Here is a 57,671-nt window from a genome sequence, read left to right on the forward strand (position 1 = left end):
TGGATTTTCATTTTCTAATCCTAAAACTGCTTCACTGTAAGGAATATCACCTAAGTAATCTACTAAAGTTGAGATTGCATAAGCTTCAATTATTTGTCCCATACCTATGTGCGTATAAAGACCACTTTCTTCAGCTAACGGTTGCATAGCTCTCATATCAGCCAAAATACCTGCGTATGCAGTAGTGTATGGTCCGTCTAACTGTCCTGGTCCATAACCATTATCATATGTAGGGCCAAATTGGTGAAGTATTCGTGTTACTTCCATTCCTTCTTCTGTAATCCCTTCAAAGAAAGTGGATCCACTTATTTGAATAGCATTAAGAAAAAAGTCAATATCTGCCTGATCTGGTCTAAGTACGTTTGGACTTTCCAGAATCTCTAGTTCGGTTGTTTCACAAGAATTAAATCCCAAAGCTACAGCCAGAAGGAATAAAATTTTGTATATATTATTTTTCATATTTATCATTTTTGTATTAAATAAAATTAGAACGTAGCTCTAAAACTAAGACCATATCTTCTAGAACTAGGACCAGTTATAAAGTCAATACCTTGTCCATTTCCTACTCCTGTACTTAGAGTGTTAGTGTCAAAATTCACGTCATCTGGAAAGTTAAACGCTTTATACCATAAGTTAGATCCAAGTAAGGTTACAGATAAAGATCCGAAAGGAGTATTACTTAAGAATTCCTTCTTGAAATCATAACTTAAACTAACTTCATTTAATCTTAACGTAGTTCCATCATATATTTGAGATTCGTTTGGTCCAAATCCAAAGTTACTGAAGAAAACATTAGTCGCCGTAATTGGAATATTGTTTGGAGTTCCGTCTTGTAATACACCTGGTAATATGTAAGCTCCTCTACGATCAATAGGGTTGTCAGAATCTACAACTCCTCTACCTACTAGAGTAGAAGCTGTTTGAGAAAAGATATCTCCACCATGTCTATATTGAAAGTCAAAAGAAAATTTGAACCCTTTGTAAGAGAAAGTATTCTTTATTGTACCAGTCCAATCTGGATTAGGATCTCCAATGATTTCAATATCAGTAGTAGCTAAGTATAAACCATCACTTCCTACGATAGGATTACCGTCAGCGTCTCTTTGCAAAGCTGTACCTTGAAGGATACCAAACGCTTCTCCTGCAATAGCATAGTTAGCTGGTCTACCTCCAATTGATGCAGTAAGTGCAATTTGATCAGTAGGTATTTCAGTTACTACGTTTTCGTCAGCATAGAAATTACCATTGATTAACCATTTAAAGTTTTCACTTTTCCAAGGAGTAATATCAAAATCAACCTCGATTCCTTCATTTTCCGACTGACCAAGGTTCACTGTCTTAGATGTAAATCCAGAAGCTGGATCTAAAGCCTGGTTAGTGATCAAGTCTTCAGTAGTTCTTTTAAATAAACTAACGTTTAATCCTACTCTGTTATTGATAAAACGTGTTTCAATACCAACTTCGAATTCTTGAAATCTTTCTGGTTTTAGGTCAGCATTTCCTAATACATTAGAAACTGAGTTACTAGAAATTACATTTCCTTGACTATCAACAAAAGCTCTAGAATTAAGTCCTAAAGTGTTTCTAGTACTAAATGCACCTGGTGCACCAGCAGATTCTCCATATGCAACTCTCGCTTTTAGATAGTTAAACATATCTCCCTGTAATCCAGGAATAGCATCTGTTGCAATTAAAGAAATACTTGCTCCAGGATAGAAAATAGAATTGTTATTTTGTTCTAGTGTAGAGAACCAGTCATTTCTGATTACACCATTAAAGAATAGGTAACTTTTATAATCAAGGCTCACATCAGCGTAAACACCAATAGTATTATCTTCAAATTCAAATCCAAGTTGACCTAAATCAATATCATTAGTTGATTGATTTACGAAGTTATAGTGTTCTAGAACTCCAAAAGCTAACTGTTGTGTACTCAATGTACCTTCTTGTTGATATGTGTTTCTTCTTGTGTTAAGACCAGCGATAAATGTTAAACCTAAGTTTTCATTTAATTGCTCGTAACCATTAAGAATTAAACTGTTATCAAAAACAGTGTTTCTAACCTGAATAGTTCTGTAAAACCCTGTTACATCACCATCAACACCACCTTTATTTTGACCGTTGGTGTTAAATTCAGTAAATGTATTTAAACCTGCTCTGTATGTTAAAGAGTAGTTATCGTTAAAACCATAAGTAAGACTAGCAGATCCAAAAATATTGTCTGTTTCCTGTGTTACTTTAGCATTTGCAATTGTCCATAATGGATTCTGGATATCATTACCAGATCTGTAATATACACTTCTTCCATCTTGTGATTGGAAAGGTAGTCCAAATAAATCAACACTTCTAGGTGTATATAAAATATCTCCAAAAACAGAACTACCATTACCAATAGTACCACTACCAGCAGAAGCTGCAATTGGTGGTGTTTTTAAACGAGAGTTTGTGTAATTTGCAGTACCTTGAAAGGTGATTTTATTACTTAGTTTTGCTTTTCCACCAAAACCAACATTATTTCTCGTAAGTTGGTTTCCAGGAGTAAAACTGTCTTGGTCAAAATAACTGTAGTTTGCACTAAAAGAAGCATTTTCGTTACCTCCACTTAATCCAATAGAAGTATTTGAGATAAAACCAGTCTTGAAAAATTGATCAACACTATCGTAAGGTCTGTATGCATATTCAGATGCAGCGATATCTTCAAACCCAGTTACTAAAGTTTGATCAGCAAGCTGTGATAATGGATTTGCAACAAAGCTATTTCCAGGTGCACCGCTTCTGTATAAAGAGTTAGAACTTATATCTCTATTAAAACTTGGTCCCCAGTTACTAAAGAAGAAACCAAAGTTTTGATGGAATCCACCACCGTATTCATCCTGGTAATCTGGTAACACAGCCTCTTCAGCAAATAATGATTGCGAAAAAGTAACTTCAAATTTCTTGTTAGATGCTTTAGCGGATCCAGTTTTTGTAGTAATAAGGATTACTCCATTTCTACCTTCTTGTCCATAAAGTACAGAAGCACTAAGACCTTTAAGAACGTTTACACTTTCAATGTTGTTCGGATCTATATCCAAAAATCTACTTGATTCAGTTACGTTATTAAAGAATGCATTCTGTTGGTTGGTGTTATTAGCAAATGGCACACCATCAACAATGAATAATGGCTGATTACTTCCGGAAATCGTAGATAGACCACGAATAATAATATTTGTACCAGAACCAGCTGTACCATTAGTTGAAGTAATGTTTAAACCAGCTGCTTCACCAGATAGAATTCTACCAAGGTCAGCACTCGATTGTTCTTGAATATCATCTGAAGCTACAGTAGATATAGCATACCCTAATGATTTTCTTTCTCTTTTGATACCCTGAGCCGTTACTACAACTTCTTCTAAAGTCGCAGCATCCTCAGTCAGCTGAACACTGATAGCATCGCTGTCTCCAACAACAACTTCTTTTGTTGTAAATCCAAGATAACTAAATGAAAGTACAGCTCCTCTGTTTACTTGAATGGTATAGTTACCATCAAAATCAGATTGCGTACCCTTACTAGTACCCTTTACAACGATATTTACCCCTGGCAGAGGTAACCCACTATTGTCGGTTACATTACCTGAGATCGTTTTTTCTTGTGCAAACGTTAGTTGCACTACAAACGCCAGCAATAGCGTTAGAATTCCTCTAAACTTTGTTCTCATTTTATAATTTATTTGAATTAGCCAATGCCAAAAATCATAATAATATCTTAATTAAACAACTTTTATTTAGTTAAAAATTAAATTATTGTTCACGTCTGGTTAATATAATGTGAAATCCTACTATAACGTTGTAGTGAGTGGTTTTTGCATTTTTGTGAAGAGTTTTACGTGATATTTTAGGGTGAGAATTTTGATTTCAAAAATGGAGTGCTTGTTTTTTTCTTAGAGGCTGTAAGGCTTTTGTTTTGAGAGTATTATCTATTGCTTGGTGTTTTGGTTTTGGGCGGTGGTAATACAGCTTTTTTTGTTTCTAAGTCCTTTGGTACTCTAAGATGAATAAGGTTTTGGTTTAACGCGAAAGATCTCCGATCTTGAGGGGGTGTAGGCTTTTTTTGGTTATTGATTTTTGTGATTTTTTTAAGGAAGATGAGTGTTAAAATGATGCATTTAGGCTTAAATGAACCTTTGTGTTGGAGAATTTGAAGTTGGAATCACTGCTTTTTCCGTTTGCGAAAATTATTTTAAATAGACCAGTTTGTGTGTTTAAGCCAAGGCCTATTCCAAAACTTGTGAGGTTGTCTGATATTTTGTTGGTTTCGTCTTCAAAATAGGAATAATCTATAATCGAATGGATGTACAAGTTCGAAGATAGGATGTATTGATATTCGGTGTTTAAAACATTAAAAAGGGAGGCGTTGATGCTGTTTTCTTCAAATCCTCTAATTGAATTAATACCTCCAAATCTAAAAAGTTCATTTGTAAATAGGTTGTCAGAAAAAATAACGGAAGCAGTGTTTTTTATTAGTACAGAGTTTCTTTGGTTTAATTCGAAAATAGAACCAAGACTAAGGGAACCTTTTGTTTGATTTAAATTAGTGTTATCAGTTCTTCTTGATCCAAATTCAATTTCTATATTATAAAAATTTTTTATTGGGAATAAGTTTTTGTTTTGTCTTCTGGTGTGGTTGAAGCCTATTCCGAAGAATGATGAGTCGTAATCGTTGATATTGAGTGAAGGCAGGGGGTTGTCAAGAAGGTTGTTTGAGGAAACTGAGGAATACCCTAGCCATATTTTATTTTTATCACTGATTAGGTAATTAAGATTGATATTTTGCTCGGTTATCAAAAAGCTGGAATCTTTTTTGAATATTTCTAGGCCTGCTTCAATACCAATTGGTGTTTTAAGGATGTAAGGTAGCGTGATATTAGCTTGAAACCTTTGTTGTTCATTTCCGTCGCTTTTGTAGATTAGATTTAGTCTTTCTCCAAAATTTAAATTATTGACAAGATTTAGATTTAGATATCCGTTTAGTTCCAAGTTTCCGGATTCTGTGTCTGTTGAGAATCCAAGAAAACCATCAAAATTGTTTGCTGATTTTTTTTCTAAATATAAGTATACTTTTGTTGAGTCTTTTTCGAATAGAACTTCTGGTGCCTTGATGTTTTTGGCAAAACCTAGGTTGTCGATTGTTAGAGATTTTTTTAAAATATCATTCTTTTTAAAAATTGCCCCTTTGCGTATTCTGCTATTATATTTTAAGTAAGAAAAAGGGAACTTGCTGTATCCTTTGATTATAATGTCGTCGATTTTTCTTATGTTACTCTTTGAACTAATAAGTTTTGCGGATATTTCGTTGCCGTGTTTTGTGATTCCTATTAATGATAAGTTACTAAATGTATTTCCTTGGTTTACGAGGAAGTTTGTTAGGAATTGAATTGTTTTCTCTGTGTTTTTTAAGGGTATTGAGAAGTGTTTTTCTGTAATTTCTGTGGATATTTGTTCTAGGATATTACGCGGTATAGACTCCTTGTTGTATTGGATTCTTATTTTTTTGTATTTTTTGTTTAGCTCGAAAACACCTCTAAATGTGGAGTCAGATGTTTTTTTTAGTTCTAATAGTTGAGAGTCTAAATATCCTGATTCTAGTAATTTCTTTTGAGTTTTTATTATCTCTTCTTTTAAATCTAGAAAGTTTTTGAAAGTCTTAGTGTATTGGGTGCTATCTATTTTTTGTGTTTCTAGAGTGTCTTTTCCTTTAATGCTTAGGTTTATAATTGGATTTTGTGCGCTACAAAATGAATGTATACATATAATAAGGACAAGGATGTGTAATGAATGAGTTTTCAAATTTCTTTTTAATACTGCTAAAATAACGGAAAATACAGGGATTTCTTACGGTTAGACAATATGATTTTAAATCTGTTTGAAAATTAATGCGTTAGGATTTGAATTGATAAAAAATATTTCTACCTTTGCAGCCCTCATAAAAGAGGTAATTAAAAATATTTTAATAATAGTGTAAAGCAAATTATGCCAACAATTTCACAATTAGTAAGAAAAGGTAGAGCCAAAATAACTAAGAAGAGTAAATCGGCTGCTTTGGATTCGTGCCCGCAACGCCGCGGTGTTTGTACGCGTGTTTATACTACTACACCAAAGAAACCAAATTCAGCTATGCGTAAAGTAGCTCGTGTTAGGTTAACTAATGGTAAAGAAGTAAACGCATACATCGGTGGTGAAGGTCACAATCTACAGGAGCACTCGATAGTATTAGTTAGAGGTGGAAGGGTAAAAGATTTACCAGGAGTTAGATATCACATTGTACGTGGAGCTTTAGACACCGCTGGTGTAGAAGGAAGAACGCAACGTAGATCTAAGTATGGTGCAAAACGCCCTAAGAAGTAATTAAAAAACTTTAAGAAGAAGACATGAGAAAAAGAAAGGCTAAAAAAAGACCTATTTTGCCGGATCCACGTTTTAACGATCAGTTAGTGACTCGTTTTGTAAACATGATGATGTGGGACGGAAAAAAATCGGTTGCTTTCAAAATTTTCTATGATGCTATTGATATCGTAGAAGAGAAAAAACAGAACGAAGAAAAAACAGCTTTAGAGATGTGGAAAGATGCGTTGTCTAACGTAATGCCACATGTAGAGGTAAGAAGTCGTCGTGTTGGAGGTGCTACCTTCCAAATTCCTAACCCAATTAGACCTGATAGAAAGATATCTACTGCTATGAAGTGGTTGATTCAATTTTCTCGTAAGAGAAATGAAAAGTCTATGGCTCAGAAACTTGCTGCGGAGATAATTGCAGCAGAAAAGGAAGAAGGAGCTGCGGTAAAGAAGAGAGTAGATACCCATAAGATGGCTGAAGCAAATAAAGCATTCTCACACTTTAGATTTTAATCACGAACAGAAATGGCTAGAGATTTAAAATATACAAGAAATATAGGAATTGCTGCGCATATTGACGCAGGAAAAACTACGACTACCGAACGTATTTTGTATTATACTGGGGTGAGTCATAAGATAGGTGAGGTGCACGATGGGGCTGCAACAATGGACTGGATGGAACAGGAGCAAGAAAGAGGTATTACTATTACTTCTGCTGCAACCACTTGTGAGTGGAAGTTTCCTACAGAAAATGGTCAGGCAGTTTCGGATACCAAAGGATATCATTTTAATATTATTGATACTCCAGGGCACGTTGATTTTACGGTAGAAGTAAATCGTTCATTACGTGTTCTTGATGGGTTAGTATTCTTGTTTAGTGCTGTAGATGGTGTAGAGCCTCAATCAGAAACTAACTGGAGACTAGCTGATAATTATAAAGTGCCTCGTATTGGATTTGTGAATAAAATGGATCGTCAAGGATCTAACTTTATGGCTGTATGTCAGCAAGTTAAAGATATGTTAGGGTCTAATGCTGTGCCAATTGTAATGAATATTGGTGACGAGGCGGATTTTAAAGGTATTGTAGATTTAGTAAAAAATCGTGCTATCGTTTGGCATGATGAAACACAAGGATCTACTTTTGATGTAATCGATATTCCTGAAGAATTAAAAGAAGAAGCGGCTGAATTAAGAGGTAAGCTTATAGAAGAGGTTGCGGCTTATGATGAGAATCTTCTTGAAAAATTTATGGAAGATGAGGATTCTATTACAGAAGAAGAAGTACACGCTGCACTTAGAGCTGCTGTTATGGATATGTCTATCATTCCTATGATTTGCGGATCTGCATTTAAGAATAAAGGAGTTCAATTTTTATTAGATGCGGTATGTCGTTACTTGCCTTCTCCAACAGATAAAGAAGGTATCGTGGGGGTTAACCCTAATACTGATCAAGAAGAAACACGTAAGCCTGATGTGAAAGAACCTTTCTCAGCTTTAGCTTTTAAGATTGCTACAGATCCTTTTGTAGGTCGTTTAGCATTTTTCCGTGCATATTCGGGTCGTTTAGATGCAGGTTCTTATATATTGAACAACCGTTCTGGTAAAAAAGAGCGTATTTCTCGTATTTATCAAATGCACTCTAATAAGCAGAATGCTATTGATTTTATTGAGGCAGGTGATATTGGTGCTGCTGTAGGGTTTAAAGATATCAAGACTGGTGATACTATGACTGATGAAAAGAATCCTATTGTTTTGGAATCTATGGATTTTCCAGATCCAGTAATTGGTATTGCAGTGGAGCCTAAGACAAAAGCTGATGTAGATAAGTTAGGTATGTCTTTAGCAAAACTTGCTGAAGAAGATCCAACGTTTACAGTAAGAACAGACGAAGCTTCAGGACAGACAATTATTTCTGGAATGGGTGAGCTTCACTTAGATATTATTGTTGATCGTTTAAAGCGTGAATTTAAAGTAGAAGTTAATCAAGGTCAACCACAGGTTGAGTACAAAGAAGCTATTACTCAGGCTGCTGATCACAGAGAGGTTTATAAAAAGCAATCTGGTGGTCGTGGTAAATTCGCAGATATTGTATTTACAATTGAACCAGCTGCTGAAGGTGAAGTAGGTCTTCAGTTTGAATCTGCAATTAAAGGTGGTAACGTTCCTAAAGAATTTATACCTTCAATTGAGAAAGGATTCAAAATGGCGATGGCTAATGGTCCTTTAGCTGGGTATGAAGTTGATGCTATGAAAGTAACATTGAAAGATGGTTCTTATCACGATGTGGATTCTGATCAATTGTCATTCGAATTGGCGGCTAAGTTAGGGTTTAAAAACTCGGCAAAAGCTGCAAAAGCTGTGATAATGGAGCCTATTATGAAATTAGAAGTTATTACTCCAGAAGAAAATATGGGTGATATCGTAGGTGATCTTAACAGACGTAGAGGACAAGTTAGTGATATGGGTGATAGAGCAGGTGCAAAAACTGTAAAAGCTACTGTGCCACTTTCAGAAATGTTCGGTTATGTTACTACATTAAGAACATTGTCATCTGGTAGAGCAACATCTACTATGGAATTTTCTCACTATGCTGAGACTCCTTCTAATATTTCAGAAGAAGTGATTGCAGCAGCAAAAGGAGTTAACGCTTAATTTTACAGAAATGAGTCAAAAAATTAGAATAAAACTAAAATCTTACGATCATAATTTGGTAGATAAGTCTGCAGAGAAGATTGTTAAGACCGTTAAAAGTACTGGAGCTGTGGTTACAGGCCCGATTCCATTACCAACACATAAAAAGATTTTTACAGTATTACGTTCTCCGCACGTTAATAAGAAATCTAGAGAGCAGTTTCAATTAAGTTCTTATAAAAGACTTTTGGATATTTATAGCTCGTCTTCAAAAACAATTGATGCGTTAATGAAGCTAGAGTTACCGAGTGGAGTTGAAGTTGAAATCAAAGTTTGATAAAGCTTCTAAGTAAGAAAATCTTACGATAAATGTCCCGAGCTGCGTGCGAGGGAAAAACGGCAAAAGAATACATTCAGGGTTGAAGTATTTTGACCCTGTTTTTTTGCAAAATAATAAGTGAAATACTAATTAATAATTAATAAATATGTCTGGGTTAATAGGAAAAAAGATCGGTATGACCAGCATCTTCGACGAAAATGGAAAGAATATTCCATGTACAGTTATCGAAGCTGGACCATGCGTGGTTACCCAAGTCAGAACTGAAGAAGTTGATGGTTACAAAGCTGTTCAGCTAGGTTTCGATGACAAAGCAGACAAAAATGCTACAAAAGCGGCTTTAGGTCACTTTAAAAAAGCAGGAACTGTTGCTAAACGTGAAGTTGTCGAATTCCAAGGTTTTGATGAGGAGTACAAATTAGGTGATACGATAACAGTAGAGCACTTCGTAGAAGGAGAGTTTGTAGATGTGTCTGGTACATCAAAAGGTAAAGGTTTTCAAGGAGTTGTTAAGAGACATGGTTTCGGCGGTGTCGGACAGGCGACTCATGGTCAACATAATCGTTTAAGAGCTCCAGGTTCGATTGGAGCGGCATCTTATCCAGCTAGAGTATTCAAAGGAATGCGAATGGCAGGAAGAATGGGTGGAGATAAAGTAAAAGTTCAAAACTTAAAAGTGTTAAAAGTAGTTACTGAAAAGAATCTGCTTGTTGTGAAAGGGTGTGTACCTGGACATAAAAATGCTTATGTAACTATTCAGAAGTAATGAAGGTAGCAGTAATTGATATTAACGGAAAAGAAACAGGTAGAAAGGTAGACCTTTCTGATGCTGTTTTCGGTATAGAACCAAACGATCATGCTGTATACTTAGATGTGAAGCAGTATTTGGCTAATCAACGTCAAGGAACTCACAAGGCTAAGGAGCGAGCTGAGATTGTAGGTAGTACAAGAAAGATAAAGAAGCAAAAAGGAACTGGTACAGCGAGAGCAGGTAGTATTAAATCTCCTATCTTCAAAGGTGGGGGTAGAATTTTTGGTCCTAGACCACGTAACTATTCTTTTAAATTGAATAAGAATTTAAAAAGATTAGCGCGTAAATCTGCACTAAGTATTAAAGCAAATGACAAAGCTATTACAGTTGTTGAAGACTTTACTTTTGATACAATAAAAACAAAGAATTTTACTGCTGTTTTAAAGTCTTTGGGGCTTGAGGGTAAAAAATCTTTATTTGTGTTGGGAGAGTCAAATAAAAATGTATATTTGTCGTCACGCAATTTAAAAAGTTCTGAAGTTGTAACTTCCTCGGAATTAAGTACTTATAAGATACTTAATGCGAAGAATGTTGTGCTTTTAGAAGGTTCTTTGAAAGGAATTGAAACGAATTTAAGTAAATAGAAGCCATGAGTATCTTAATAAAACCTATTATTACGGAAAAGGCTACTGCTGATAGTGAGGTGTATAACCGCTATGGTTTTGTAGTTGATAAAAAAGCGAATAAGGTAGAGATCAAAAAAGCAGTTGAAGCTGCTTATGGAGTATCTGTTACTAAAGTTCGAACTATTAATGTCCGTCCGGACCGTAAAACTCGTTATACAAAAACGGGTATGGTTACTGGTAAAACAAAAGCTATTAAAAAAGCTATTGTACAGGTGGCGGAAGGTGATGTAATTGATTTATATAGTAATCTTTAAGACTAAGAAATGTCAGTAAGAAAATTGAAACCAATTACCCCAGGTCAGCGTTTTAGAGTAGTTAATGGGTACGATGCCATTACTACTGATAAGCCGGAAAAAAGCCTATTGGCTCCGAAAAAAAGATCTGGAGGTAGAAACAATCAAGGAAAAATGACCATGCGCTACAAAGGTGGTGGTCATAAAAAAAGGTATCGTATTGTTGATTTTAAACGTGATAAGCAGGGAATTCCTGCTACCGTAGCAACAATAGAGTACGATCCAAACAGAACTGCTTTTATCGCGCTTCTAAATTACCAAGATGGTGAGAAGCGTTATATTATAGCTCAAAACGGTCTACAAGTTGGTCAGAATGTTGTTTCTGGAAGCAATGTTGCTCCTGAAATAGGAAATGCAATGCCGCTTAGTGATATTCCATTAGGTACAATCATATCTTGTATAGAGTTACGTCCTGGTCAAGGTGCTGTTATGGCGCGTAGTGCTGGTTCGTTTGCTCAGCTTATGGCTAGAGATGGTAAGTTTGCAACTGTAAAATTACCTTCTGGAGAAGTGAGATTAGTGTTAGTTAATTGTATGGCTGCTATAGGAGCTATCTCTAACAGTGATCATCAGCTAGTTGTAGGTGGTAAAGCAGGTAGAGGAAGATGGTTAGGTCGTCGTCCTCGTACAAGACCAGTAGCTATGAACCCTGTTGATCATCCAATGGGTGGTGGAGAAGGTCGTTCGTCTGGAGGTCACCCTCGTTCTAGAAAAGGTCTTCCTGCTAAAGGATTTAGAACCCGTTCTAAGACGAAAGCGAGTAATAAATATATTGTAGAACGTAGAAAGAAATAATAAGATATGGCACGTTCATTAAAAAAAGGACCTTACATTCACTATAAGTTAGAGAAAAAGGTAGCTGCGAATGTAGAGGCTAATAAAAAGACTGTGATAAAAACTTGGTCAAGAGCATCAATGATATCTCCGGATTTTGTTGGTCAAACGATCGCAGTACATAATGGTCGCCAATTTGTTCCTGTATATATTACAGAGAATATGGTAGGTCATAAACTAGGAGAATTTTCGCCAACACGTTCTTTCAGAGGGCACGCTGGTGCTAAAAATAAAGGTAAAAAATAATTTAAGCTATGGGAGTTCGTAAAAGAGAAATGGCAGAAAGAATTAAGGAAGAGAAAAAGCAGATTGCTTTTGCTAAACTTAATAACTGCCCTACTTCACCTCGCAAGATGCGCTTAGTAGCAGATTTGGTACGTGGTGAGAAAGTTGAAAGAGCGCTTCATATTCTTAGATTTAACCCTAAAGAAGCATCACGTCGTTTAGAAAAGTTATTGCTTTCTGCGATAGCTAACTGGCAAGCGAAGAATGAAGACGCAAACATCGAAGAAGCAGACCTTTTTGTAAAAGAGATTCGTGTAGATGGAGGTAGTATGTTAAAAAGACTACGTCCTGCTCCACAAGGTCGTGCACACAGAATAAGAAAACGCTCTAATCACGTTACAATCGTGGTTGCAGCAAAAAATAATACACAAAGCTAATATAAATAGTATGGGACAGAAGACAAATCCAATCGGAAATCGCCTTGGTATCATCAGAGGATGGGAGTCCAACTGGTATGGAGGTAATGACTACGGTGACAAACTTGCCGAAGACGATAAGATTAGAAAGTACGTACACGCACGTTTATCTAAAGCTAGTGTATCTAGAGTAATTATTGAGCGTACGCTTAAACTTGTAACCGTTACTATCACTACTGCTAGACCTGGTATTATTATCGGAAAAGGTGGTCAAGAGGTAGACAAGTTAAAAGAGGAGCTTAAGAAAATTACAGATAAAGAAGTTCAGATCAATATCTTTGAAATTAAGAGACCAGAACTTGATGCATTTCTAGTTGGATCTAGTGTTGCTAGACAAATTGAGAGTCGTATCTCTTATCGTCGTGCAATTAAGATGGCTATTGCGGCTGCAATGAGAATGAATGCAGAAGGTATCAAAATTCAGATTTCAGGACGTTTGAATGGAGCTGAGATGGCGCGTTCAGAGTCTTATAAAGATGGTCGTATTCCTTTATCAACGTTTAGAGCTGACATAGATTATGCTTTAGTTGAGGCACATACTACTTATGGTAGATTAGGTGTAAAAGTATGGATTATGAAAGGCGAAGTATATGGTAAGAGAGAGCTTTCTCCTTTAGTTGGTCTTTCTAAGAAACAAGGAAAAGGAGGCGATAGAGCCGGACGAGGTGGAAATAATAAATCACGTCGTAGAAAGTAATTTTTTAAAGTAAATTAACAATGTTACAGCCTAAAAGAACAAAATTCCGTAAACAACAAAAAGGACGTATGAAAGGTCTTGCTCATAGAGGGCATACTCTTTCTAATGGAACTTTCGGAATTAAATCATTAGATTCAAGTTTTGTTACTGCTAGACAAATAGAAGCAGCACGTATTTCTGCTACTCGTTATATGAAAAGAGAAGGTTCTCTGTGGATTAAGATTTTCCCAGACAAGCCTATTACAAAGAAACCTCTTGAAGTACGTATGGGTAAAGGAAAAGGAGCTGTAGAATATTGGGCAGCAGTAGTAAAACCGGGAAGAATCTTATTTGAGATCAGTGGTGTCCCTTATGATGTAGCTAAAGAAGCATTACGCTTAGCTGCTCAAAAGTTACCAGTAAAAACTAAGTTTATCGTAGCTAGAGATTATCAAGCTTAATAATTGAAGATTATGAAACAATCACAAGTAAAAGAGTCATCTACAGCTGAATTGCAAGAAGAACTTGGTAAATATCGAAAAGAATATTCAGATTTAAAAATGGCTCATGCGATGTCTCCATTAGAGAATCCTTTACAGTTGCGTAAAGTAAGAAGATCTATTGCAAGAATGGCTACTGAGTTAACTAAAAGAGAATTAAACGGTTAATTCTGCTGAAAGATGGAAAAAAGAAACTTAAGAAAAGAGCGTATAGGTGTAGTTACTAGTAACAAGATGCAAAAATCAATCGTTGTTGCTGAAGTAAAAAAAGTAAAACACCCGATGTACGGAAAGTTCGTGTTGAAAACAAAGAAATATGTTGCACACGACGAGAAAAATGACTGCAATATTGGTGATACTGTAAAGATCATGGAAACAAGACCTATGAGTAGAACCAAATGCTGGAGATTAGTAGAAGTAATTGAAAGAGCGAAGTAATTATGGTACAACAAGAGTCTAGATTAAAAGTAGCAGACAACACAGGTGGTAAAGAAGTTTTAGTTATCCGTGTTTTAGGTGGTACAAAAAGAAGATACGCCTCTGTAGGAGACAAGATCGTTGTCAGTGTTAAAGAAGCAACTCCTAATGGAAACATTAAAAAAGGAGCGGTTTCTACTGCAGTTGTAGTTCGTACCAAGAAAGAAGTGCGCAGACCAGATGGTTCTTATATTCGTTTCGACGATAATGCTTGTGTTCTTTTGAACCCTGCAGGAGAAATGAGAGGAACACGTGTTTTTGGTCCTGTGGCAAGAGAACTTCGTGATAAACAGTTCATGAAGATTGTTTCACTAGCGCCAGAAGTGCTTTAATAGTATAGCAAAGATGACAAAGCTAAAAATTAAATCAGGAGATACAGTAAAGGTTATCGCTGGAGACAATAAAGGTCAACAGGGAACTGTACAGAAAGTATTGAAAGATAAGAACAAGGCAATTGTAGAAGGTGTAAACCTAGTGTCTAAACACCAAAAGCCTAGTGCTGCTAATCCACAAGGTGGTATAGTGAAGCAAGAAGCAGCTATTCATATTTCTAATTTAACATTGTTAACCTCTAATGGGGATGCAACTAGAGTAGGGTATAGAGTAGAAGGAGATAAGAAAGTAAGATTTTCTAAAAAATCTAATGAAGTAATATAGTTATGGCTTATATCCCAAGACTAAAACAAGAGTATAAGGACAGAGTAATGTCTACTCTTACAGAAGAATTCAGTTATAGTAATGTAATGGAAGTGCCAAAACTTAAAAAAATTGTTTTAAGTAGAGGTGTAGGTGCAGCTGTAGCTGATAAAAAGTTAATTGACTACGCTGTGGATGAATTAACAATGATCACAGGTCAAAAAGCCGTTGCTACAATTTCTAAAAAAGATGTTGCGACTTTCAAGTTACGTAAAGGAATGCCAATTGGTGCTAAGGTTACGTTAAGAGGAGAAAGAATGTACGAATTTTTAGATCGTTTAATTACTTCAGCTTTACCTCGTGTAAGAGATTTTAATGGAATTAACGCTACTGGTTTTGATGGTAGAGGTAATTATTCATTAGGAATTACTGAACAGATCATTTTCCCGGAGATTGATATTGATAAAGTGAACAAGATTTCAGGAATGAATATCACTTTTGAAACTTCAGCAAATACGGATAAAGAAGCAAAATCATTGTTAACAGAACTAGGGTTACCTTTTAAAAAGAATTAATTATGGCTAAAGAATCAATGAAAGCCCGTGAGGTGAAGAGAGCAAAAACAGTTGCTAAATATGCTGAAAAACGTAAAGCTTTAAAAGAAGCTGGAGATTATGATGCATTACAGAAACTTCCAAAAAATGCGTCTCCAATCCGTATGCATAATCGTTGTAAATTAACAGGAAGGCCAAAAGGATATATGCGTCAATTTGGTATTTCTCGTGTTACATTTAGAGAGATGGCTAATCAAGGATTAATTCCAGGAGTAACTAAAGCTAGTTGGTAATAACAAAAAATTAATTGATCTCAGGTTCGATTATACTAATTGAAAACCAAGATCATAAATTATATACAATGAATACAGATCCTATAGCAGATTATTTAACCAGAATACGTAATGCAAATAGTGCTCAACATAGAGTTGTTGAGATTCCTGCATCGAAGGTTAAAAAAGAGATCACTAAGATATTATTCGATCAGGGATATATTTTAAGTTATAAATTCGAAGATAATACAACACAAGGTAGTATTAAGATAGCTCTTAAATACAATAAACTAACAAAAGAACCTGTAATAAAAGAATTACAAAGAATCAGTAAGCCTGGTTTGCGTAAATATGCAGGATCTAGCGAGATACCAAGAATTCTTAATGGATTAGGTATTGCGATTGTTTCTACTTCTCACGGTGTAATGACTGGTAAACAGGCTAAGCAAGAGAATGTAGGTGGTGAAGTACTTTGTTACGTATATTAACAGTATAAAAGACAAAAGAAATGTCAAGAATAGGAAAAAATCCAGTAACTATTCCGTCTGGTGTCACTGTAGAAGTGACAGGTAATGTTGTTACTGTTAAAGGAAAATTAGGAGAGCTTACACAAGAGATAGATGCTATCAATGTGAAAGTAGAAGAAGGTCAGGTTGTTCTAGAAAGACCTACGGAAGCTAAGGATCATAAAGCAAAGCATGGCTTGTACAGAGCTTTGATTAACAATATGGTACAAGGTGTTTCTGAAGGTTTTACTAAAGAGTTGGAATTGGTTGGAGTAGGTTATAGAGCTTCTAATCAAGGACAAAAATTAGATTTAGCTTTAGGTTTCTCTCACAATATCGTTTTAGATGTTGCTCCAGAAGTGAAAATAGAGACTATATCAGAAAAAGGTAAAAACCCGATCGTAAAATTAACTTCCCATGATAAACAATTGGTGGGACAGGTAGCTGCTAAAATTAGAGGTTTCCGTAAGCCAGAACCTTACAAAGGTAAAGGAGTTAAATTCGTAGGAGAACAATTAAGAAGAAAAGCAGGTAAATCTGCATAATAACGAAGTTATGGCATTCTCAAAAGATTTAAGAAGATTAAAAATCAGAAAGCGAATCCGCGGTAAAGTAAGCGGAACAGAACAACGTCCTAGATTATCTGTTTTTAGAAGTAATAAAGAAATCTATGCGCAAATCATAGATGATGTTACCGGTAAGACTATCGGTTCAGCTTCTTCAAGAGATAAAGATATTGCTGCTGCATCAGGTAATAAAGCAGAAAAGGCAAGCTTGGTAGGTAAAGCCCTTGCTGAAAAAGCTAAGGAAGTTGGTATAGATACCGTATCATTTGATAGAGGTGGATATTTATATCACGGAAGAGTAAAATCATTAGCTGAAGGAGCTAGAGAAGCAGGACTTAAATTCTAAGAAATTATGTATCAAAAATATAAAAACGCAGAATTAGTAAAACCAAGTGGACTTGAATTAAAGGATCGTTTAGTTGGAGTACAACGTGTTACTAAAGTAACTAAGGGTGGTAGAGCATTTGGATTCTCTGCTATTGTAGTTGTAGGAGATGAAAACGGTGTTGTAGGTCACGGTTTAGGTAAGTCTAAGGAAGTTGCTGAAGCTATTGCAAAAGCAGTGGAAGACGCTAAGAAAAATTTAGTCCGTATACCATTAACTAAAGGAACATTACCTCATGAACAAAAGGGTAAGTACGGTGGAGCAAGAGTATTATTAATGCCTGCTGCAACTGGTACAGGAGTTATCGCGGGTGGAGCTATCCGTGCGGTATTAGAATCAGTTGGTGTTCACGATGTACTTTCTAAAAATCAAGGATCGTCTAACCCACACAATGTGGTGAAAGCAACGTTTGACGCTTTATTGCAAATGCGTAGTGCAGAGCAAGTAGCAAAACAACGTGGTGTTTCACTTGAAAAAGTGTTTAAAGGATAAATATAGGAACGATGGCAAAGATTAAAGTTAAGAAGATAAAAAGCGCTATTAACCGTACTCAGAGACAAAAAAGAACTTTAGAAGCTCTAGGGCTTAAAAAGATTGGTCAGGTTGTTGAGCACGAAGACACTCCTAATATCCTTGGGATGGTAAATAAAGTTAAACATTTAGTTTCTGTAGAAACAAAATAATATAAGCACATGGATTTAAGTAACTTAAAACCTGCTGCAGGTTCAGTAAAAAATAACAGTAAGCGATTAGGTCGTGGTCAGGGTTCCGGAAAAGGTGGAACTGCTGCTCGTGGTCATAAAGGAGCGAAATCTCGTTCTGGATACTCTAGAAAGATAGGATTTGAAGGTGGGCAAATGCCTCTTCAAAGACGTGTACCAAAATTTGGTTTCACTAATATCAACAGAAAAGAGTATCAAGGGATAAACCTAGATACGCTACAGAAGTTAGTTGATGCTGGTAAAATAACTGACACAGTTGATCTTGACGTGTTATTAAATACACGTCTTGCAGGAAAGAATGATTTAGTTAAGATACTGGGAAGAGGTGAGTTAAAGGCTAAATTAAAAGTCACAGCTCATAAATTTACAGCCACTGCAAAAGCAGCTATAGAAGCAGCAGGTGGTGAAGCAGTAACCTTATAAAAGACATTTCATGAAATTTATTGATACAATAAAAAACATTTGGAAAATTGAAGAACTAAAAAATAGAATTCTAGTTACACTGGGATTGCTTTTGGTTTATCGTTTTGGAGCGCAGGTAGTTTTACCTGGAGTTGATGCGGCAGAATTAGCTAATTTGGGTACTCAAACTCAAGATGGTTTATTAGGGTTGCTTAATGCATTTACAGGAGGAGCATTTGCTAATGCTTCTGTATTTGCTTTAGGGATTATGCCTTATATATCCGCTTCTATTGTTGTTCAGTTGATGGGGATAGCTATTCCTTATTTGCAAAAACTACAAAAAGAAGGAGAAAGTGGAAGAAAGAAAATTAATCAGATTACGCGTTGGTTAACAATTGCGATTACCTTGGTTCAAGGTCCTGGTTATATTTATAACTTGTTCGCTACACTACCTCCTGCTGCCTTCAGTACGGAAATAAGTCAAACTGTTTTCGTTGTATCATCTGTAATAATATTAACTACTGGATGTATATTCGCTATGTGGTTGGGTGAGAAGATTACCGACAAAGGTATTGGTAATGGTATTTCATTATTGATAATGGTTGGTATTATCGCTACTTTACCTCAATCATTTGTTCAGAATTTTATTTCTAGAACATCTGGTGAAGGTGGAGACATTATAATGGTGTTGATAGAACTAGTGATATGGTTTGTAATAATATTGGCGTCTGTATTATTGGTAATGGCTGTTCGTCAGATTCCTGTGCAGTATGCTAGAAGAACTGCTAGTGGAGGGTATGAAAAGAACGTTTTTGGTTCAAGACAATATATTCCATTAAAGTTGAATGCTTCAGGAGTGATGCCAATTATATTTGCTCAAGCTATTATGTTTATCCCTGCTGCTGTTGCTGGTCTTTCTGAATCAGAAACTTCGCAAGGAATAGCTGCTGCTTTTAGCGATATTTTTGGATTATGGTATAATTTATTATTTGGATTATTAATCATAATATTTACATATTTCTATACTGCTATTACCGTTCCAACTAATAAAATGGCTGATGATTTAAAAAGAAGTGGTGGTTTTATACCTGGAATTAGACCAGGTAGTGAGACTGCAGAGTATTTAGATAAGATCATGTCACAAATAACATTACCAGGATCTATTTTCCTAGCGTTAATTGCTGTTTTTCCTGCAATAGCTGTAAAGCTTTTAGGTGTTCAACAAGGTTGGGCATTGTTTTTCGGTGGGACTTCATTATTAATTATGGTTGGAGTTGCTATAGATACAATGCAACAGGTTAATTCATATTTATTGAATAGGCATTATGATGGATTGATGAAAACTGGTAAAAATAGAAAAGCGGTAGCATAAAATGGCAAAACAACCAGCAATAGAACAAGACGGGAGTATAATCGAAGCTTTATCAAATGCAATGTTTCGAGTAGAATTAGAGAATGGTCACGTAGTGACAGCTCATATTTCGGGTAAAATGCGTATGCATTATATTAAATTATTACCAGGAGATAAGGTGAAGTTAGAAATGAGTCCTTATGATTTATCTAAGGCTCGTATAACATACAGATACTAATAATTTTAAGAATATTAGTTAATTAAGATTTTTTACGTACTTTTGCGGGCTGAAAATCTTGTTAACGAGACCTTCTGAAATGCTTACTAAGTATTTTCAGGATTTAAACACAAAGAGATGAAAGTTAGAGCATCAATAAAAAAGAGAAGTGCCGAGTGCAAGATTGTGCGTAGAAAAGGCCGACTTTACGTAATTAATAAAAAGAATCCTAGATTTAAACAAAGACAAGGGTAATTATGGCAAGAATTGCAGGGGTAGATATACCTAAACAAAAGCGAGGAGTTATAGCATTAACCTATATCTTCGGAATTGGTAGAAGTAGAGCTAAAGAAATTTTAGACGTTGCCAAAGTAGATGAAAGTATTAAAGTTTCTGATTGGGATGATGACCAGATTGGTCGTATTCGTGAAGCTGTAGGAGCCTATACCATAGAAGGAGAATTACGTTCTGAAGTACAGTTAAATATCAAACGTCTTATGGATATAGGATGTTACAGAGGTATTCGTCACAGAGCAGGTTTACCACTTAGAGGTCAACGTACTAAGAATAATTCTAGAACGCGTAAAGGAAGAAGAAAAACAGTTGCTAACAAGAAAAAAGCAACTAAATAATAAGTAGTATGGCAAAGTCAACTTCAAAAAAACGTAAAGTAATTGTTGAGTCAGTAGGAGAAGCACACGTAACAGCATCTTTTAACAACATTATTGTTTCGTTAACAAATAAAAAAGGAGACGTAATTTCTTGGTCTTCAGCTGGAAAAATGGGATTCAGAGGTTCTAAAAAGAACACACCTTATGCTGCACAATTAGCTGCGGAAGATGCTGCTAAGGTTGCTATCGAAGCTGGACTGAAGAAAGTAAAGGTATACGTTAAAGGTCCGGGGAATGGGAGAGAATCTGCAATACGTTCTATTCATAACTCAGGAATTGAAGTTTCAGAAATTATTGATGTAACTCCAATGCCTCATAACGGTTGTCGTCCTCCAAAAAGACGTAGAGTATAAGTAAATGCATCCCGAATATTTTCGGGATCTTTTATGTTTTATATTATAATTAAAGTAAGTCAAATGAGGAACAAAGGATTATCGAAGGAAAGTGACCTTAATTCATATCCTCCTCAACAATTAAATTAATAAGAAAATGGCAAGATATACTGGTCCAAAAACAAAGATCGCTCGTAAATTTGGAGAAGCGATATTCGGTGACGATAAGTCATTCGACAAGAGAAATTATCCTCCTGGTCAACACGGAAATAACAGACGAAGAGGAAAGAAAAGTGAATATGCAATCCAGTTAATGGAGAAGCAAAAAGCTAAATATACATATGGAGTATTAGAACGTCAGTTCAGAAATATGTTTGAAAAAGCGACAAGATCTACAGGTATTACAGGTGAAGTTTTACTTCAATTATGTGAATCTCGTTTAGATAACGTTGCTTTTAGAATGGGACTTTCAAATTCTCGTAGAGGAGCTAGACAATTAGTTTCTCACAGACATATAACTGTAAATGGGGAATTAGTAAATATTCCTTCTTACCAATTGAAGCCTGGTGATGTTGTTGGGGTAAGAGAAAAATCAAAATCATTAGAAGTTATCCAAAACTCTCTTGCTAACAATAGTAAAGTGTACGAGTGGATTACTTTTAATAATGATAAAAAAGAAGGTACTTTCGTATCGGTTCCGGCAAGAATTCAAATTCCGGAAAACATTAACGAACAATTCATCGTCGAATTATATTCGAAGTAATAACTCTTAGAAGAAACAATAATATGGCAATATTAAATTTTCAGAAGCCCGATAAAGTTATCATGATCGACTCTAGTGAGTTTGATGGTAAATTTGAATTTAGACCATTAGAACCTGGGTACGGATTGACAGTTGGTAACGCTTTACGAAGAGTTTTGCTATCTTCTTTAGAGGGATTCGCTATAACTTCTTTAAGAATTGAAGGGGTAGATCACGAATTTTCTACTATTTCTGGAGTTGTAGAAGATGTAACAGAGATTATTCTTAATCTTAAACAGGTACGTTTTAAACGTCAGATTGAAGATATCGATAATGAATCGGTTACAATTTCAATTTCTGGTCAAGAGCAATTAACTGCTGGAGACTTCCAAAAATTTATTTCAGGTTTTCAGGTTCTTAACCCGGATTTGGTTATCTGTAATATGGATAAAAAAGTAGCTCTTAACCTAGAGATTACTATAGAAAAAGGAAGAGGATACGTTCCTGCAGAAGAAAATAAGAAAGCCAATGCTCCGATAGGTACAATCTTCACAGATTCTATATATACACCTATCAAAAATGTTAAGTATAGTATTGAGAATTATCGTGTAGAACAAAAAACAGATTACGAAAAATTAGTTTTTGAAATTGTTACTGATGGTTCAATTCATCCTAAAGATGCATTAACTGAAGCTGCTAAGATTCTTATACACCACTTTATGTTATTCTCTGATGAGCGTATAACATTAGAGGCTGATGAGATAGCACAAACAGAAACATATGATGAGGAATCATTACATATGAGACAATTGTTGAAAACTAAATTGATCGATATGGATCTCTCTGTAAGAGCACTTAATTGTTTAAAGGCTGCAGAAGTAGATACTTTGGGAGATTTGGTATCATACAACAAAAACGATTTAATGAAGTTCCGTAACTTCGGTAAGAAATCTTTAACTGAGCTAGAAGAGCTAGTAAATGTTAAAGGACTTAATTTTGGTATGGATCTTTCTAAATACAAATTAGATAAAGACTAACACATCATATTTTGCTCTCTACACGAGGTAGATTGAGCAAGATGGTGTTTAAATTTTAACGTCATGAGACACGGAAAAAAAGTAAACCACTTAGGTAGAAAAACTGCACATCGTAAAGCTATGCTTGCTAATATGGCTTGTTCTCTTATAGAGCATAAGAGAATAAACACTACTGTGGCAAAGGCTAAAGCGCTTAAGCAGTTTGTAGAGCCATTAGTAACTAAGTCGAAAGAAGACACAACGCATAATAGACGTCTTGTTTTTAGTAAGCTTCGTAACAAGTATGCAGTTGCAGAATTGTTTAGAGATGTTGCTGCAAAAGTTGGTGACAGACCTGGGGGGTATACAAGAATAATCAAATTAGGAAATCGTCTTGGAGATAATGCTGATATGGCGATGATAGAGTTAGTTGATTATAATGAGTTATATAACGCTGGTAAACCTGCTAAAAAGAAATCTACTCGTCGAGGTAGAACTAAGAAAGCGGAAACTGCACCAGTAGTAGAAACTCCTAGTTCTGAAGAAGAATAAATGAAAAATGTGATATACACATAGTTATAAAGGATAAACGTTCATCGTTTATCCTTTTTTTTTGAATTTTTATAAAAAAAGTCTAAGTCCTTGAAAGGGAATTTTAATATTAAAAAAGATAAAGGATGAAATATCAATCTCGAAAGAAAGCAATTGTTTTATTAGCAGACGGCACGATTTTTTATGGCAAAGCTGTAGGAAAAGAAGGAACAGCATTTGGTGAAGTATGTTTTAATACTGGAATGACAGGATATCAAGAGATTTTTACAGACCCATCTTATTTTGGACAATTGATGGTTGCTACTAATGCACATATTGGTAATTATGGAACTAATATTGAAGAGGTGGAATCTGATTCGATAAAAATAGCAGGTTTAATTGTGAAGAATTTTAGTTATGAGTTTTCACGTGATCGAGCCGATAGCTCTTTACAGGATTTTCTTGAAAAAAATAATTTACTTGCTATATCCGATGTTGATACTAGAGCACTAGTTAGTTATATTAGAGATAATGGAGCAATGAATGCATTAATTTCTACAGAAATTGATAATATTGATGCATTGAAAAAGCAATTAGCAGCTGTTCCGGATATGAATGGATTAGAGTTAGCTTCTAAAGTTTCTACTAAAGAACCGTATTTTTTTGGTAATCCAGATGCAACTTATAAAATCTCTGCTTTAGATATTGGAGTGAAAAAGAATATACTACGTAATCTTGCAGAAAGAGATGCTTATATAAAAGTATTTCCTTATGATGCTACATTTGATGAAATGAGTGAATGGCAACCTAATGGTTATTTCTTGTCAAATGGCCCTGGTGATCCTGAACCATTATCTCAGGCTATAGAGACTGCAAAAGAAATTATTTCAAAAGATTTACCACTATTTGGAATTTGCTTGGGGCATCAAGTAATTGCATTGGCAAATGGCATCAGTACTTATAAGATGCATCATGGTCATAGAGGTATAAATCATCCTGTTAAAAACTTAATTACGGGTAAGGGAGAGATAACGTCACAGAATCACGGTTTTGCTATTAATAGAGAAGAAGCAGAAAGCAACCCAGATGTAGAAATAACCCATGTACATCTTAATGATAATACTGTGGCTGGTATGAGAATGAAAAGTAAAAATTGTTTTTCAGTTCAATATCATCCAGAAGCTAGTCCCGGTCCAAATGATTCAGTTTATCTATTTGATCAATTTATAAATAATATAAAAAATACAAAGGTAGAAGCTTAGAATTTGAAGTTTATTGTAAATATTCTGTACTCCGAATAATAGGTTGATCTATAACGTTATAGTTGATAACTTGTCGTGTTTACTAGGGTTTAAGCAATAAATTAAGAGATTTTCTGAGGTATTTAAATTTACCGGTTTTGTATATTGCGAAGAATTAAAATTATCCAACAAAAACAAATCAAAAATGAGTGTAATTATAAATATTCACGCCAGACAAATTTTAGATTCACGTGGTAACCCAACAGTAGAAGTTGACGTGATTACCGAAAATGGTGTTTTAGGTAGAGCTGCTGTTCCTTCAGGAGCTTCAACAGGAGAACACGAAGCAGTGGAGCTAAGAGATGGTGGTAGTGACTATATGGGTAAAGGGGTTAAAAAAGCGGTTGAAAATGTAAATACTATAATCGCAGAAGAATTATTAGGATATTCTGTGTTTGATCAAAATTTATTGGATCAAACTATGATAGAAATAGATGGAACTCCTAATAAATCTAAATTAGGTGCTAATGCAATATTAGGTGTTTCATTGGCAGCAGCAAAAGCTGCGGCAAATGAATTAAACATGCCATTGTATAGATACGTTGGAGGAGTTAGTGCTAATACACTGCCGGTGCCAATGATGAATATCATTAATGGAGGATCGCATAGTGATGCCCCAATTGCTTTTCAAGAGTTTATGGTAATGCCAGTGAAGGCAAAAGACTTTACTCATGCTATGCAAATGGGTACAGAGATTTTTCATAATTTAAAGAAAGTACTTCACGATAGAGGATTAAGTACCGCAGTTGGAGATGAAGGTGGTTTTGCACCGACATTAGATGGAACAGAAGATGCATTAGATTCTATAGCTTTAGCAGTAGAGAAAGCGGGATATAAGTTTGGAGATGAAGTTATGGTAGCTTTAGATTGTGCAGCTGCTGAGTTTTTTGTAGACGGTAAATACGATTACACAAAATTCGAAGGAAAGACTGGTGTAATAAGAACAAGTGAAGAACAAGCAGATTATCTAGCTGAGTTAGCTTCTAAATACCCTATTATATCTATTGAAGATGGAATGGATGAAAATGATTGGGATGGTTGGAAATACTTGACTGATAAGGTTGGGGATAAGGTACAGTTGGTAGGTGATGATTTATTTGTTACCAATGTAGAAAGATTATCTAGAGGAATTGAAAATGGTATTGCTAATTCAATTTTGATTAAGGTGAATCAAATAGGAACATTAACCGAAACTATTGCAGCTGTGAATATGGCTCATAATGCAGGTTACACTTCTGTGATGTCTCATCGTTCTGGTGAAACTGAAGATAATACAATTGCTGATTTAGCAGTGGCGTTAAATACTGGTCAAATAAAGACAGGTTCAGCTTCTCGTAGTGATAGAATGGCTAAGTACAACCAACTACTTCGTATAGAAGAAGAATTGGGTGTTGTTGCTTATTATCCGAAAGAAAAAGCATTTAAGATTAAAAAGTAAATTAAAGCGTAATAATAGAAACTTTTGGTTTACTAAACTTTTTATTAATGAAAGAACCCTAGATATTACATAATAAGATTATGTTAGTATCTGGTTTGTTCATTTTTTCAAAAAAAACACACGTTTTTAAAAGAGGATTCATAACGAATCCTCTTTTTTTAGCTATAACCATAAAGTGATGTTTCTATTGTAAAATAGATGGTGTGATTAATAATATATTAACACTATATTTTGTAATTTAGCATCCCTTATTATAACAGCAAAATTCTAAATAATCACAATGTCAAAAAAAGCTACTTTAGAAATAGACGGTAACAAATATGAGTTCCCCATAATAGAAGGAACTGAAAACGAATTAGGAATTGATATCAAGACTCTCAGAGGTGCCACAGGTGGTATAACAACTATTGATCCTGGATTTAAAAATACAGGAAGTTGTGAGAGTGGAATCACTTTTCTAGATGGAGAAAAAGGAATTCTAAGATACCGAGGATATTCTATAGAAGAATTAGCAGAAAAAGCTGATTTTTTAGAAGTGGCTTATTTGTTAATTTTTGGTGAGCTACCAACTGCTGAGCAGTTAGATAAGTTTGATAAAGATATTAAAGAGGAGTCTCATGTAGATGAGGATATGAAGAGAATTCTTGATGGATTCCCTAAAAGTGCTCATCCTATGGGAGTACTTTCATCTTTAACTAGTGCATTGATAGCTTTTAATCCAGGTTCTGTAGACGTAGATTCTGAAGAAGCTATGTATAATGCTATTGTAAAAATAATGGCTAAGTTTCCTGTCCTTGCGGCTTGGACTATGAGAAAGCGTAAAAGTCTTCCTTTAGATTATGGAGATAGTTCGTTAGGCTATGTGGAGAATTTACATAAAATGATGTTCTCTAGGCCAAACAAAACTTATGAAGCAAATAAAATTGTAAATGATGCATTGGATAAGCTTCTAATATTACACGCTGATCATGAGCAAAACTGTTCTACATCTACGGTGCGTATTGTAGGTTCTTCACACGCAGGTCTATTCGCATCGTTATCAGCTGGAATTTCCGCTCTTTGGGGACCATTACATGGAGGTGCAAATCAAGCAGTTATTGAAATGCTTGAAGCTATCAGAGAAGATGGAGGAGATACTGCAAAATATATTGCTAAAGCTAAAGATAAAGAAGATTCGTTCCGTTTAATGGGATTTGGACATAGAGTATATAAAAACTTTGATCCAAGAGCCAAGATCATAAAAGTATCTGCAGAAGAAGTTTTAGGAGATTTAGGAATAGAGGACCCAGTTCTTGATATTGCCAAAGGTCTTGCTAAAGTTGCGTTAGAAGATGAGTATTTCGTAAAGAGAAAGTTATACCCTAATGTAGATTTTTATTCAGGGATTATATACAGAGCTTTAGGTATTCCTACTGAGATGTTTACGGTAATGTTTGCATTAGGAAGATTACCTGGTTGGATAGCACAATGGAGAGAAATGCGCCTTCGCAAAGAACCAATAGGAAGACCTAGACAAATATATACCGGTGAGACTTATAGAGCTTTTAAATCTGTTTCTGAGAGATAAGAAAACCAACAATATAGAAAAGGGATGTAGCACTAGTGTTACATCCCTTTTTTTATGGAATCAATAATTTATTGTTTCCTTAAGGATTGAATTTTAGGATTTGATAAAAAGTTTGTATTTTTTTTAAATAAAATTAGCATCTACATAATACCTCTTCCTATATTTGTTCATATATAAAAGTTAGTTATTAATAATAGTTTTACTTTAAAATCAGGCCATTGAAATTAAATATTAAAAATGAAACTTCTAGACTTAGAGCAGTTGTTTTAGGAACAGCCATTAGTAATGGTCCGATACCTAAAATTGAGGAGGCGTACGATCCAAAGTCAATACAACATATAAAAGCCGGTACCTACCCAAAAGAAGTAGATATGGTTGCTGAAATGGAAGAAGTCGCTAGGGTATTTGAAAAGTATGATGTAAAAGTATATAGACCTGAGATAATAGAAAATTATAATCAAATTTTTGCAAGGGATATCGCATTAGTTATAGATGATACTTTTATAAAATCTAATATACTACCGGATAGAGAAAAAGAAATAAAAGCAATTCAATACGTAATAGATCAGGTGGAACCTGGAAAAGTTCATAAAGCTCCATCAGAGGATATCCATTTTGAAGGAGGTGATATTATTATTCATAATGATCATATTTTTATTGGAACCTATAAAGGGAATGATTATAGCGATTGTATTGTGGCTAGAACTAATATGAAAGGAGTAGCATATATTAAGTCTCTTTTTCCTAATAAAATTGTAAAAGAATTTGATCTTCAAAAATCAATGGAAGATCCTAGAGATAATGCTTTGCATTTAGATTGTTGTTTTCAACCTGTTGGAAAAAATAAAGCTATAATTCATAAAGAAGGATTTAGGAATGTAGAGGATTATAAGTATTTAGTTGACTTTTTTGGTAATGAAAACTTATTTCATATTGATAGAGATGAGATGTATTACATGAACTCTAACGTGTTTTCAATATCAGAAGACGTGATAATTTCTGAAAAAGGATTTACTAGATTGAATGACTGGTTGCGTAATTTAAATATAACGGTAGAAGAAGTTCCATATGCGGAAATAGCAAAGCAAGAAGGACTTTTACGTTGTTCTACAATGCCACTGATAAGAGATTAGATAATGAAACAGATAACAAATACTATAGTGATGATTCGTCCAGTTAAGTTTAGGATGAATGAACAAACAGCTGTAAATAACTATTACCAGAACAGTTCAAGTAGTAGTACAGAAGATGTGCATATAAAAGCACAAAATGAATTCGACGGTTTTGTTGAGAAATTGAAATCTATCGGAGTAAATGTAGTGGTTATTGATGATAAGGAAGAAAATGATACTCCAGATTCTATATTTCCAAATAATTGGGTTTCCTTTCATGAAAATGGTGATATTGGATTATATCCTATGTTCGCTGTTAATAGAAGGAGAGAGCGCAGACCAGAAATTTTAGATATTATAGAAGATACTGGTTTTGAAATAAAAAACATTGTTGATTACACATCAGCAGAGGAAGATAATGTTTTTCTTGAAGGTACCGGTAGTCTTGTACTTGATCGAGTAAATAAAAAGGCTTATTGTGCATTGTCTCCTAGGGCAGATGAAGAACTACTTATTGAATTTTGTGAGGATTTTGAATACACTCCAGTTATTTTTACAGCATATCAAACAGTAAAAGGTGAACGATTAGCAATTTATCATACAAATGTTATGATGGGGATTGGAGAAACTTTTGCAGTAGTATGTGTAGATTGTATAGATGATAAAAAAGAACGAAAGAATCTTTTGAATCACCTAAAAAATGATGGTAAAGAAATTATATCAATTACAGAAGCTCAAGTAAATAATTTTGCTGGGAATATGTTACAAGTCATTGGAGCAAATGACAAGAGATATTTGGTAATGTCTTCAGCTGCATATAATAGTTTAAGTAAAGACCAGGTATTGAAAATAAAAAAACACTGTGAGATTGTTCATAGTGATCTGGGAACAATAGAAGAACTTGGAGGTGGAAGTGCCCGATGTATGATGGCAGAAGTTTTTCTTCCAAGAAAATAGATAGTTTGTCGATAACTTTTCTGAGTCTGAAAATAGTTAAAAGATATCATTGAAATACCAAGTTATATCTTTTAACTATTTTTGATTATATTCAATTTAAAAAATGCTTTCGAAGAAAACAAAATACGGATTAAAAGCCCTAACATATATAGCAAGAAAAAAGTGTGAACACCCCGTTTTAATATCAGAGATTGCTAAAAGCGAAAATATTTCTCAAAAATTCCTGGAAAGTATATTACTTACACTACGTAAAAATGGTTTTTTAGGCTCCAAAAAAGGAAAAGGAGGGGGTTACTATTTAATTAAAGAACCTAGCGAGATTTCAATGGCTGCGGTGATTAGAGTGTTAGAAGGGCCTATAGCTATGTTACCATGTGTAAGTCTTAATTTTTATGAAAAATGCGATGACTGCCCGGATGAAGATGCCTGTACAGTGCATGAATTGATGATTGAAGTTAGAGATAATACGTTAAAAGTTCTAGAGAATAAGACCTTAGGAGATTTTATGGATTAGGTTTTTACTCTTCTTCTATAATCCTAAGGAACACATAAGGACCTTGAATTTTTCCCCATACCTGTTTTCCTTGATTGTTGTACCCTCTGTCCCAAGAAGAAATTTTATTTCTACTAATTACTATATTACTGGTTGTGTAGGATATTGTTTTGCTAAAACTACTAGAACATGTTCCTTTTTCGGTTTTTCCTTGATAAATAGTGGAAGTCTTTTTTTTAAAATAAACATCGCACCCTTCTCTAATTTTCAAACTGTCTTTTGTTAAACTATCAAAAACAGATACATTTTTCCATGAATTAACATATTTTTTTTGATTCGGAATAACATAGCTGGTTGTACTTATTGTAACACTATCCACTCTTTTAATATGTACTATTCTTTGATTATATACAGAGGTGTTATTTTTATGATCAAATAGTTCCTGATAAAACCAATACCCAGATCTGTTTTCCCAGATTGGATAATTATAAAGATTAACCGCAGAATAACCGGATTCTTGTTTAGATTGTTTTTTAGAAGAAAAATTCCCCGATATTATTTTCACAAAATCATCTAGCTCTTGGTCTTTGCTTTTTTTTGTATTACAACCAAGAGTTACTATTATTAGAAAAAGAATCAGAAAGGGTTTCTGCATTTATTTTTTAGTAAAAATACTAATATTAGATCAAATAAACGCTATTTATCGTGTTATTTTGCTTTTTGTCCGATTTTTTTGATCTTGTTTGAACTAATGTTACGTATCATTCCTCCAAATATGAAGTAGTGAAAAGGTACCATCAGATACCAATATAATCGTCCCCAAATGCCTCTTGGTCTAAACGTAGCAGTTTGATGAAGTATGTTGTTTTTGTCGATATCAAATTCAAGCCAGGCTTCACCGGGAACCTTCATTTCTGCAAAAAGTAGTAAACGCTTTTCATTCTTATCAGCCACTAAAACTCTCCAAAAATCTAAAGCATCTCCAGAGTTGATTTTATCGGGATTAGTCCTTCCTCTTCGTAATCCTACTCCGCCAAAGAACTTATCAATATATCCTCTTATTTTCCACATCCAATCTCCATAATACCAGCCAGTCTCACCACCGATAGCCCATATTCTTTCGATTACTCTATTAGGGTTATCTATATTGATTTTTTTATAATCTCTAAGACATCCCTTTTTTGGAACTTTTACATATTTCTGAATATCTTTATCAAAACGACCACTAACCATAGAATCTTTCCAGCTTGATACCACTTGGTTTTGTTCTATTTTAATAAAAGCTAATTCTAAAGCTTTGGTATATGTCATAGGTTCAATACCTAATATCTTTTGTAATCGATTATCGTTGGCAATTACTGGAATACTCATACTATCAACTAAATTTAGCGCAAGTTTATATGATGTAGAAGTAACAAAATATAACCAATATGAGGAAAGTTTGGGAGTCATTACAGGAAGCGTTAAAATAAGTAGCCTGATTCCACGTACTTTAGAATATAACAAAAGCATTTGTTTATAAGTAATAACATTAGGCCCGCTGATATCAAATGATTGATTATAACATTCAGTATTTCCTAATACTCCAGTCATAAAACTTAAAACATCTCTTATGGCAATGGGATGTGTTTTGGTATTTACCCATTTTGGTGTTAACATAATAGGTAATTTCTCACATAGATCTCGGATTATCTCAAAAGAAGAACTACCAGACCCAACAATAATTCCTGAGCGTAAAACAGTAAGATTAAAATTTCCTTTATATAAGGTTTCTTCAACATTTTTTCTAGACCATAAATGTTTAGATAGATTTTTTTCGTTTACAATACCGCTTAGATATATTACTTGTTTTATGTTAGTTTGCGCTACATAGATATTGAAATTTTGAGCAGAAATTTCTTCTTTTTTGTCAAAATCTGAAGTAGAAGAACTCATAGAATGAATCAGGTAGTATGCTACATCAATATCACGAGGTAGTTTAGAAGTATTTGGGTCTTCTAAAAAGTCTATTTCTACAATAGATACTTTTTTTATCATTTCATGATCTATAGAAAGCCTGTCTCGATCTCTTACGCAGCAAATGATATCGTGACCAGCGTCTAGTAATAATGGGAGCAACCTCATGCCAATATAACCATTAGCACCTGTAAGTAATATTCGCATCTTTTTAGGTATAAGATACGAAGAAATACATTGTGATTTTGTCAAAAAAGTAGATTGCTAAAGTTTTTATTACTTAAAATTAGTGTCAACTCGATTTATATGTCTTCGATGTTCGTAGGACTATTGTCTGCTTTATAATTAAGTATTTTTTTAATGTACTGATGGATAGCAGTATCCGTGTTTTTTACTTTTATTTTAATATGATAATTGTCTTTATAAATGCAGTATTCTTCTGCTTTTCCTTTATAGATCGTTAACTTATACAAAGGGATAACTAAAAGATATGTTTCTAAACGTACACTAAAACCAACCAAAATACCTTTTGGTCTCAATTCTATATTACAAGTATGTATTCTGTTATTCAGCATTAATAGGTTATTAATTTCTACACTGGACCCTACAATATGAAGTTTTGGAGAACCAATCCCTCCTAATTTTATTCGTTCTATTAAGGTAAATGGTTTTCCAACTTGTTCTATAAGTTTCTTTTTAAGTTCGAGGTCTCTGTAAGTATTATTAACAAGCATCTTTTTCTTTTATCACAAGATACGAATTGATGTCAATAGAGGTGGCGGAAGATTATATTTCTATTATCTTTGCTGCCTGATTTTTATATCAAAATACAATTCATAAAATGGCATTACAACAAACTATTACAGAACAGGTAAAAGCGGCAATAAAAGAATTATATGGTGCAGATGTAGAATCCGTAGAGTTACAAGGTACTCGTAAGGAGTTTGAAGGCGATATTACGGTTGTTGTTTTTCCGATGTTGCGTGTAGTAAAAGGAAACCCAGTTCAGATAGGAGAGGCTTTAGGAGCTTATTTAGTTGAACATATGAAAGAAATTACTTCTTTTAATGTTGTAAAGGGATTTCTTAATTTGGTAATAGAAGATCAATATTATTTAGATTTTTTTGCTAAAATAAAAGACACTAAAAATTATGGTTTCGCTTACCCGTTAGAGGGAGATAAGGCGGTAATGGTAGAATACTCTTCTCCTAATACAAACAAACCATTGCATTTAGGACATATTCGAAATAACTTATTAGGATATGCCGTAGCCGAAATAATAAAAGCTAGCGGTAAAAAAGTATATAAAACTCAGATTATTAACGATAGAGGAATACATATTTGTAAAAGTATGGTAGCCTGGCAAAAGTTTGGGAATGGAGAAACCCCTGAATCTACTGGTTTAAAAGGAGATAAATTAGTAGGGAATTACTATGTGCGTTTCGATAAAGAATATAAAAGTCAGATATCAGAATTGGTAGCATCAGGAAAAACAGAAGATGAAGCAAAAAAAGATGCTCCTATCCTTATTGAAGCCCAAGAAATGCTTAGAAGTTGGGAAGCAGGAGATGCAGAGGTTGTAGATCTGTGGGAAACTATGAATAATTGGGTTTATGCAGGATTTGATCAAACATATAAGGCACTAGGTGTTGATTTTGATAGCTATTATTATGAAAGTAATACATACCTTTTAGGTAAAGATAATATAGAAGAAGGTTTATCTAATGGTGTATTTTTTAAGAAAGAAGATGGATCTGTTTGGTGTGATCTTACAGATGAAGGTTTAGATGAAAAATTAGTGTTACGTAGTGATGGGACAGCTGTATATATGACACAGGATATAGGTACAGCTATCCAGCGTGTAAAAGATAACCCTGATATTGGAGGAATGATTTACACTGTTGGTAACGAACAGGATTATCATTTTAAAGTTCTTTTTCTAATTCTTAAGAAGTTAGGATATGATTGGTCTAAAAATTTACATCATTTAAGCTATGGAATGGTTGATCTTCCAAGCGGTAAAATGAAAAGTAGAGAAGGGACTGTTGTAGATGCGGATGATCTTATTGTCGAAATGGCGGTGACTGCAGGAGAAATTTCAAAAGAATTAGGAAAACTAGATGGTTATTCTGAAGAAGAGAAGACTACAGTCTATAAGACTATTGGCTTAGGAGCATTAAAATATTTCATTCTTAAGGTGGATCCTAAGAAAAGAATACTATTTGATCCATCAGAATCAGTAGATTTTCAAGGAAATACTGGTCCTTTTATTCAATATACTTATGCAAGGATTCAGGCTATTTTACGTAAAGCTGATTTCAATTCGAGTACTTCGGTAAATGATATAGTACTGGATGGAAAAGAAAAGGAATTGATTAAATTATTGGAGATATATCCTGATATTATACAGAATGCAGCTAAGGATTTAAGCCCTGCAGTTGTTGCTAATTACACATATGATTTAGTAAAGGCGTATAATTCGTTTTTTCAGAATGTATCAATATTTGGTGCAGATTCTGAAAACGAAAAAGTTTTTAGAGTTCAACTGTCCGAAATAGTGGGTAAAACTATTAAATCTGCATTTAGTTTGCTTGGGATTCAGGTTCCAGAGCGTATGTAATTATTTTAAGAGTTTAGGGTTTTTGGTAGTGTAATACAAAAAGAACTTCCTTTTCCAAGAGTACTTTCAACAGTTAGATTTCCCTTGTTAAGAGCGATCAATTCTTTACAAATATTTAGCCCTAGTCCAGTGCCAGCTTCATTGTTAGTGCCTTTTGTAGTCAAGGTTTCTTCAGAAAAAATTTTCTTTAGATTTTCTTCGGATATTCCAATTCCAGTATCATTAAAATAGATTTTTACAACGTTGTTTTCTTCTTTTTTAAATAAGGTTATTGTGTCTCTAGGATTACAAAATTTTATTGCGTTTGCAATTAGGTTCTGGGTTACTATGGTGCACATATCTTTATCGGCATATACTTGTGTGGTATCTTTTAAGTCATTAATGATTTTGATTTCTTTTTGAGAAGCTTTTGATGAAAAAAATATAATTTTTTCTCGTATGATTTCTGAAAAATCAAACGTACTAGGGTTTGCCTTAAGCTCATTCATCTGAGACTTGGACCAGTTTAATAGATTAGTCAATAATAACGATGTTTGATGAGCGCTATTAGAAAGTAAAGGGATGATCTCTTTAAATTCATTTTCAGAAATGACATCATCTCTTAATAAGTTAAGAGTATTATCTAAACCGTGTATTTCATTTTTTAAATCATGAGATACAATAGAAAATAATTTGTTTTTTACTTGATTAGACTCATTTAGTTCTTTTATATATTTAGCTCTCTCTAATCTACTTTTTACTATACCAATAATAAAAATGAAGGCAACAACAAAAGCTGCAATTGCTACATAGGTATATATTTTTTGTTTAAACAATTCTTCTTTAGCTAATTGTTCACTTCTTTTTTGCTTATCTAAAATTATTTGTTGCTTTTTTTCATCTTCAACTCTTCTTTTTACAAGTTCTATTTTTTGACTAGTTTCTTTAAGCGTATGGGCGTTAAATAAGTTGTTATATTTTTTTTGCCATCTATATGCGTCTTGATATTTTCCTTGCGCAGAATCTAGAGCAGACGATAAATCATAACAGTTGAGAAGTAATGGTGTAGAATTAAGTTTTTGTGATTCACTGGTAGCTGCAGTAATATAGCTTTCTGCATCTTGAAATTTCTTAGTTTTTATAGCAACTTCGCCAAGAGATAATTTTGTTCTAATTAATCTTTCTTTATAAGCTACTTTGCCCCCAATGAAAAGGGCTGATTCATAATATTTTTTAGCTTGCTGGTACTCTTGTTTAATAAAAGATATTCTACCTAGAGCACTATAGGCTTCAGCAATTCCATGACTGTCATTTTCTTTTTTATTAATTTTTAAGGATTCATTTAGTAATACTAATGCACTATCTAATTTTTTTTCTTTGATATAGATTAGTGCTAAGTTATTAAGGGTAGAACCTATAGTTTTCGAGTCTGTGTTTCGTTTTAGTGCTAATGATTGATAGTAATATTTTTTAGCGGATTCAAGTTCGTTAATGTCTCCATAGACATTTCCAATATTATTAATAGTTGTGGATAGGCTAGCGCTATCTTTTAATTTTTCATAATATTGATTAGCTTCTAAAAGATGAGTAATGCTTTTTTCGGGATTTCCTAGTCGCTGTTCAATTACTGCTTTATTATTTTGAATTATCGCCAGCCCTCTTGTGTAATTTATTCTTCCGTAATATAAAGCGGCTTGATCAAAACATTTTAAAGCTTCGTATAAATCATCTGTGTGATTATAGATCGCAGCTTTTTCGTTATGTATTTGTCCAACACCTTTATCGTATTTAATCTCTTTAGAAATTTTAATAATGCTATCACAATATTTTAGACCTTCTTCAAATTCTTCATTTAGATTCAATTCATAGATCAAGTCAGCTGCAAGATTAATATTTAAGGAATCCGATATAGTTTTTGTAACCTGAATAATGCTATCCAGTTTTTTTTGTTGTGATAGTCCAATACTACTAGTAAATAATAGTAGAATGGTGAGGTAGTAATAGGTATGTTTCATAAAAATAGTTTAGGGCACTTAAAAATTACGATATTTATCGCTGGTTTTATGTTTTTTTTAACTAAAAATTTCATTCCTACGGCATTTTTTTTATTTTTATAGGAAATGTTGTTTTACCCCATAATAAGAGAAGTGTTCTTCTGCCTAACTAAATGAATTATCAAATATCCAAAGCTACTGATAGTGATTTGCCATTAATGCAACGATTATTCTATCAAACAGTTACCATCTATGGTTCTAAGATTTTCACCAAAGAAGAGGTGAAAATATTTTCTAGACTAGCATTAGATAAAAACCATTGGAAAACAAAGTTTGTAGATGATTATGTATATAATGCTAAACTTAATGGAGAAGTTATTGGTTCATTTTCGCTTAGTAAAAATGGGGAAATAGAATATATTTTTGTTCATCAAAATTATCAAGGAAGAGGAATAGCAAAGAAACTTTACCAGACTTTGGAAGAAGTTGCAAGAGAAGCTAACATGATAACCTTAAGTACTCAAATTAATTCTAACACAAAAGACTTTTTCAGGAAAAATGATTTTGAGATAATTCAAAATATAGAAAAAGTTGCGGGAGGAGAGGATATTGTTGGGTATAATGGCGTTAAAAAGCTTGGTTAGAAACTTAATCGAAAAACAGCATTAGGTGTAATACCTAAACCAAATTCTTTTACAGTTTCAATTTCACTTTGATTTCTTATGACGAAGTATTGATTAAAAATGTTTTCTTGATTTAAAAGATTCCATATTGAAAACCCAGCTAAACCGTTAATACTTTTTCCTATTTTAAAAGTATAGGTAGATGAAAGATCGATTCTCGTGTAACTATTTAATCTATTGCTATTTGGGTTTTGGTAATTTATGATATCATTTTCAATGCTATTTGTGGTATTAGGGAATGTAGTTGGTTTTCCGCTATGCCAATTTACACCAGCAGATATCTTTAAGTTTTTATTGTTATATGCAGCTGCAAAGTTTACGTTATGCCTAATATCAATATTGTTGGCAAAATTGGATGGACTTAAATTAGAGAATGAGTATTCATTATCTGCATATGAATAACTAAGCCAAGTACTAAAGTTTTTAAATCTCTTGTTAATCAAAAAATCAATTCCTAATACCTCGTAGGAACCGTGGTCATTTGAGAATTCGAATTGATTCTGGAATCCTTGACTTCTAGTAATAATTCCTTTTACATTTTTATAATAAATATCTGTAGTTATAAGCCAATTATTGTGATTATAGCTAAGGCCTATAGAAGCTTGTTTACTTTTTAAAATAGGAATGTTTTCGTCATTCGATAATACCCATCTTCTGTTTTCAATGCCCAGAAAATCATTCTGTAGATCTATAACTTGAGATGTAGATTGACTTTTAATTTCTCCCAAAACCTCAATTGTAAAGTGATTATTAAATCTTTTGTAAAAATTAATTCTTGGTTCCAGAATATATGTGTCAAACTTTTCTAAGTAATTGAGGCGAGCACCTAAGTTGGCGTATATAGCACTGCTATCAGAATTATATTCTATCTCAGAAAATAAACTATGCGTACGGATAACTTCCTTAGTAAGATCTCTAAATGTTGGATTGTTTAATTCTTGTAAATATGATATACCCGTTTCATTGAATTGGTACCCGTTTTTTAAATTAATATTAGCATCAGTTTTAAGAAATGTATTTAGTTTTATACCATTCTCTAAAACATCATTGTTTTGCAAAAGTCGCTGATTATTTGGTATGTCAGAATTAATTGTTTCTAGGACATAATTTGTGCCATACAGCAGTAATTCACTCTGAAAAAGTTTACTCCAATTTCTTTGATAAAGAATACCACCTACAATATTGTTTTGTGTGGCACTGCTTTCTCTAGAGTTATTAATCGTGGTATCAGAAGAATTTTCCTGAAAAACAAGGTTATTTCGCATTAGAAGAGCATTGACCTTTATCAGATCTTTTGGTGATAATTGATACAACCATCTCATACTTATATCATAAAAAGAAAATCGCTCTCCAGAATTATTGGTGCTAAATACTTCGGAATTTTGAAATGCTTTATCAAAGTACTGGTTATATGTAGGTGTTTCTAAAATATCATTAATAGAATGTCTTACCGCTAATTGAATGGATGATTTTTTATTTATTGGAGTATCTATATAGGTGTCAACACTAATTAAATTTAAACCAATGCTTGCGTCTAACTTATTGTTAATTTTGTTGGCAGTATTCATTGCTATTACACTTGAAACACCATCACCATATTTAGCACTTGAACCATTTTTGTATACCTGAACATTTTTAGTTAAATAAGGGTTAAATGCAGAGATAAGTCCAAAAAAGTGACTGGATTGATACATTTTAATACCATCCCATAGAATTAGGTTTTGATCATTAGTACCTCCTCTTACATTGATATCAGAAACAGTTTCGTTTACACTAAGAACTCCTGGAAGCGCCTGTATGGTTTGTAATAGATCTGGTTCTGTGAGACCAGGTAGAATACCAAAATCATTATAATCAATTTGAATAGAACCATCAAGTTGTTTATCTATACCTTTAATTAAATAGTCATTCAGGACGATTTCGTTTATATATTCAAGTTTTTGAATTAATTTTATTTTCTTACAAGGTTTTCCAAAAAAATCAAGTGCAGAAATAGTGACAGGTGAGTAACCTAAAAAGCTAATTTTAATTTTTTCATTAGGAGAATTCACTTTAAGTGCGAATTTGCCATTGATATCACTAATAGTAGTATACTCAATTCCTTGAATAGAAGCATCAGATATGATTTTATTAGTGATGTCAACTAAAACACCGCATATTTCTACGAACTTAAAACTAACAGCAACAGAATTGCTTTTTAGGACAGTATAATCAAATGGAGTATTATTTCTAAGATATACAAGCGTTTGTTCGAAAGAACTGGAATTAGAAGGTTTTATAATATTAATATTTTCCAATTCTTGGTTAACATACGAAAAATCATATCCAAACTTTTCTTGTGTAGTATTTAAAAATGATATAAGCGAAATCGCATCTTTTTCGGTTTGAGAATTTACCTTAAAAAGAAAAAATAACATTAAAAAAATAGAAATGAGGATTTTGGGTTTAATCACTCTTTAGATAAAGTTACTATTTTGTTATTAATCACATATTTTAACCGCATTGGAATCGTAACTGATTTTAATGCATCTTCAATATCTGAATGTACAAAATTACCCGTAAATAGAATAGAAGGATCTATTTTTTTTGTTTCTAACGTAACTCCAAATTGCCATTCTAATTCTTTAAGAACTTTAGAAAAGGGAACTTTATAGAAATAACTTTTATTATAATACCATTTAGGTTCTTGATCAGTAACCTTTTTGTCTAAAATGACATTTGAGTCATATTCCAGTGCATCTCCAGCTCTCAAATACTTTGTTTCATTACCTATAGCAACACTAACAACTCCTTCGTAACAGATTACCTCAAAAAAGTTTTCCCTTTGCTTAATATTAAACCTAGTTCCTATAACACTTACGATACCTGAAGGAGTATGAACATCAAATTTTTTACCTTTAGCAACTTTAAAATATGCTTCTCCTTGTAATGATATTTTACGTTCACTTTCCCAGTTTTTTTCATTGTAAGTTAATGAAGAGGTAGCATTAAGTCTTATCATTGAATCATCAGGAAGATTAATGGTAGATTTATCACTTATCGTTTTAATTGTAGTGTCATATTGTTTGAAAAAAGAAAAATATATGCCAATCCCAATCACAAAGATTGCAGCTACACGAAACAATATTTTAATATAAGATTTTCTTTTTGGCATTTGTTTTTTCTTAGATAAATCGTTAGTAAGGTTTTGTAAATTACTTATTGTATCATAATCAGGCGCACTAAATTTTTTAGCAGTTTCTGATATTTTTACATAAGAATCATAGGCGTCCAATTTCTCAAACGCCTCTGATTCCTGCTTAGTGAGTTGTTCATTGTTCAACCACTTATTAATAAGATCCTCCTTTTTCATAACAAGTTTCTTAATATTATAACAACTGATAGGTGGAAATTCCTACCTTAGTTTTTAATTATTTTTAAATTCCTTCAATATCTTTTCTCAACTTCTCTAGAGCACCATAAATTCTTTTTTCTACAGCTTTTCTGGAAATGCCTAATAATTCAGCAATTTCTTTGTGCTTTTTACCTTCTATTCTATTCATTAAAAATGCAACTCGTTGAGATTCTGTTAAGTTAGACAGTGCATTTTGATATTTTAAAAGGTATTCTTTTTCCTCCATTATAAATTGAGGACTTTCATTTGTACTATTTTTTGTTTCTGTTAACTTATAATTTAATTTTACTTTATCATGTTTTATCTGATTTAAAGTAAGATTATTAGCTACGGTGAATAAAAAACTCTTTGCTTTTTCTATTGAAACTTTATTACAATTATCCCATAGCTTAATAAAAGCTTCCTGAACTTGATCTTTAGGATTTATATGAGAACCATATTTGTAATAAATGAAGTCGTGAAGATTTTTAGAATGTTTTTTAAATAATTCTGAAAACAATCTTTCCTCGCAAACATCTTTGAAGAGGGTTTTTGGCATTTTGAATTTTTTTCAAAATTAAAAAAAAACTTAAGCTAGTGGGAATTTGAGTACTTAAATTGTTATAATAGTGAATTAAATGAAGAAAAGTACTATGGAAAAAATAAGAAATTGTATAATCTTGATGTTAATAAGTTTTACGGTATTAATGATTTCTTGCCAAGAAGAAGAGAGAGAACTTATTGATCCTGAGTTGGATAATGTTATCCATCAGGATTCTCAACTCGCTGGTTTAATGAGGAGTATTGTTACTCACGATGGGTCTTTTGATGATTTAGTTGATGGAGGTAACTGCTACAGTATTAATTTACCGTATTCGATAATCCTAAATGGTGCAGATGAAATAATCATCAATCAAATTTCAGATTATGATCTTTTTACAGAAACAGATAATATTCAGATCCAATTTCCTATTACGATTACACAACACAATTATATAGAAGAAATAATCGAAAACGAATCACAATTACAAATGTTGGCGAATAGTTGTGAGCTACAAGATGACGATATAGAATGTATTGATTTTGTATATCCTTTTAGGTTCGCAACTTACAATACCGCTAATAATATTTTAAATACAATAGAAGTAATTCATGATGCTCAAGTGTATGGATTTATGGATGATCTTGATGAAAATACATTAGTTGCCATTAATTACCCTTTAAGATTATCATTAAGTGACGGAACCAGTATAGAAGTAATGCATAATGATCAATTAGTATCTGAGATACTAACGTTTGAAGCATCTTGTGATGAGAATGATGGATAACTTTTTTGTTTAATTTTTTTATCTAAATAGTTAAACAAAAAGTTAAAAAAATACTAAAATCGTTTTTTAAGGTAGCACTTTTACTTTATCAGTTGTTTCATCAACGAACAATAAATTAAAAAAATAAAAACCAATAACATGAAAAATTTCTTCAAAAAAGCTTTTTTAGCATTCTGTATTATTTCAATTGCTTCTTGTAGTGATGACGACGATACTACATTTATCCCCGATGCAATGACAATAGCTGATTTTGTTGCAGATAATGCGGATTATAGTTCTTTATTAGCTGCATTGGAAAGAACAGATTTAGACGTAACATTAAATGGGAATGGTAACTTTACTGTTTTTGCACCTAACAACGCTGCATTTACTGAATTCTTAGATGGAACACCATTAGAAGATGTGCCTGTTGAAACGTTAGAGCAAATTTTATTAAACCACGTTTTAGGAACTACTCAAGCTTCTACTAGTCTAACAACAGGTTATGTGAAAAATTTAGCTACAGAGTCTAATTCTAATACTAATATCAGCATGTATATTAATACAGCAAATGGTGTAGTAATAAATGGAGAGTCTACCGTGACAACTCCAGATATAATGACAGATAATGGTGTAATACACGCGGTGGATAAAGTAATTCCATTGCCTACTATGCTTACTTTTGTTACAGCTGATAGTAATTTCTCTTCACTTGCTGGAGCAGCAACTACACCTGGTTTTGATACGGATTTTGTAGCTGTATTGAGTGGTGCAGATAGTAATTTAACTTTATTGGCGCCTGATAATGATGCATTTACGGATTTAGGTGATATTTCTGGATTATCAACCGCTGCATTAGAGCAGGTTTTATTAAATCATGTAATTGCAGGAACCAATGTTTCGACTGCCCTTACTACTAGTTATAATACTACGTTGGCTACTTACGGAGATACTATGGATAATCTAAGTATTTATATAAATACCGAAAGCGGAGTTTCTTTTAACGGTGTATCTGATGTAAGTGAAGCCGATATTGTTGCTTCTAATGGAGTAATTCATAAGGTTGATGCTGTAATCACTTTACCAACAGTGGTTACTTTTGCTACAGCTGATGCAACTTTTAGTAATCTGGTAGCAGCCCTTACTAGAGATGATCAATTAGATGAAAATTATGTTTCTATATTAAGTACAGAAAATGGAACATCCCCAGCACCTTTTACCGTATTTGCTCCAACAAATGATGCATTCGCTAGTCTTTTAACAGAACTTGGAGCAGCTTCTTTAGCTGATATAGAAGAAGCTACATTAACGGCTACGCTAAATCTTCATGTTGTAGCAGAAGCAAATGTTAGAGTAGAAAGTTTAATGACTGGTACTGTAACCACATTAGGAGGAGATATTACAGCAGATGCAACCAACGCAACATTAACAGATGCTAATGATAGAGTAAGTAATATTATCGTTACAAATGTTCAGGCAGCAAATGGAGTAATCCATGCAATTGATAATGTAATTCTTCCTGCACTATAAGAAGAAATTGACTAGAACAGTAAGCTAAAATATATAGTTCATTGTGCCTCTAGATTATAATTCCCCCGAAAGGGCATTTAGATATTGAATCCCCCTATTAATTCAGGACTAAATGCCCTTTTTTCTCACACATATTTTAAATAATAACTAATTTAAATTTAAACTCATGAAAACGCTAATCAAAAGATTAACGGCACCCTTTTTGTGCCTTTTTTTAATGAACTTTATCATTTCTTGTCAAAATGATAATAATGAATTAGACCCTGAAAACCCTGATCAAATTGAATTTGAAGAGTCAAAAATTATTAGTTTTGACGAAGTCGAGGAAATGACTCAGAACATTATCGATGGTGAGTTGCTTGAGCCCGTAAATGAAGATGAAGCCTTTGGTAGTTCTAAAGATTCTAGATTTGATATCAGTAGAGAACGACGAGTATATGATTTTTCTGCAACAGTGAATAGTGGAACAGGGGCAGGAACAGATATTACAGGGAAACTTCGCTTAAATTTCACCTTGTATCATGCAAGCTTTACAATTGTTCGAGGAAATTTGGTATTGCCTGATGGAACTAAAGCTAGAACTAGAGGAGCTATTGTAAGTGATGGAATTGTTTATTTAATAATTAATCCTCCTGGTAGAAATTTGATTTTTGGAATTGGAAGAGTAGATGAAGAAGGTGATCTAGAGGGGCATTTTAGAATTTTTGGAAATGGAATAGGAAGAGGAGATTGGAATGCTAAACTAGTTAAAACTATTTTCCCTAATAAAACGATCGTTGATTTAATTGTAGAAGATGGTAAATTCACATCTTTAGTTGGCGCTTTACAAGCTACAGATTTAGTAGCTCCTTTGTCCGGAGAAGGTCCATTTACTGTTTTTGCACCTACAGATGACGCTTTTGCGGCTTTAGATGAAGTTCCAGAGCTAGAGGTGTTAAAACAAGTTTTGCTATATCATGTAGCGAGTGGAAGATTTAATACTCCAAGATTGTTGCGAGAAGAAATGATAGAAACGTTACAAGGAGAAAACGTTAAGGTAAGTCTTGATGAAAACAATGAAATTGTTATCAATGATACTGTTAAGTTGCTTTCTGCAAATATTGGCGGTTCCAATGGAGTAATCCAAATCATAGATGCAGTATTAATACCACCATCTTTTCAGCCTTTACCATCTATTGTAGAGATAGCAGTTGCAACTCCAGAGCTTTCTACTTTAGTAGGAGCATTACAATCAGCTAATTTAGTGGATACATTAAATGGAGAAGGTCCTTTTACAGTATTTGCGCCAACTAATGATGCATTTGCTGCTTTAGATGCTATTCCTGATGGAGATGCTTTAACAGAGGTGCTTTTGTATCACGTAGCAGCAGGAAGATTTACTGCAGAAGAGTTAATTGCAGGGCAAACAGTTACTACGGTGCAAGGAGATGAAGTAACCATTGAAATGATTAATGGAGAGGTGTTTTTAAATGGTACTATAAAAGTACTTTTGGCAGATATCGAAGCAGCTAATGGTGTTGTACACGTAATTGATGGAGTATTACTCCCTCCAGCCGATCTTCAATCTATTGTAGAGATAGCTGTTGCAACTCCAGAGCTTTCTACTTTAGTGGAGGCATTACAGACAGCTAATTTAGTAGATACACTAAATGGAGAGGGACCTTTTACCGTATTTGCACCAACTAATGATGCATTTGCTGCTTTAGATGCAATTCCAGGAGGAGAAGCTTTAATAGAGGTGCTTTTGTATCACGTAGCAGCAGGAAGATTTACTGCAGAAGAGTTAATTACCGGGCAAACAGTTACCACAGTACAAGGAGATGAAGTAACCATTGAAATGATCAATGGAGAGGTGTTTTTAAATGGTACTATAAAAGTACTTTTGGCAGATATCGAAGCGTCTAATGGTATTATACACATAATTGATGGAGTATTACTCCCTCCAGCCGATCTTCAATCTATTGTCGAAATCGCTGTTGCTACTCCGGAGCTTTCTATTTTAGTGGGAGCATTACAGGCAGCTAATCTGGTAGAGACACTAAATGGAGAGGGACCTTTTACCGTATTTGCACCAACTAATGATGCATTTGCTGCTTTAGATGCAATTCCTGGAGGAGAAGCTTTAACCGAAGTGCTATTGTATCATGTGGCATCCGGTAAATTTACTGCCGATGATTTGCTTACAAGACAAACGGTTACTACTGTTCAAGGAGATGAGGTAACTATTGAAATGATTGATGGACAAGTCTTTTTAAATGAAATTATTAGAGTAGATATTGCAAATATTGAAGCTTCTAATGGTATCGTGCATGTTATTAATGGAGTATTAATTCCTCCATCTTTATAAAGGACATAAAGTTGAATTAGCCTAAGAATAATGTCCGGAAAGCTATTAGAAAGATAACCTTATGTTCTTTCTAATAGCTTTTTTTGTTTCAGTAAAATTTCTTTCTTGATATTTAGAATTCTGTTATTGGCATTCTTTATTAATACACTTCAAATCATTAAATTTGCACCTGTCTACTAAAAAAGTAGATTTTTTCAAAATCTGAAGAAAGCATATGTTTGATAATTTAAGTGATAAGTTAGATAAGGCGTTACATATTCTTAAAGGCCACGGTCAAATTACGGAAGTAAATGTTGCTGAGACACTTAAGGAAGTTCGTAGAGCGTTGGTTGATGCCGATGTTAATTATAAAATCGCCAAAGATTTTACAGCTACTGTAAAGGAAAAAGCGTTAGGTCAGAATGTACTAAAAAGTTTAAAACCTGGTCAATTAATGGTGAAGCTTGTAAAAGACGAGTTAACCGAATTGATGGGAGGAGAAGTAGCAGGTGTTAATCTTTCGGGTAATCCTTCAGTAGTTTTAATGTCTGGATTACAAGGATCTGGTAAAACTACTTTTTCTGGAAAATTAGCAAACTTTCTAAAGAATAAAAAAACTAAAAAACCTCTTTTAGTTGCTTGTGATGTATATCGACCAGCAGCTATTGATCAGTTACATGTAGTTGGAGAACAAATAAATGTAGAGGTTTTTAGTGATAGAGGAAATAATGATCCTGTTGCGATTGCTAAAGCAGGTGTTGCCCATGCTAAAGCAAACGGATTTAATGTAGTGATTATAGATACAGCAGGTCGTTTAGCGGTTGATGAAGTCATGATGACCGAGATTGCTAATATCCATAAAGCTGTTACTCCTAATGAAACATTATTTGTTGTAGATTCTATGACAGGTCAAGATGCCGTTAATACAGCAAAGGCTTTTAATGATGTGTTAAATTTTGATGGTGTTATTCTTACTAAGTTAGATGGTGATACTAGAGGTGGAGCAGCAATTTCTATTAAATCTGTTGTTAATAAACCAATAAAGTTTATTGGTACGGGAGAAAAGATGGAAGCAATTGATGTTTTTTATCCTTCTCGTATGGCAGATCGTATCTTGGGAATGGGAGATGTTGTATCTCTTGTAGAACGAGCTCAAGAGCAATTTGATGAAGAAGAGGCCAGAAAATTACAGAAAAAAATTGCCAAAAATCAATTTGGTTTTGATGACTTCTTAAAACAAATTCAGCAGGTTAAGAAGATGGGTAATATGAAGGATCTGGTTGGAATGATTCCTGGAGCTGGTAAAATGATGAAGAATGTCGATATCGATGATGATGCTTTTAAACACATCGAAGCAATTATTCATTCTATGACCCCTGCAGAACGAACAAAGCCTCAGATCATAAATGCAAGTAGAAAAAAACGCATTGGTAAAGGATCGGGAACTTCTGTACAGCAGGTTAATCAATTGCTTAAGCAGTTTGATCAGATGAGTAAAATGATGAAAATGATGCAAGGTGGAGGCGGAAAGCGAATGATGCAGATGATGGGTAAAATGAAATAATATATAATTAAATTAATAATAGAGTAGGGGCTCAATATGGAAGTTTTAGACGGTAAAAAAGTAAGTAACGATATAAAAAATGAAATTGCTGACGAAGTTCAAAAGATGAAAGATCGTGGCGAGAAAGTTCCGCACTTAGCAGCTGTATTAGTTGGTAATGATGGTGCGAGCCTTACTTATGTTGGTAGTAAGGTAAAGGCATGTGAAAGAATAGGTTTTGAATCTACTTTAGTAAAAATGCCAAGCACTACAAGCGAAGTTGAGCTATTGGCTAAAATTAAAGAACTGAATGAAGATTCTGATATTGATGGATTTATAGTTCAGTTACCACTACCTCCACAAATTGACACTCAAAAAGTATTGTTGGCTGTAGATCCAGATAAAGATGTTGATGGCTTTCATCCAATGAATTTTGGAAAAATGGCTTTGGATATGTCTACTTTTATTCCTGCTACACCATTTGGTATTTTAGAACTTTTAGAACGTTATAATGTTGATACAAAAGGAAAGCATACCGTGGTTATAGGTAGAAGTCATATTGTAGGTAGACCAATGAGTATTTTGATGGGTAGAAAAGGATGGCCTGGTAACTCTACAGTGACATTAACACATAGTCATACAAAAAATATTACTCAAATTATTTCTCAGGCGGATATTGTTATATCGGCTTTAGGTGTTCCTAATTTTCTTAAAGCAGAAATGGTAAAAGACGATGCTGTTATTATTGATGTAGGTATTACTAGGGTAGCTGATGATTCTAGAGAAAGAGGATATAGAATCGTAGGAGATGTGGATTTTGAAAATGTTAGTAAAAAAGCTTCCTTTATTACACCAGTTCCTGGAGGAGTTGGTCCGATGACCATTGCTATGCTTCTTAAAAACACATTGTTGGCTAGAGAGAGACATCGTAATAATGGGTAATGTAATTTCTTTAGAATTTTTTGGAAGTATTATTACTTCTATTATTGATAAAATAGGTACATTTTATAAGTAACTATAATAAACAGATTTAAAAGATAGAGAGCTTTAGGATTCAATACCTAAAGCTTTTTTTATTACCTAAGACTAATTATTAAACATTGTGTTTTATTTCCTTTTAATGTTTTAGTCTTTTATATACTTATTTGTGATTAATTATTGGGAATAAAAAAAGCACCTTATTAAGGCGCTTTTTTTATTTTACATTTATATTATTGGTGATAATAAAATATGTATTTTTTTTATCTAATAGTTTCTTTTTAATCTATTAAAAAGAGTTGAAAGAACCAGCATCAATATTATCCTGATCTTCTACATCATTGTATAAAGTTCCATTCGCTTGAAGATCTAAAGAAAGACTATAAGATGGTACATTGATTCCTTCATCTGTCTTGATTGTATTGAAATCTAAGATATCTTGTCCTTTTTCATACAAAGCATTTTTTGTAAAAGTACCTTGCTTCTTCCCATTCTTACTAGGAGACTCTTTCCATTCTTTTCCATAAGCGATCACACAATAGTACTCTCCTTCAGGAATGTTTCTAATGAATTGAGTTTGATTACTATTGATGTATACAATTCTAATTGTTTCATCATCTTTTGCAGTTTTACCCATTTTAACAAGCTTAACTACAACCTCGGTATTCTGACCTACTTCTACTTTTAAATAGTTGTCTAATTTGTATTCAAATTTTCCTTTGAAGTTAAATGACTTAGGAGTTGCTCCTGACTTATATGTTTTCTTTTCCCAACTAGAATATTTGTTTTCTCTAGTTACTTTGGTAGGTGCAGCAGCAGTTCTTGTTCCTGCATTACTGCCACCAGAAGCTGTTTTTGATTCAATAGGAGTGTATGCAGTTTCTGTAGATCCTAATGTTCTTCTGTTAGCTGCTTCTACAGCTTTCTGAGTTTCAGCTAATTCAGCCAACCTTCTTCTTTCAGCAGCCGTTTGATTTTGTTTCGCGGCAGCAGCAGCAGCTTCAGCAGCAGCTGCGTCAGCTTCAGCTTGTCTTGTTAATCTTTCTGCTTCAGCAATTGCTTTTCTTGCAGCTTCAGCAGCAGCAATTTTTGCTTGTTCCGCTTTTCTAATTGCTTCTTCTGCTGCAAGTCTAGCAGCATTTCTTCTAGCTTCAGCAGCTTTTGCAGCTCTTTCAGCTTCTGCAATACTACTATCTTCTGCTAGTAATTTTGTTAGTACAAAACCGTTTCCGTTTTTGTATTGAACTGTACTCCAGTCTCCATAACCAGAACTAATAACATATACTTGTGTTCCTTGTGGGATTTCACCAATAATGTCAAAATTTGCTCCTGGTCCAGTTCTTAATTCTAATTTGGCGGTGGACATTAAATAGCGATCCAGCGACTTTATTTGAGCGAAAGTCGAGGAAGTCATCACCAATAGCAAAATAAATGTAAAAATTGATTTCATAATCTTTCTGTGTTTACATAGTTAAAATTCAAAAATAAAGCAGATTAGGGTTCTTTAATCTTAAGACGTTAATCTTTAGTTGCTTTTTTTATACTCTTTTAAATAATTTTTTAAAAGTTATTGTTCAAAAATCCGTTCTCAAAAAACATGCCAAACTATTTTTAATGACATTTCTAAATTGTTAACAAAAGTTGCCTTTGTGTTAAAAAAAGTAGATTTTTAAAGAACATTTATAAGTTTAAGTTGTTGTTTTTCAGTTAATTAAACATGTTTTCCTTGAGCACAAGTTTAAACTTATTTATTAATCAGCTGAGTTGAAAACTCTTAAACTATAAACAAAAGTAAGTTATTAATATGAAAAACACAACTTGTTTTGACTTTATTTGCATAAAAATCTACTTTTTTTTTAATCAATTTGTGTTTTTCAACGATTATTTTGTGTATTACAACTGATTTACGCCGTGTTTATTGGGCTTGAAGTCGGTGGGCGATTTTTTAGTTTTTTTAAAATTTATTTTTACTTTTTTTATCAATGGATTATTAGTGATTGGATTTTGTTTTTTACAATACTTTAACATTTTTAATTATGCATGCATAGTATATTTCTGTGCTTTTAAATAGATATTATTCTTCTTGGTGATCTTATCTTTTTGATATTAAGTAGTTTGAGTTTTTTCTTTCTTTGTTTTGTTTTAAATTCTCATATATTTCAGTTTGTTGTATTAGGTATTTTATTTTAAGATTAACATGGCTAATACTCTATTGAAAAATTCACTTATTTAGGTTGTTTTTAGATCGAGTTTTGCCTCCGTCAGAAATAGCTGACCGTTTTTGTGGTGTAAGATTTTAGTGAGAATGTGATTATTATTTAAAAGAATTTGTATATGGTCGTTTAGAAAACGATTTAGTGGTTTTCTTTGATTAATTCAGGGAATTTTTTTTGAAAACGTTTTAATCTTGGTATGGATACATTCTGAATATATCTATTATATGGATTTCTTTTTTCGTAATCTTGGTGATAATCTTCTGCTTTCCAAAATTTTTGAAATGGAGTTACTTCTGCTGCGATTTGTCTATTTAAACTTTTGCTAAGAAAGTTTTTCTTTTTTTGAATTATATTTTTTTGTTCATCATTTTGATAAAATATAATTGATCTGTATTGAGACCCGCGATCTGGGCCTTGGCCGTTTATTTGTGTTGGATTTTGGGAACCAAAATAAACGTCAATTAGTGATGAAAAGGAAATTATTTTTGGATCATATAAAACTTCTACAGCTTCTGCGTGCCCCGTGCGTCCAGTATTGCTCGATTCATAGGTGGGATTTTTGGTATGTCCTCCAGAGTATCCAGAGACTACTTCTTGTACGCCAATAACGCTTTCATATACTGCTTCTACGCACCAAAAACATCCGCTGGCGAAATATGCTCGTTCTAATCCATTAATTGGTTCGGTTTGGATAGCTTTTATGTTTTGATTTTGAGCGGTATTACTAATTTGGTTATTATTTTGACTATTACCTTGGCAACTAGTTAGTAAAGTAGAAACGGTGAGTATGCTATATATTAAGGTCTTCATAATTTTTTTTTTATAATAGTCTTTGTTTGTTGTTAAACCTTTCAGTGTTTAATCTTTATTGCAAAATTACATAGATGTGCTGATTATGATCCTTAAAAAAACTGTAAATAAAAAAATGGCTGTCATTTTAGTGACAGCCATTTTCTACATTATATATATAAGGTGTGTTTTATCCGTTCATGGAAATCAAGAATTCATCATTGTTTCTTGTTTGTTTAAAACGCTCATTGATAAATTCCATAGCTTCTACAGGATTCATATCCGCTAGGTATTTTCTCATTACCCACATCCTTTGTATTGTGTTTTCGTCTAATAATATGTCATCTCTACGTGTACTTGACGATGTAAGATCAATAGCAGGGAAAATTCTACGATTGGATATTTTACGATCTAATTGTAATTCCATATTACCTGTTCCTTTGAACTCTTCAAAAATAACTTCGTCCATCTTAGAGCCGGTTTCTGTTAAGGCTGTGGCGATAATAGTAAGGGATCCTCCATTTTCTATATTACGTGCTGCTCCAAAGAAACGTTTTGGTTTGTGTAGTGCATTTGCATCAACACCACCACTAAGAATTTTACCAGAAGCAGGTTGTACAGTATTGTATGCTCTTGCTAGACGGGTAATAGAGTCTAGTAGTATTACTACATCATGACCGCATTCTACTAATCTTTTAGCTTTTTCTAAAACTATATTGGCTATTTTCACGTGCTCGTGAGCTTCCTTGTCAAATGTTGATGCTATAACTTCTCCACGAACATTACGCTGCATGTCGGTAACTTCTTCGGGTCTTTCATCGATCAGTAATATCATTTGGTATACTTCGGGATGATTGGCTGCAATTGCATTGGCTACATCCTTTAGTAGCATTGTTTTACCTGTTTTTGGTTGAGAAACGATCATGCCTCGTTGTCCTTTACCAATAGGGGAAAACAAATCCATTATTCGTGTTGATATAGTGCTTTGTCTTTCTGCTAATTTAAATTTCTCTTGTGGAAAAAGTGGTGTTAGGTGTTCAAAAGAAACTCTATCTCTTACTACTTGAGGATCGAGGCCGTTAATTTTATTTACCTTTATAAGAGGGAAATATTTTTCACCTTCTTTAGGAGGTCTTACTTGTCCAAGAACTGTATCCCCTGTCTTAAGCCCAAATAGTCTAATTTGTGATTGTGAAACGTATATGTCATCGGGAGAAGAGAGGTAGTTGTAGTCACTAGATCTTAAAAAGCCATAACCATCTTGCATGATGTCAAGTACTCCTTCGCTTTGGATGATTGCATCAAACTCGTAATCTGGTTCTTTATAGCGATTTCTATTGTCTCTATTTCCGTTATCCCTATTTCCGTTATTATCTTTTTTATTGTTGTTATTACGGTTTTTGTTTTGGGATTTATCGTTATTTCTATTGCGATTATCTTTCCTGTTATCGTCTTTACGTTCCTCTTTTTTGTCTTCCTGTTTTCTTTGAGGTTTTTTGTTTTCCTTGACCTCTTTCACAGGTTGGGTGTTCTCCTTAGGCTCTTGTTTAACAGGATTACTTTTTTCTACAGGAGGATTTGTGTCTTTTTTAGCTTGAGGATTTTGAGTGTTTGCAGTTTTACGCGGTCTTCTTTGCCTTGGCGCTTGCTTTGATTGTGGTTTTTCGGTTTTCTTCTCTGTTTTAGTAGAAGAATCTTCTGTGATAACCTCTTTTACCTTGTTAGGGTTTGCTGCCTGGTAATCAAGTATTTGATATACCAAGTCTAACTTTTTCATGGTGCGAAATTTAGGTACATTTAAACTTTTCGCAATTTCCTGTAGCTCAGGAAGCTTTTTTGCTTTTAATTCAGAAATCTCTAACATTTAAATTTGTTATATAATTTAAGGTTCTGGTATTAAATTTTCTAAAGAAGAATTCTAGGAAAATTTTATTTTGAAGGTAAGTAACCTAAATAGAATGGGTTACATAAATTGTGATGCAAGTATACGACTTTATTTTTGATTTTTACACATAATTATGAAAAGAAACTCTTATTTTTGCTTTTCCAAAAGAATAAGGGGGAATGATACAAAGAATTCAATCAGTTTATTTGTTTTTAGTAGTTTTAATATCCGGTGGGTTGTCTACTATTTTGCCTTATGGACTTAATGAAAATGGAGAGGAATTATTACCTCAGGATAATCTTTTGGTTTTGGGAATGTTTGCTGGGTCAGCAATTTTGGCTTTAGTAAGTATTTTTTTATTTAAAAATAGACAGCTTCAATTTGTTTTGGGGCGTATCAATATCTTATTAAACTTTATTTTACTAGGAGTATTTGTTTATTGGTCACTAACATTATCTGGAGAAACCTTGGTTTCGGAGAAAGGTATTGGGATGTTGATTCCTATTATTTCTATCGTTTTATTAGTTGTAGCCAACAAGGCTATAAAAAAGGATGAAAATCTCGTAAAATCTGTAGATCGATTACGATAAACCTAAAATCTTAGTAGTATTAGTGCGTTAGGACCCGGAGTATGCCAACTTCGGGTCTTATTTTTTACCAAGCTCGATTACTTCGAGGTTTTCTATTTTTCCTTTACTCAATGTAAATCGTAACATGGTTCTTACTTTATGAAATCCGTGTTTTCCGGCTGCTCCAGGATTCATATGTAATACGCCGTTATTTTTGTCAGGAATCACTTTTAAAATATGTGAATGTCCACATATGAATAATTGCGGTGGGTTTGTTTTTATTTCCTGTATTGTATTGCGATTATATTTTGGTGGATATCCTCCAATATGAGTGATCCAAACAGAAACTTCTTCACAAGAAAATCGCTGATGTAGCGGAAAACTAACTCTGGCTTTGTCATCATCGATATTTCCGTAAACAGCACGAAGTGGTTTAATGGCTTCGATCTTATCGGTTACTTTGAGGTCACCGATGTCTCCTGCATGCCAAACTTCATCTGCTTCGTTTACATAATGTAAAATACGATCGTCGATATAGCTATGAGTATCGCTAAGTAAGAGTATTTTTTTCAAATTATTGAATAAGAAAGATTTATGATGTAATAAATAAACCGAAGTGTTACTATATAATTCATCTCTATATTATAAAGTATATTTGCGATTAGAACTAGGACAAAAATAGGATAAACCTTTGAGATATTTTTTAGAACTTTCATATAATGGAACTCCATATCATGGATGGCAACGACAACCTAATGCAATTTCTGTACAAGAGGTTTTAGAAAATTCGCTATCATTATTGTTGAAATCTAAGATTGATATTGTTGGTGCTGGTAGAACAGATGCTGGCGTTCATGCAAAACAAATAATGGCTCATTTTGATAATGAGGATGAATTGGACGTTGTTCAATTTCGATATAAGCTTAATTCTCTTCTTCCTAAAGAGATTTCAATAAAAGAAGTGAGTTTGGTAAGTGATGATGCGCACGCAAGGTTTGATGCGATAAGCAGATCTTATGAGTATTTTGTAACACTGTATAAAGACCCTTTTAGCATAGATAGTGCGTATTATCTAAAGAAAGAGTTGGATGTTGACTTGATGAATGAAGCTGCTAAATTACTGTTAAACTATACGAGTTTTAAATGTTTTAGTAAGTCTAAAACCGATGTAAAAACGTATAATTGTACTATTACCCGTGCTGTTTGGGAGATGAATGATAATAAATTAATTTTTAAGATTTCCGCAAATCGTTTTTTAAGAAATATGGTAAGAGCGATTGTTGGAACACTTATAGAAATTGGAGAACATAAATTAGGTTTAGAAGATTTAGAAAGAATAATTAAAAGTGAAAACAGAAGTGAAGCTGGGTATTCTGTGCCAGCTCATGGTTTATATTTGACAGAAGTACAGTACCCAAAAACTATTTATTGTAAAAAATAATGGCTGAAAAAAGCGGAAAGGCATTTGATTTTAAATTATTTAGAAGATTGATTAGTTATACTAATCCTTATCGGTTTACATTTTATTTTGTGGCTTTATCTGCTATCTTATTATCCGCTTTTGCGGTGTTAAGACCTCTCTTATTACAGAAAACAATTGACGAAAGTTTTATTCCTAAGGATGAAAAATTAATAGTTTTTTATATCAGCTTAATATTCGGAGTGTTATTATTGGAGGTTATTTTCCAATTTCTATTTATATATTTTGCTAATTGGTTAGGTCAGGAGGTGATTAGAGATGTTAGAGTGAAGCTCTTTCATCATATGTTAGGTTTTAAGAAACAGTATTATGATAAGTCTGCGGTAGGTAGATTAGTAACTCGTGCAGTGAGTGATATAGAAACGATTGCCAGTATATTTAGTCAAGGACTTTTTATGATTATAAGTGACTTGTTAAAAATGGCGGTTATTCTTTGTTTTATGTTGTACTACAGTTGGCAACTTACCTTAATTGTTTTAACAATTTTACCTTTTATAATTTTTGCTACTAGGGTTTTTCAAAGAAAAATGAAAACTGCTTTTGAAGAAGTAAGAACTCAAGTTTCTAATTTAAATTCTTTTGTACAGGAACGAATAACTGGAATGAAAATAGTTCAGCTCTTTACTAGAGAGGATATTGAATATGATAGTTTTAAAGAAATAAATGAAAAGCACAAAAAAGGATGGGTAAAAACCGTTTGGTATAATTCGATATTTTTTCCTATTGCAGAAATGTCTAGTTCGATCACTATAGGATTAATAGTTTGGTATGGAGGATTGAGAGCTGCGCAGGGTGATGTGATTACCTTAGGTGTTGTAATTGCTTTTATTGAGTTATCTCAAATGCTTTTTAGACCACTGCGACAGATAGCGGATAAGTTTAATACTCTACAAATGGGTATGGTTGCGGCTAATCGAGTATTTGCAGTATTGGATACACATTCTAAGATAAATGATTTAGGAACGATAGAACTTCAGAATATAGAAGGGAATATTGATTTTAATGATGTTCGTTTTAGTTATATAGAAGGAGAAGAAGTGTTAAAAGGAATCTCGTTTTCTGTTAATTCTGGAGAAACAGTTGCAATTGTAGGGGCCACTGGTGCAGGTAAATCGACAATTATAAATTTGTTAAATAGGTTTTATGAAATCGACGGAGGAGTTATTTCTATTGATAAAAAACCTATTGATACCATTGATTTAAAATCTTTGCGAAGCCATATCGCTGTAGTTTTGCAAGATGTGTTTTTGTTTGCAGATACTATTTTTAATAATATAACGCTAAATAATACGAATATAACAGAGGATCAAGTTGTGAAAGCTGCTAAAGAAATAGGGATTCATGATTTTATAAGTAGCCTTCCTGGCGGTTATCATTATAATGTGAAAGAAAGAGGGGTGATGCTCTCTTCTGGTCAAAGGCAATTGATATCTTTTCTTAGAGCTTACGTTTCTAATCCTGGTGTTTTAGTTTTAGATGAAGCCACATCTTCTATAGATTCTCATAGCGAACAATTGATCCAGGACGCTACCGACAAGATTACAGAAGGTAGAACTTCTATTGTTATTGCTCACCGATTAGCAACCATTAAAAATGCTGATAAAATTATCGTTATGGATAGCGGTAAGATTGTAGAACAAGGAAACCATAATGAGCTGTTGGAGGTTGAAAACGGCTACTACAAAAATCTTTATGATGTGCAATTTTCAGAAGTCCGAGAAGCTTAGTTAAGAAACCCGTATTCTTCAAGAAACTTTGTAGATAGAGCCATCGCAACTGCTAATCCGATAAAGATTAAAAGAATCAATAAGAATCCAATAAGTCCTTTTACGATAACCTTTATGTATTTAATTTTATATAAATTTTTGAATAAAAATGTTGCGTAAATAGCCTGGATCCCTAAAAAAACAAAACTACTTTCTTCTATATAATCACCAAAGCTAAACGAAATTAGATAAGGAATAAAGGTTAATATCGTTAGATGTGCTATTAGGTATGTGTTTATTACGATATGTTCTGTGAAATTATACTTCTTATATTTTCTAAATATAAATTTGGATATAAACGAGTAAAAAGGTATTAATAAAAAATAACCAAGTGTAGGATATTTTTCTGTTACTTCTATAAAAAACTTCAATGTTTCTGATTGGTCATCTAATTTTTCATATTCAGATGCAATGTTAAAAGCTTTTTCCTTTAAGAAGGTTAAGATAGTCGATAATGTAAGTGATAATAGAAAGTATGAAGGTAGATTAAGGTGTTTTTTTCTGACACCATTAATATAATCATCGATTACTAAGTGAGGTTTTATAGTAAGATCTCTAATTGTTTTTATAAAAGTGTTATCTACATTAAGATAGACCTCACTTATTTCTGTAAGTAAGTTTTTAAAAGTAATACGTTTTGTGATTTTTT

Annotated in this window: 63 protein-coding genes (2 of these 63 cut by a window edge); 48 read left to right on the plus strand and 15 right to left on the minus strand. The window is 33.4% G+C overall.

Annotated elements, in window-relative coordinates:
• The 3 genes from J8L88_RS11470 to J8L88_RS11480 form a co-directional block, all read right to left on the minus strand.
• Positions 1–459: the beginning of a SusD/RagB family nutrient-binding outer membrane lipoprotein gene (locus J8L88_RS11470; protein ID WP_211060796.1), read on the minus strand. 1,173 nt of this gene lie to the left of the window's left edge; the window shows 459 of its 1,632 coding nt (coding positions 1–459); the start codon lies at positions 457–459; its stop codon lies beyond the left edge, outside the window.
• Positions 460–485: 26 nt separating this feature from the next.
• Positions 486–3,698, minus strand: coding sequence for a SusC/RagA family TonB-linked outer membrane protein (locus tag J8L88_RS11475; protein WP_211060797.1), 3,213 nt, complete (start codon positions 3,696–3,698; stop codon positions 486–488).
• 433 nt (positions 3,699–4,131) lie between these two features.
• On the minus strand, positions 4,132–5,826 hold the full coding sequence (locus J8L88_RS11480) for a ShlB/FhaC/HecB family hemolysin secretion/activation protein (RefSeq protein WP_211060798.1): 1,695 nt from the start codon (positions 5,824–5,826) through the stop codon (positions 4,132–4,134).
• 183 nt (positions 5,827–6,009) lie between these two features.
• Between J8L88_RS11480 and rpsL the strand changes: the two genes are divergently transcribed.
• The 38 genes from rpsL (at position 6,010) to J8L88_RS11670 (ending at position 30,049) form a co-directional block, all read left to right on the plus strand.
• Positions 6,010–6,384, plus strand: a complete 375-nt coding sequence (gene rpsL / locus J8L88_RS11485) for a 30S ribosomal protein S12 (protein ID WP_024770883.1) — start codon at positions 6,010–6,012, stop codon at positions 6,382–6,384.
• 23 nt (positions 6,385–6,407) lie between these two features.
• Positions 6,408–6,884: a 30S ribosomal protein S7 gene (gene rpsG / locus J8L88_RS11490; RefSeq protein ID WP_027392555.1), complete on the plus strand. Its 477-nt coding sequence runs from the start codon at positions 6,408–6,410 to the stop codon at positions 6,882–6,884.
• A 12-nt stretch (positions 6,885–6,896) separates the two neighbouring features.
• A complete protein-coding gene (gene fusA, locus J8L88_RS11495) occupies positions 6,897–9,023 on the plus strand; it encodes an elongation factor G (protein WP_211060799.1) in 2,127 nt (708 codons plus the stop codon).
• A gap of 10 nt (positions 9,024–9,033) precedes the next feature.
• Complete coding sequence (gene rpsJ / locus J8L88_RS11500; protein ID WP_010181931.1) at positions 9,034–9,339, plus strand: 30S ribosomal protein S10; 306 nt, start codon at positions 9,034–9,036, stop codon at positions 9,337–9,339.
• 148 nt (positions 9,340–9,487) lie between these two features.
• The gene (gene rplC / locus J8L88_RS11505; protein ID WP_027392553.1) at positions 9,488–10,105 is read left to right on the plus strand and encodes a 50S ribosomal protein L3; all 618 of its coding nucleotides are present in this window, start codon (positions 9,488–9,490) and stop codon (positions 10,103–10,105) included.
• Positions 10,105–10,734: a 50S ribosomal protein L4 gene (rplD, locus tag J8L88_RS11510; RefSeq protein WP_118387132.1), complete on the plus strand. Its 630-nt coding sequence runs from the start codon at positions 10,105–10,107 to the stop codon at positions 10,732–10,734. Before rplC ends, rplD begins: the two co-directional genes overlap by 1 nt.
• Before the next feature lie 5 nt (positions 10,735–10,739).
• Positions 10,740–11,030 (plus strand): 50S ribosomal protein L23, encoded by a 291-nt coding sequence (gene rplW, locus J8L88_RS11515; protein WP_027392551.1) that lies wholly within the window; start codon positions 10,740–10,742, stop codon positions 11,028–11,030.
• A 9-nt stretch (positions 11,031–11,039) separates the two neighbouring features.
• A complete protein-coding gene (gene rplB, locus J8L88_RS11520) occupies positions 11,040–11,864 on the plus strand; it encodes a 50S ribosomal protein L2 (RefSeq protein ID WP_118387130.1) in 825 nt (274 codons plus the stop codon).
• Between the two features lie 6 nt (positions 11,865–11,870).
• Positions 11,871–12,149 carry a 30S ribosomal protein S19 gene (rpsS, locus tag J8L88_RS11525; RefSeq protein WP_027392549.1) on the plus strand — a complete coding sequence of 93 codons (279 nt, stop codon included), beginning with the start codon at positions 11,871–11,873 and terminating at the stop codon, positions 12,147–12,149.
• A gap of 8 nt (positions 12,150–12,157) precedes the next feature.
• Entirely contained in the window at positions 12,158–12,565 is a 408-nt protein-coding gene (gene rplV / locus J8L88_RS11530; protein WP_027392548.1) for a 50S ribosomal protein L22, read from the plus strand.
• A 10-nt stretch (positions 12,566–12,575) separates the two neighbouring features.
• The gene (rpsC, locus tag J8L88_RS11535; RefSeq protein WP_091411336.1) at positions 12,576–13,301 is read left to right on the plus strand and encodes a 30S ribosomal protein S3; all 726 of its coding nucleotides are present in this window, start codon (positions 12,576–12,578) and stop codon (positions 13,299–13,301) included.
• A gap of 20 nt (positions 13,302–13,321) precedes the next feature.
• On the plus strand, positions 13,322–13,741 hold the full coding sequence (gene rplP / locus J8L88_RS11540) for a 50S ribosomal protein L16 (RefSeq protein ID WP_118387128.1): 420 nt from the start codon (positions 13,322–13,324) through the stop codon (positions 13,739–13,741).
• Between the two features lie 12 nt (positions 13,742–13,753).
• Positions 13,754–13,948 (plus strand): 50S ribosomal protein L29, encoded by a 195-nt coding sequence (gene rpmC, locus J8L88_RS11545; RefSeq protein WP_118387126.1) that lies wholly within the window; start codon positions 13,754–13,756, stop codon positions 13,946–13,948.
• A gap of 12 nt (positions 13,949–13,960) precedes the next feature.
• A complete protein-coding gene (rpsQ, locus tag J8L88_RS11550) occupies positions 13,961–14,218 on the plus strand; it encodes a 30S ribosomal protein S17 (protein WP_027392544.1) in 258 nt (85 codons plus the stop codon).
• Positions 14,219–14,220: 2 nt separating this feature from the next.
• A complete protein-coding gene (gene rplN / locus J8L88_RS11555; RefSeq protein ID WP_027392543.1) occupies positions 14,221–14,589 on the plus strand; it encodes a 50S ribosomal protein L14 in 369 nt (122 codons plus the stop codon).
• A gap of 13 nt (positions 14,590–14,602) precedes the next feature.
• On the plus strand, positions 14,603–14,914 hold the full coding sequence (gene rplX / locus J8L88_RS11560) for a 50S ribosomal protein L24 (RefSeq protein WP_118387124.1): 312 nt from the start codon (positions 14,603–14,605) through the stop codon (positions 14,912–14,914).
• A gap of 2 nt (positions 14,915–14,916) precedes the next feature.
• Positions 14,917–15,468 carry a 50S ribosomal protein L5 gene (gene rplE / locus J8L88_RS11565; RefSeq protein ID WP_118387122.1) on the plus strand — a complete coding sequence of 184 codons (552 nt, stop codon included), beginning with the start codon at positions 14,917–14,919 and terminating at the stop codon, positions 15,466–15,468.
• Positions 15,469–15,470: 2 nt separating this feature from the next.
• Positions 15,471–15,740: a 30S ribosomal protein S14 gene (gene rpsN / locus J8L88_RS11570; protein ID WP_118387120.1), complete on the plus strand. Its 270-nt coding sequence runs from the start codon at positions 15,471–15,473 to the stop codon at positions 15,738–15,740.
• A 68-nt stretch (positions 15,741–15,808) separates the two neighbouring features.
• Complete coding sequence (gene rpsH / locus J8L88_RS11575; protein WP_091411328.1) at positions 15,809–16,207, plus strand: 30S ribosomal protein S8; 399 nt, start codon at positions 15,809–15,811, stop codon at positions 16,205–16,207.
• A gap of 20 nt (positions 16,208–16,227) precedes the next feature.
• The gene (rplF, locus tag J8L88_RS11580; protein WP_027392539.1) at positions 16,228–16,770 is read left to right on the plus strand and encodes a 50S ribosomal protein L6; all 543 of its coding nucleotides are present in this window, start codon (positions 16,228–16,230) and stop codon (positions 16,768–16,770) included.
• A 10-nt stretch (positions 16,771–16,780) separates the two neighbouring features.
• Positions 16,781–17,137, plus strand: coding sequence for a 50S ribosomal protein L18 (gene rplR, locus J8L88_RS11585; RefSeq protein WP_118387118.1), 357 nt, complete (start codon positions 16,781–16,783; stop codon positions 17,135–17,137).
• A 6-nt stretch (positions 17,138–17,143) separates the two neighbouring features.
• Positions 17,144–17,668 carry a 30S ribosomal protein S5 gene (gene rpsE / locus J8L88_RS11590; protein ID WP_027392537.1) on the plus strand — a complete coding sequence of 175 codons (525 nt, stop codon included), beginning with the start codon at positions 17,144–17,146 and terminating at the stop codon, positions 17,666–17,668.
• Between the two features lie 11 nt (positions 17,669–17,679).
• Positions 17,680–17,859: a 50S ribosomal protein L30 gene (rpmD, locus tag J8L88_RS11595; RefSeq protein WP_211060800.1), complete on the plus strand. Its 180-nt coding sequence runs from the start codon at positions 17,680–17,682 to the stop codon at positions 17,857–17,859.
• A gap of 9 nt (positions 17,860–17,868) precedes the next feature.
• Positions 17,869–18,321, plus strand: coding sequence for a 50S ribosomal protein L15 (rplO, locus tag J8L88_RS11600; RefSeq protein WP_027392535.1), 453 nt, complete (start codon positions 17,869–17,871; stop codon positions 18,319–18,321).
• A gap of 10 nt (positions 18,322–18,331) precedes the next feature.
• Positions 18,332–19,672, plus strand: a complete 1,341-nt coding sequence (gene secY, locus J8L88_RS11605) for a preprotein translocase subunit SecY (protein WP_027392534.1) — start codon at positions 18,332–18,334, stop codon at positions 19,670–19,672.
• A 1-nt stretch (position 19,673) separates the two neighbouring features.
• Entirely contained in the window at positions 19,674–19,889 is a 216-nt protein-coding gene (gene infA, locus J8L88_RS11610; RefSeq protein WP_010181908.1) for a translation initiation factor IF-1, read from the plus strand.
• Between the two features lie 117 nt (positions 19,890–20,006).
• Positions 20,007–20,123, plus strand: coding sequence for a type B 50S ribosomal protein L36 (gene ykgO / locus J8L88_RS11615; RefSeq protein WP_013621733.1), 117 nt, complete (start codon positions 20,007–20,009; stop codon positions 20,121–20,123).
• 2 nt (positions 20,124–20,125) lie between these two features.
• Positions 20,126–20,500, plus strand: a complete 375-nt coding sequence (gene rpsM, locus J8L88_RS11620; protein ID WP_027392533.1) for a 30S ribosomal protein S13 — start codon at positions 20,126–20,128, stop codon at positions 20,498–20,500.
• Positions 20,501–20,508: 8 nt separating this feature from the next.
• The gene (rpsK, locus tag J8L88_RS11625; RefSeq protein ID WP_027392532.1) at positions 20,509–20,892 is read left to right on the plus strand and encodes a 30S ribosomal protein S11; all 384 of its coding nucleotides are present in this window, start codon (positions 20,509–20,511) and stop codon (positions 20,890–20,892) included.
• Between the two features lie 136 nt (positions 20,893–21,028).
• Positions 21,029–21,634, plus strand: a complete 606-nt coding sequence (rpsD, locus tag J8L88_RS11630; RefSeq protein ID WP_211060801.1) for a 30S ribosomal protein S4 — start codon at positions 21,029–21,031, stop codon at positions 21,632–21,634.
• Positions 21,635–21,657: 23 nt separating this feature from the next.
• A complete protein-coding gene (locus J8L88_RS11635) occupies positions 21,658–22,650 on the plus strand; it encodes a DNA-directed RNA polymerase subunit alpha (protein ID WP_027392530.1) in 993 nt (330 codons plus the stop codon).
• A 63-nt stretch (positions 22,651–22,713) separates the two neighbouring features.
• Positions 22,714–23,181, plus strand: coding sequence for a 50S ribosomal protein L17 (gene rplQ / locus J8L88_RS11640; protein WP_027392529.1), 468 nt, complete (start codon positions 22,714–22,716; stop codon positions 23,179–23,181).
• Positions 23,182–23,306: 125 nt separating this feature from the next.
• A complete protein-coding gene (carA, locus tag J8L88_RS11645) occupies positions 23,307–24,422 on the plus strand; it encodes a glutamine-hydrolyzing carbamoyl-phosphate synthase small subunit (protein ID WP_118387116.1) in 1,116 nt (371 codons plus the stop codon).
• 184 nt (positions 24,423–24,606) lie between these two features.
• Entirely contained in the window at positions 24,607–25,899 is a 1,293-nt protein-coding gene (eno, locus tag J8L88_RS11650) for a phosphopyruvate hydratase (protein ID WP_027392527.1), read from the plus strand.
• A 280-nt stretch (positions 25,900–26,179) separates the two neighbouring features.
• Positions 26,180–27,466, plus strand: a complete 1,287-nt coding sequence (locus tag J8L88_RS11655) for a citrate synthase (protein WP_108802990.1) — start codon at positions 26,180–26,182, stop codon at positions 27,464–27,466.
• Positions 27,467–27,684: 218 nt separating this feature from the next.
• Positions 27,685–28,599 carry a dimethylarginine dimethylaminohydrolase family protein gene (locus J8L88_RS11660; RefSeq protein ID WP_035084912.1) on the plus strand — a complete coding sequence of 305 codons (915 nt, stop codon included), beginning with the start codon at positions 27,685–27,687 and terminating at the stop codon, positions 28,597–28,599.
• Positions 28,600–28,602: 3 nt separating this feature from the next.
• The gene (gene ctlX, locus J8L88_RS11665; protein ID WP_211060802.1) at positions 28,603–29,535 is read left to right on the plus strand and encodes a citrulline utilization hydrolase CtlX; all 933 of its coding nucleotides are present in this window, start codon (positions 28,603–28,605) and stop codon (positions 29,533–29,535) included.
• A gap of 103 nt (positions 29,536–29,638) precedes the next feature.
• Positions 29,639–30,049 carry an Rrf2 family transcriptional regulator gene (locus tag J8L88_RS11670; protein ID WP_118387110.1) on the plus strand — a complete coding sequence of 137 codons (411 nt, stop codon included), beginning with the start codon at positions 29,639–29,641 and terminating at the stop codon, positions 30,047–30,049.
• Between the two features lie 4 nt (positions 30,050–30,053).
• Here J8L88_RS11670 and J8L88_RS11675 read toward each other — a convergent pair whose 3' ends face one another.
• The 3 genes from J8L88_RS11675 to J8L88_RS11685 all read right to left on the minus strand — a co-directional run bounded on the left by J8L88_RS11675 (position 30,054) and on the right by J8L88_RS11685 (position 32,718).
• Complete coding sequence (locus J8L88_RS11675; RefSeq protein ID WP_211060803.1) at positions 30,054–30,683, minus strand: chromophore lyase CpcT/CpeT; 630 nt, start codon at positions 30,681–30,683, stop codon at positions 30,054–30,056.
• 53 nt (positions 30,684–30,736) lie between these two features.
• Positions 30,737–32,191, minus strand: a complete 1,455-nt coding sequence (locus J8L88_RS11680; RefSeq protein ID WP_211060804.1) for an SDR family oxidoreductase — start codon at positions 32,189–32,191, stop codon at positions 30,737–30,739.
• Positions 32,192–32,286: 95 nt separating this feature from the next.
• Positions 32,287–32,718 (minus strand): hypothetical protein, encoded by a 432-nt coding sequence (locus tag J8L88_RS11685; RefSeq protein WP_211060805.1) that lies wholly within the window; start codon positions 32,716–32,718, stop codon positions 32,287–32,289.
• Between the two features lie 107 nt (positions 32,719–32,825).
• On the opposite strand from J8L88_RS11685, the gene argS reads away from it, so the two are divergent.
• Positions 32,826–34,604 (plus strand): arginine--tRNA ligase, encoded by a 1,779-nt coding sequence (gene argS, locus J8L88_RS11690; RefSeq protein ID WP_211060806.1) that lies wholly within the window; start codon positions 32,826–32,828, stop codon positions 34,602–34,604.
• 5 nt (positions 34,605–34,609) lie between these two features.
• Here the strand turns inward: argS and J8L88_RS11695 are convergent, their stop codons facing one another.
• The gene (locus J8L88_RS11695) at positions 34,610–36,598 is read right to left on the minus strand and encodes a tetratricopeptide repeat-containing sensor histidine kinase (RefSeq protein ID WP_211060807.1); all 1,989 of its coding nucleotides are present in this window, start codon (positions 36,596–36,598) and stop codon (positions 34,610–34,612) included.
• A gap of 152 nt (positions 36,599–36,750) precedes the next feature.
• On the opposite strand from J8L88_RS11695, the gene J8L88_RS11700 reads away from it, so the two are divergent.
• Entirely contained in the window at positions 36,751–37,221 is a 471-nt protein-coding gene (locus J8L88_RS11700) for a GNAT family N-acetyltransferase (protein WP_118387098.1), read from the plus strand.
• Here J8L88_RS11700 and J8L88_RS11705 read toward each other — a convergent pair.
• From J8L88_RS11705 to J8L88_RS11715, 3 genes are all read right to left on the minus strand, one after another.
• Positions 37,218–39,677 (minus strand): TonB-dependent receptor plug domain-containing protein, encoded by a 2,460-nt coding sequence (locus J8L88_RS11705; protein WP_211060808.1) that lies wholly within the window; start codon positions 39,675–39,677, stop codon positions 37,218–37,220. The genes J8L88_RS11700 and J8L88_RS11705 overlap by 4 nt on opposite strands.
• Before the next feature lie 32 nt (positions 39,678–39,709).
• Positions 39,710–40,612 (minus strand): FecR family protein, encoded by a 903-nt coding sequence (locus tag J8L88_RS11710; RefSeq protein ID WP_211060809.1) that lies wholly within the window; start codon positions 40,610–40,612, stop codon positions 39,710–39,712.
• Between the two features lie 64 nt (positions 40,613–40,676).
• Positions 40,677–41,192: an RNA polymerase sigma factor gene (locus J8L88_RS11715; protein ID WP_118387092.1), complete on the minus strand. Its 516-nt coding sequence runs from the start codon at positions 41,190–41,192 to the stop codon at positions 40,677–40,679.
• A 79-nt stretch (positions 41,193–41,271) separates the two neighbouring features.
• On the opposite strand from J8L88_RS11715, the gene J8L88_RS11720 reads away from it, so the two are divergent.
• The 5 genes from J8L88_RS11720 to J8L88_RS11740 all read left to right on the plus strand — a co-directional run bounded on the left by J8L88_RS11720 (position 41,272) and on the right by J8L88_RS11740 (position 48,281).
• Positions 41,272–41,961, plus strand: coding sequence for a hypothetical protein (locus J8L88_RS11720; protein ID WP_211060810.1), 690 nt, complete (start codon positions 41,272–41,274; stop codon positions 41,959–41,961).
• A gap of 138 nt (positions 41,962–42,099) precedes the next feature.
• Positions 42,100–43,470: a fasciclin domain-containing protein gene (locus tag J8L88_RS11725; protein ID WP_211060811.1), complete on the plus strand. Its 1,371-nt coding sequence runs from the start codon at positions 42,100–42,102 to the stop codon at positions 43,468–43,470.
• 166 nt (positions 43,471–43,636) lie between these two features.
• Complete coding sequence (locus tag J8L88_RS11730) at positions 43,637–45,817, plus strand: fasciclin domain-containing protein (protein WP_211060812.1); 2,181 nt, start codon at positions 43,637–43,639, stop codon at positions 45,815–45,817.
• Positions 45,818–46,031: 214 nt separating this feature from the next.
• Positions 46,032–47,360, plus strand: coding sequence for a signal recognition particle protein (gene ffh, locus J8L88_RS11735; protein ID WP_027392512.1), 1,329 nt, complete (start codon positions 46,032–46,034; stop codon positions 47,358–47,360).
• 36 nt (positions 47,361–47,396) lie between these two features.
• On the plus strand, positions 47,397–48,281 hold the full coding sequence (locus tag J8L88_RS11740; protein WP_027392511.1) for a bifunctional 5,10-methylenetetrahydrofolate dehydrogenase/5,10-methenyltetrahydrofolate cyclohydrolase: 885 nt from the start codon (positions 47,397–47,399) through the stop codon (positions 48,279–48,281).
• Between the two features lie 325 nt (positions 48,282–48,606).
• On the opposite strand, the gene J8L88_RS11745 is transcribed toward J8L88_RS11740, so the two are convergent.
• From J8L88_RS11745 to rho, 3 genes are all read right to left on the minus strand, one after another.
• Positions 48,607–49,767 (minus strand): SH3 domain-containing protein, encoded by a 1,161-nt coding sequence (locus J8L88_RS11745; protein ID WP_211060813.1) that lies wholly within the window; start codon positions 49,765–49,767, stop codon positions 48,607–48,609.
• Positions 49,768–50,671: 904 nt separating this feature from the next.
• Entirely contained in the window at positions 50,672–51,343 is a 672-nt protein-coding gene (gene msrA, locus J8L88_RS11750) for a peptide-methionine (S)-S-oxide reductase MsrA (protein ID WP_211060814.1), read from the minus strand.
• A 169-nt stretch (positions 51,344–51,512) separates the two neighbouring features.
• Entirely contained in the window at positions 51,513–53,186 is a 1,674-nt protein-coding gene (gene rho, locus J8L88_RS11755) for a transcription termination factor Rho (protein WP_118387084.1), read from the minus strand.
• Between the two features lie 200 nt (positions 53,187–53,386).
• Between rho and J8L88_RS11760 the strand changes: the two genes are divergently transcribed.
• Positions 53,387–53,797 carry a DUF4293 domain-containing protein gene (locus tag J8L88_RS11760; protein WP_027392508.1) on the plus strand — a complete coding sequence of 137 codons (411 nt, stop codon included), beginning with the start codon at positions 53,387–53,389 and terminating at the stop codon, positions 53,795–53,797.
• Between the two features lie 57 nt (positions 53,798–53,854).
• Here J8L88_RS11760 and J8L88_RS11765 read toward each other — a convergent pair whose 3' ends face one another.
• Complete coding sequence (locus J8L88_RS11765; RefSeq protein ID WP_211060815.1) at positions 53,855–54,349, minus strand: metallophosphoesterase; 495 nt, start codon at positions 54,347–54,349, stop codon at positions 53,855–53,857.
• 118 nt (positions 54,350–54,467) lie between these two features.
• On the opposite strand from J8L88_RS11765, the gene truA reads away from it, so the two are divergent.
• Entirely contained in the window at positions 54,468–55,217 is a 750-nt protein-coding gene (gene truA / locus J8L88_RS11770) for a tRNA pseudouridine(38-40) synthase TruA (RefSeq protein ID WP_118387080.1), read from the plus strand.
• Positions 55,217–56,983 (plus strand): ABC transporter ATP-binding protein, encoded by a 1,767-nt coding sequence (locus J8L88_RS11775; RefSeq protein WP_211060816.1) that lies wholly within the window; start codon positions 55,217–55,219, stop codon positions 56,981–56,983. The genes truA and J8L88_RS11775 overlap by 1 nt, the downstream gene beginning before the upstream one ends.
• On the opposite strand, the gene J8L88_RS11780 is transcribed toward J8L88_RS11775, so the two are convergent.
• Positions 56,980–57,671: the 3' portion of a DUF3667 domain-containing protein gene (locus tag J8L88_RS11780; RefSeq protein WP_027392504.1), read on the minus strand. It continues 85 nt past the right edge of the window; only the last 692 of its 777 coding nucleotides appear in the window; the start codon falls outside the window, past its right edge — the gene reads right to left on this strand; it ends in the stop codon at positions 56,980–56,982. The genes J8L88_RS11775 and J8L88_RS11780 overlap by 4 nt on opposite strands.

Source organism: Aquimarina sp. MMG015 (assembly GCF_018100855.1).
Taxonomy (GTDB): Bacteria; Bacteroidota; Bacteroidia; order Flavobacteriales; family Flavobacteriaceae; genus Aquimarina; species Aquimarina latercula.

Coding starts and splice junctions, on each gene's coding strand:
- J8L88_RS11655 (WP_108802990.1), top strand. CDS start 26,180: ATGTCAAAAAAAGCTACTTTAGAAATAGACGGTAACAAATATGAGTTC.
- rplC (WP_027392553.1), top strand. CDS start 9,488: ATGTCTGGGTTAATAGGAAAAAAGATCGGTATGACCAGCATCTTCGAC.
- rplO (WP_027392535.1), top strand. CDS start 17,869: ATGGATTTAAGTAACTTAAAACCTGCTGCAGGTTCAGTAAAAAATAAC.
- rplR (WP_118387118.1), top strand. CDS start 16,781: ATGGCATTCTCAAAAGATTTAAGAAGATTAAAAATCAGAAAGCGAATC.
- J8L88_RS11635 (WP_027392530.1), top strand. CDS start 21,658: ATGGCAATATTAAATTTTCAGAAGCCCGATAAAGTTATCATGATCGAC.
- rpmC (WP_118387126.1), top strand. CDS start 13,754: ATGAAACAATCACAAGTAAAAGAGTCATCTACAGCTGAATTGCAAGAA.
- J8L88_RS11475 (WP_211060797.1), bottom strand. CDS start 3,698: ATGAGAACAAAGTTTAGAGGAATTCTAACGCTATTGCTGGCGTTTGTA.
- J8L88_RS11705 (WP_211060808.1), bottom strand. CDS start 39,677: ATGTTATTTTTTCTTTTTAAGGTAAATTCTCAAACCGAAAAAGATGCG.
- J8L88_RS11740 (WP_027392511.1), top strand. CDS start 47,397: ATGGAAGTTTTAGACGGTAAAAAAGTAAGTAACGATATAAAAAATGAA.
- J8L88_RS11725 (WP_211060811.1), top strand. CDS start 42,100: ATGAAAAATTTCTTCAAAAAAGCTTTTTTAGCATTCTGTATTATTTCA.
- ctlX (WP_211060802.1), top strand. CDS start 28,603: ATGAAACAGATAACAAATACTATAGTGATGATTCGTCCAGTTAAGTTT.
- rpsD (WP_211060801.1), top strand. CDS start 21,029: ATGGCAAGATATACTGGTCCAAAAACAAAGATCGCTCGTAAATTTGGA.
- rplX (WP_118387124.1), top strand. CDS start 14,603: ATGACAAAGCTAAAAATTAAATCAGGAGATACAGTAAAGGTTATCGCT.
- rpsQ (WP_027392544.1), top strand. CDS start 13,961: ATGGAAAAAAGAAACTTAAGAAAAGAGCGTATAGGTGTAGTTACTAGT.
- infA (WP_010181908.1), top strand. CDS start 19,674: ATGGCAAAACAACCAGCAATAGAACAAGACGGGAGTATAATCGAAGCT.
- J8L88_RS11775 (WP_211060816.1), top strand. CDS start 55,217: ATGGCTGAAAAAAGCGGAAAGGCATTTGATTTTAAATTATTTAGAAGA.
- rplW (WP_027392551.1), top strand. CDS start 10,740: ATGAGTATCTTAATAAAACCTATTATTACGGAAAAGGCTACTGCTGAT.
- eno (WP_027392527.1), top strand. CDS start 24,607: ATGAGTGTAATTATAAATATTCACGCCAGACAAATTTTAGATTCACGT.
- rpsC (WP_091411336.1), top strand. CDS start 12,576: ATGGGACAGAAGACAAATCCAATCGGAAATCGCCTTGGTATCATCAGA.
- rplF (WP_027392539.1), top strand. CDS start 16,228: ATGTCAAGAATAGGAAAAAATCCAGTAACTATTCCGTCTGGTGTCACT.
- fusA (WP_211060799.1), top strand. CDS start 6,897: ATGGCTAGAGATTTAAAATATACAAGAAATATAGGAATTGCTGCGCAT.
- J8L88_RS11670 (WP_118387110.1), top strand. CDS start 29,639: ATGCTTTCGAAGAAAACAAAATACGGATTAAAAGCCCTAACATATATA.
- rpsL (WP_024770883.1), top strand. CDS start 6,010: ATGCCAACAATTTCACAATTAGTAAGAAAAGGTAGAGCCAAAATAACT.
- carA (WP_118387116.1), top strand. CDS start 23,307: ATGAAATATCAATCTCGAAAGAAAGCAATTGTTTTATTAGCAGACGGC.
- ffh (WP_027392512.1), top strand. CDS start 46,032: ATGTTTGATAATTTAAGTGATAAGTTAGATAAGGCGTTACATATTCTT.
- J8L88_RS11730 (WP_211060812.1), top strand. CDS start 43,637: ATGAAAACGCTAATCAAAAGATTAACGGCACCCTTTTTGTGCCTTTTT.
- msrA (WP_211060814.1), bottom strand. CDS start 51,343: ATGAAGACCTTAATATATAGCATACTCACCGTTTCTACTTTACTAACT.
- rplD (WP_118387132.1), top strand. CDS start 10,105: ATGAAGGTAGCAGTAATTGATATTAACGGAAAAGAAACAGGTAGAAAG.
- ykgO (WP_013621733.1), top strand. CDS start 20,007: ATGAAAGTTAGAGCATCAATAAAAAAGAGAAGTGCCGAGTGCAAGATT.
- rplN (WP_027392543.1), top strand. CDS start 14,221: ATGGTACAACAAGAGTCTAGATTAAAAGTAGCAGACAACACAGGTGGT.
- rpsN (WP_118387120.1), top strand. CDS start 15,471: ATGGCTAAAGAATCAATGAAAGCCCGTGAGGTGAAGAGAGCAAAAACA.
- rplQ (WP_027392529.1), top strand. CDS start 22,714: ATGAGACACGGAAAAAAAGTAAACCACTTAGGTAGAAAAACTGCACAT.
- J8L88_RS11720 (WP_211060810.1), top strand. CDS start 41,272: ATGAAGAAAAGTACTATGGAAAAAATAAGAAATTGTATAATCTTGATG.
- rpsG (WP_027392555.1), top strand. CDS start 6,408: ATGAGAAAAAGAAAGGCTAAAAAAAGACCTATTTTGCCGGATCCACGT.
- rpsK (WP_027392532.1), top strand. CDS start 20,509: ATGGCAAAGTCAACTTCAAAAAAACGTAAAGTAATTGTTGAGTCAGTA.
- argS (WP_211060806.1), top strand. CDS start 32,826: ATGGCATTACAACAAACTATTACAGAACAGGTAAAAGCGGCAATAAAA.
- rpsM (WP_027392533.1), top strand. CDS start 20,126: ATGGCAAGAATTGCAGGGGTAGATATACCTAAACAAAAGCGAGGAGTT.
- J8L88_RS11680 (WP_211060804.1), bottom strand. CDS start 32,191: ATGCGAATATTACTTACAGGTGCTAATGGTTATATTGGCATGAGGTTG.
- J8L88_RS11700 (WP_118387098.1), top strand. CDS start 36,751: ATGAATTATCAAATATCCAAAGCTACTGATAGTGATTTGCCATTAATG.
- rpmD (WP_211060800.1), top strand. CDS start 17,680: ATGGCAAAGATTAAAGTTAAGAAGATAAAAAGCGCTATTAACCGTACT.
- rpsS (WP_027392549.1), top strand. CDS start 11,871: ATGGCACGTTCATTAAAAAAAGGACCTTACATTCACTATAAGTTAGAG.
- rplE (WP_118387122.1), top strand. CDS start 14,917: ATGGCTTATATCCCAAGACTAAAACAAGAGTATAAGGACAGAGTAATG.
- secY (WP_027392534.1), top strand. CDS start 18,332: ATGAAATTTATTGATACAATAAAAAACATTTGGAAAATTGAAGAACTA.
- J8L88_RS11685 (WP_211060805.1), bottom strand. CDS start 32,718: ATGCTTGTTAATAATACTTACAGAGACCTCGAACTTAAAAAGAAACTT.
- J8L88_RS11745 (WP_211060813.1), bottom strand. CDS start 49,767: ATGAAATCAATTTTTACATTTATTTTGCTATTGGTGATGACTTCCTCG.
- rpsE (WP_027392537.1), top strand. CDS start 17,144: ATGTATCAAAAATATAAAAACGCAGAATTAGTAAAACCAAGTGGACTT.
- rpsH (WP_091411328.1), top strand. CDS start 15,809: ATGAATACAGATCCTATAGCAGATTATTTAACCAGAATACGTAATGCA.
- rho (WP_118387084.1), bottom strand. CDS start 53,186: ATGTTAGAGATTTCTGAATTAAAAGCAAAAAAGCTTCCTGAGCTACAG.
- J8L88_RS11710 (WP_211060809.1), bottom strand. CDS start 40,612: ATGAAAAAGGAGGATCTTATTAATAAGTGGTTGAACAATGAACAACTC.
- rplV (WP_027392548.1), top strand. CDS start 12,158: ATGGGAGTTCGTAAAAGAGAAATGGCAGAAAGAATTAAGGAAGAGAAA.
- J8L88_RS11675 (WP_211060803.1), bottom strand. CDS start 30,683: ATGCAGAAACCCTTTCTGATTCTTTTTCTAATAATAGTAACTCTTGGT.
- J8L88_RS11715 (WP_118387092.1), bottom strand. CDS start 41,192: ATGCCAAAAACCCTCTTCAAAGATGTTTGCGAGGAAAGATTGTTTTCA.
- J8L88_RS11695 (WP_211060807.1), bottom strand. CDS start 36,598: ATGAAACATACCTATTACTACCTCACCATTCTACTATTATTTACTAGT.
- rplB (WP_118387130.1), top strand. CDS start 11,040: ATGTCAGTAAGAAAATTGAAACCAATTACCCCAGGTCAGCGTTTTAGA.
- rpsJ (WP_010181931.1), top strand. CDS start 9,034: ATGAGTCAAAAAATTAGAATAAAACTAAAATCTTACGATCATAATTTG.
- rplP (WP_118387128.1), top strand. CDS start 13,322: ATGTTACAGCCTAAAAGAACAAAATTCCGTAAACAACAAAAAGGACGT.
- J8L88_RS11760 (WP_027392508.1), top strand. CDS start 53,387: ATGATACAAAGAATTCAATCAGTTTATTTGTTTTTAGTAGTTTTAATA.